The sequence below is a fragment of the Citrobacter freundii complex sp. CFNIH2 genome (assembly GCF_002880615.1).
Classification (GTDB): domain Bacteria; phylum Pseudomonadota; class Gammaproteobacteria; order Enterobacterales; family Enterobacteriaceae; genus Citrobacter_A; species Citrobacter_A amalonaticus_F.
On the sequence record NZ_CP025757.1, the window covers coordinates 2,810,538 to 2,868,208 of the forward strand.

The following is a 57,671-nucleotide window of genomic DNA, read 5'->3' on the forward strand; positions in this document are numbered from 1 at the left end:
TCCAGCGCCCACGGCAGATAGGGACCGAACTGTCTCACGACGTTCTAAACCCAGCTCGCGTACCACTTTAAATGGCGAACAGCCATACCCTTGGGACCTACTTCAGCCCCAGGATGTGATGAGCCGACATCGAGGTGCCAAACACCGCCGTCGATATGAACTCTTGGGCGGTATCAGCCTGTTATCCCCGGAGTACCTTTTATCCGTTGAGCGATGGCCCTTCCATTCAGAACCACCGGATCACTAAGACCTGCTTTCGCACCTGCTCGCGCCGTCACGCTCGCAGTCAAGCTAGCTTATGCCTTTGCACTAACCTCCTGATGTCCGACCAGGATTAGCTAACCTTCGTGCTCCTCCGTTACTCTTTAGGAGGAGACCGCCCCAGTCAAACTACCCACCAGACACTGTCCGCAACCCGGGTAACGGGTCCACGTTAGAACACCAGCCATTAAAGGGTGGTATTTCAAGGTTGGCTCCACACGAACTGGCGTCCGCGCTTCAAAGCCTCCCACCTATCCTACACATCAAGGACCAGTGTTCAGTGTCAAGCTATAGTAAAGGTTCACGGGGTCTTTCCGTCTTGCCGCGGGTACACTGCATCTTCACAGCGAGTTCAATTTCACTGAGTCTCGGGTGGAGACAGCCTGGCCATCATTACGCCATTCGTGCAGGTCGGAACTTACCCGACAAGGAATTTCGCTACCTTAGGACCGTTATAGTTACGGCCGCCGTTTACCGGGGCTTCGATCAAGAGCTTCTCCGCGAGGATAACCCCATCAATTAACCTTCCGGCACCGGGCAGGCGTCACACCGTATACGTCCACTTTCGTGTTTGCACAGTGCTGTGTTTTTAATAAACAGTTGCAGCCAGCTGGTATCTTCGACTGATTTCAGCTCCACGAGTAAATCGCTTCACCTACGTATCAGCGTGCCTTCTCCCGAAGTTACGGCACCATTTTGCCTAGTTCCTTCACCCGAGTTCTCTCAAGCGCCTTGGTATTCTCTACCTGACCACCTGTGTCGGTTTGGGGTACGATCTGATGTTACCTGATGCTTAGAGGCTTTTCCTGGAAGCAGGGCATTTGTTGCTTCAGCACCGTAGTGCCTCGTCATCACGCCTCAGTGTTAAAGTGAACCGGATTTACCTGGAACACACACCTACACGCTTAAACCGGGACAACCGTCGCCCGGCCAACATAGCCTTCTCCGTCCCCCCTTCGCAGTAACACCTGGTACAGGAATATTAACCTGTTTCCCATCGACTACGCCTTTCGGCCTCGCCTTAGGGGTCGACTCACCCTGCCCCGATTAACGTTGGACAGGAACCCTTGGTCTTCCGGCGAGCGGGCTTTTCACCCGCTTTATCGTTACTTATGTCAGCATTCGCACTTCTGATACCTCCAGCATGCCTCACAGCACACCTTCACAGGCTTACAGAACGCTCCCCTACCCAACAACACTTAGTGTCGCTGCCGCAGCTTCGGTGCATGGTTTAGCCCCGTTACATCTTCCGCGCAGGCCGACTCGACCAGTGAGCTATTACGCTTTCTTTAAATGATGGCTGCTTCTAAGCCAACATCCTGGCTGTCTGAGCCTTCCCACATCGTTTCCCACTTAACCATGACTTTGGGACCTTAGCTGGCGGTCTGGGTTGTTTCCCTCTTCACGACGGACGTTAGCACCCGCCGTGTGTCTCCCGTGATAACATTCTCCGGTATTCGCAGTTTGCATCGGGTTGGTAAGTCGGGATGACCCCCTAGCCGAAACAGTGCTCTACCCCCGGAGATGAATTCACGAGGCGCTACCTAAATAGCTTTCGGGGAGAACCAGCTATCTCCCGGTTTGATTGGCCTTTCACCCCCAGCCACAAGTCATCCGCTAATTTTTCAACATTAGTCGGTTCGGTCCTCCAGTTAGTGTTACCCAACCTTCAACCTGCCCATGGCTAGATCACCGGGTTTCGGGTCTATACCCTGCAACTTAACGCCCAGTTAAGACTCGGTTTCCCTTCGGCTCCCCTATTCGGTTAACCTTGCTACAGAATATAAGTCGCTGACCCATTATACAAAAGGTACGCAGTCACCCCATAAAGAGGCTCCCACTGCTTGTACGTACACGGTTTCAGGTTCTTTTTCACTCCCCTCGCCGGGGTTCTTTTCGCCTTTCCCTCACGGTACTGGTTCACTATCGGTCAGTCAGGAGTATTTAGCCTTGGAGGATGGTCCCCCCATATTCAGACAGGATACCACGTGTCCCGCCCTACTCATCGAGCTCACAACACATGCGGTTTTGTGTACGGGGCTGTCACCCTGTATCGCCGGCCTTTCCAGACCGTTCCACTACCACACATGCTGATTCAGGCTCTGGGCTGCTCCCCGTTCGCTCGCCGCTACTGGGGGAATCTCGGTTGATTTCTTTTCCTCGGGGTACTTAGATGTTTCAGTTCCCCCGGTTCGCCTCGTTAACCTATGTATTCAGTTAACGATAGTGCAACGAATTGCACTGGGTTTCCCCATTCGGACATCGCCGGCTATAGCGGTTCATATCACCTCACCGGCGCTTTTCGCAGATTAGCACGTCCTTCATCGCCTCTGACTGCCAGGGCATCCACCGTGTACGCTTAGTCGCTTAACCTCACAACCCGAAGATGTTTCTTCCGATTCATCATCGTGATTGCGAAAATTTGAGAGACTCGAACACACCATTAACGGTGTGTCGTTTCAATTTTCAGCTTGATCCAGATTTTTAAAGAGCAAATATCTCAAACATGACTCTGAAGTCAGTTTTGAGATATTGAGGCAGGTGACTTTCACTCACACAAACCAGCAAGTGGCGTCCCCTAGGGGATTCGAACCCCTGTTACCGCCGTGAAAGGGCGGTGTCCTGGGCCTCTAGACGAAGGGGACACTGAAGTCTCAATCGCAAGACGCCTTGCTATTCACTTTTCATCAGACAATCTGTGTGGGCACTGCAAAGGCAGGTTCTTTAAGGTAAGGAGGTGATCCAACCGCAGGTTCCCCTACGGTTACCTTGTTACGACTTCACCCCAGTCATGAATCACAAAGTGGTAAGCGCCCTCCCGAAGGTTAAGCTACCTACTTCTTTTGCAACCCACTCCCATGGTGTGACGGGCGGTGTGTACAAGGCCCGGGAACGTATTCACCGTGGCATTCTGATCCACGATTACTAGCGATTCCGACTTCATGGAGTCGAGTTGCAGACTCCAATCCGGACTACGACATACTTTATGAGGTCCGCTTACTCTCGCGAGGTCGCTTCTCTTTGTATATGCCATTGTAGCACGTGTGTAGCCCTGGTCGTAAGGGCCATGATGACTTGACGTCATCCCCACCTTCCTCCAGTTTATCACTGGCAGTCTCCTTTGAGTTCCCGGCCGGACCGCTGGCAACAAAGGATAAGGGTTGCGCTCGTTGCGGGACTTAACCCAACATTTCACAACACGAGCTGACGACAGCCATGCAGCACCTGTCTCACAGTTCCCGAAGGCACCAATCCATCTCTGGAAAGTTCTGTGGATGTCAAGACCAGGTAAGGTTCTTCGCGTTGCATCGAATTAAACCACATGCTCCACCGCTTGTGCGGGCCCCCGTCAATTCATTTGAGTTTTAACCTTGCGGCCGTACTCCCCAGGCGGTCTATTTAACGCGTTAGCTCCGGAAGCCACGCCTCAAGGGCACAACCTCCAAATAGACATCGTTTACGGCGTGGACTACCAGGGTATCTAATCCTGTTTGCTCCCCACGCTTTCGCACCTGAGCGTCAGTCTTCGTCCAGGGGGCCGCCTTCGCCACCGGTATTCCTCCAGATCTCTACGCATTTCACCGCTACACCTGGAATTCTACCCCCCTCTACGAGACTCAAGCCTGCCAGTTTCGAATGCAGTTCCCAGGTTGAGCCCGGGGATTTCACATCCGACTTGACAGACCGCCTGCGTGCGCTTTACGCCCAGTAATTCCGATTAACGCTTGCACCCTCCGTATTACCGCGGCTGCTGGCACGGAGTTAGCCGGTGCTTCTTCTGCGGGTAACGTCAATGGCTGCGGTTATTAACCACAACCCCTTCCTCCCCGCTGAAAGTACTTTACAACCCGAAGGCCTTCTTCATACACGCGGCATGGCTGCATCAGGCTTGCGCCCATTGTGCAATATTCCCCACTGCTGCCTCCCGTAGGAGTCTGGACCGTGTCTCAGTTCCAGTGTGGCTGGTCATCCTCTCAGACCAGCTAGGGATCGTCGCCTTGGTGAGCCGTTACCTCACCAACAAGCTAATCCCATCTGGGCACATCCGATGGCAAGAGGCCCGAAGGTCCCCCTCTTTGGTCTTGCGACGTTATGCGGTATTAGCTACCGTTTCCAGTAGTTATCCCCCTCCATCGGGCAGTTTCCCAGACATTACTCACCCGTCCGCCACTCGTCAGCGAAGCAGCAAGCTGCTTCCTGTTACCGTTCGACTTGCATGTGTTAGGCCTGCCGCCAGCGTTCAATCTGAGCCATGATCAAACTCTTCAATTTAAGTTTGATGCTCTTAGAATTAAACGTCGTAATGAATTACGTGTTCACTCTTTGAGACTTGGTATTCATTTTTCGTCTTGCGACGTTAAGAATCCATGTCACTCTGAGTGCCCACACAGATTGTCTGATAAATTGTTAAAGAGCAGTTGCGACGCGCTTTAGCGCTCTGTCGCGAGGTGGCGTATATTACGCTTTCCTCTTTCAGAGTCAACCCTGATTTTCAGGATTTTTCTCTTCAACCGAACCGGCTGTTTGTGTGAAGTGATTCACATCCGCCGTGTCGATGGAGGCGCATTATAGGGGGTCGACTCAGGAAGACAAGCGGAAAAATGCAGATTTATTTCAACCGCTCACCTTTTAACCACAATGCTTATTTTTGCTGCTTTTTTATCGCCGATGGCAGATCAGCAAGGCTATTTAATACCCAATCTGCCGCATTTTCTGCTTCCGCAGTGATGGGCTTACCGGTTCGCACTAACACTTTTGTCCCGACCCCTGCCGCCGCAGCCGCCTGCATATCTTCTAATTTGTCGCCCACCATATAAGACGCGGCCATATCAATGTGCAGGAAATCGCGGGCCGAGATCAGCATACCGGGATGCGGCTTACGGCAATCACAAACCTGGCGGTACTCTTCCACGCTGCCTTGCGGGTGGTGTGGACAATAATAGATACCGTCGAGATCGACATCGCGATCGGCCAATGACCAGTCCATCCACTCTGTTAATGTCTCAAATTGGGCTTCAGTAAATTTACCGCGCGCAATCCCTGACTGGTTGGTGACAACCACCAGCGCATAACCCAGGGTTTTAAGCTCGCGCATAGCATCAATAACGCCGTCGATAAATTCGAACTCGTCGATTTCATGTACGTAGCCGTGATCAACATTAATTGTGCCGTCACGGTCGAGAAAAATTGCGGGTACGGACTTTGCCACCTTTTATAGCTCCTGAATAAGGCATGTAGCGCTAGTATCGCATGTTTCGGCAGGCAAGAAAGTGCTCATCGTAGAAACCCTGATTGATTTAGACGTCTGGATGCCTTAACATCCATTTTGTTGACGGCTTTTGACCGCATCAGACAGACGAAAATGCCACGGTAACTTCATTACGATAAAAATAATCAATGATTAAACTTTCGAATATCACCAAAGTGTTCCATCAGGGGACCCACACCATTCAGGCGTTGAATAACGTTAGCCTGCATGTTCCTGCCGGACAAATTTATGGCGTTATCGGTGCCTCAGGCGCAGGTAAAAGTACGCTGATCCGCTGTGTAAACCTGCTGGAGCGTCCGACTGAGGGGAGTGTTCAGGTCGGTGGACAAGAACTGACGACGCTATCTGAATCTGATCTGACCAAAGCGCGTCGCCAGATCGGCATGATTTTCCAGCACTTTAACCTGCTGGCCTCCCGAACCGTTTTTGGTAACGTCGCGCTGCCACTGGAACTCGACAACACCCCGAAAGAAGAGATTAAGCGTCGCGTGACGGAACTGCTCGATCTCGTCGGCCTGGGGGATAAGCACGACAGCTACCCTGCAAACCTGTCTGGTGGTCAGAAGCAGCGTGTCGCCATCGCCCGTGCGCTGGCAAGCCAGCCGAAAGTACTGTTGTGCGACGAAGCGACCAGCGCGCTGGATCCTGCCACCACGCGATCCATTCTCGAACTGCTGAAAGACATTAACCGTCGCCTTGGTCTGACTATTCTGCTGATCACGCACGAGATGGATGTGGTTAAGCGAATCTGCGACTGCGTGGCGGTGATCAGCAACGGAGAACTGATTGAGCAAGATACCGTCAGCGAAGTGTTTTCCCATCCGAAAACACCCCTGGCGCAGAAATTTATCCAGTCAACGCTGCACCTGGATATTCCGGAAGATTATCTGGCACGCCTCAAAGCGGAGTCGACGGTCGACAGCGTCCCAATGTTGCGCATGGAATTCACCGGTCAGTCGGTGGATGCGCCGCTGCTTTCCGAAACGGCGCGTCGCTTTAACGTGAATAACAACATTATCAGCGCGCAGATGGATTACGCCGGCGGCGTGAAGTTCGGCATCATGCTGACTGAAATGCACGGCACACAAGAAGAAACGCAAGCCGCAATCGCCTGGCTGCAGGAACACCATGTAAAAGTAGAGGTACTGGGTTATGTCTGAGCCGATGATGTGGCTGCTGGTTCGTGGCGTCTGGGAAACGCTGGCGATGACCTTCGTATCGGGTTTCTTTGGTTTTGTGATTGGTCTGCCCGTTGGCGTGCTGCTGTACGTGACGCGTCCCGGACAAATCATTGAAAACGCGAAGCTCTACCGCACGCTGTCTGCGGTCGTGAACATCTTCCGTTCTATTCCGTTCATTATTCTGCTGGTATGGATGATTCCGTTCACTCGCGTGATTGTCGGGACATCAATCGGTTTGCAGGCTGCGATTGTCCCGCTCACCGTCGGTGCAGCGCCGTTTATCGCCCGTATGGTGGAAAACGCCCTGCTGGAAATCCCGACAGGTCTGATTGAGGCCTCTCGCGCAATGGGCGCAACGCCGCTGCAAATTGTACGCAAAGTGCTGTTGCCGGAAGCCCTGCCAGGGCTGGTGAACGCCGCGACGATTACGCTGATTACCCTGGTCGGTTATTCCGCCATGGGCGGTGCCGTGGGTGCCGGCGGTCTTGGACAGATCGGCTATCAGTACGGATATATTGGATACAATGCTACTGTTATGAATACGGTACTGGTATTACTCGTTGTTCTGGTTTATTTAATTCAGTTCGCGGGCGATCGTATCGTCCGGACTGTGACGCACAAGTAACGTTCTACAAAACACAATTATCACATTAAGGAAATAAGCATGGCGTTCAAATTCAAAACCATTGCGGCAGTCGGCGCCCTGATTGGTTCTCTGGCACTCGTGGGTTGCGGTCAGGATGAAAAAGATCCAAACCACATCAAAGTCGGCGTGATTGTCGGTGCGGAACAGCAGGTGGCTGAGGTCGCACAAAAAGTTGCGAAAGAAAAATACGGTCTGGACGTCGAGCTGGTGACCTTCAATGACTACGTTCTGCCGAACGAAGCGCTGAGCAAAGGCGATATCGATGCCAACGCTTTCCAGCACAAACCGTATCTGGATCAGCAGATCAAAGATCGCGGTTACAAACTGGTTGCCGCAGGCAATACCTTCGTTTATCCGATTGCGGGCTACTCCAAAAAAATCAAATCTCTGGATGAGCTTCAGGATGGCGCACAGGTCGCGGTTCCTAACGATCCGACCAACCTGGGTCGTTCCCTGCTGCTGCTTGAGAAAGTGGGCCTGATCAAACTGAAAGATGGCGTGGGCCTACTGCCGACCTCACTGGATATCGTCGGGAACCCGAAAAATCTGAAAATTGTCGAGCTGGAAGCCCCGCAACTGCCGCGTTCTCTTGACGATGCGCAGATTGCTCTGGCAGTGATCAACACCACTTATGCCAGCCAGATCAACCTCACTCCGGCGAAAGACGGTATCTTCGTTGAAGATAAAGATTCCCCGTACGTCAACCTGATCGTGACCCGTGAAGATAACAAAGACGCGGAGAACGTGAAGAAATTCGTTCAGGCCTATCAGTCTGACGAAGTTTACGAAGCCGCCAATAAAGTCTTCAACGGTGGTGCTGTTAAGGGCTGGTAATTTTTAGGCGCTTTTCACAATCTGTAATATCATTCAGGACGGGCGTTTGCCCGTCTTGTCATTTATGCAAGCTCCTGATTCAATATGTGACAGTTAGATCATTCATTGAGGAAATATTATGCGTGCTTTACCGATCTGTTTATTGGCACTCATGCTGAGCGGCTGTTCCATGCTAAGCAGATCCCCTGTTGAACCCGTTCAAAGCACCGCAACCCCGCCTAAAGCGGAGCCGGAAAAACCGAAAGCGCTGCGCGCGGTTCCCGTCAGAATTTATACCAATGCTGAAGATCTGGTCGGCAAGCCGTTCCGCGATCTCGGTGAAGTAACCGGTGAATCCTGTCAGGCCTCTAACCAGGACTCTCCGCCGAACATCCCGACAGCACGTAAACGCATGCAGATTAATGCGTCGAAAATGAAAGCCAATGCCGTGTTACTGCATAGCTGTGAAGTCACCAGCGGAACGCCGGGTTGTTACCGTCAGGCTGTCTGCATTGGTTCTGCGCTCAACATCTCGGCTAAATGAGTCATTTTCAGTTTGAGCAAATCGGTGTCATTCGCTCGCCTTACAAAGAGAAGTTCGCCGTTCCCCGCCAGCCTGGGCTGGTAAAAAGCGTCAACGGCGAACTGCACCTGCTGTCTCCTTACAATCAGGCCGATGCGGTACGCGGTCTTGAAGCATTCAGCCACTTATGGGTGATCTTTGTTTTCCATCAGACGATGGAAGGGGGATGGCGCCCAACCGTGCGCCCGCCTCGTCTTGGCGGCAACGCGCGGATGGGCGTATTTGCCACGCGCTCAACGTTTCGCCCCAATCCCGTCGGCATGTCGCTGGTTGAACTGAAAGGTATTGTCTGTCAGAAAGATCAGGTCATTCTGCAACTGGGCAGTCTGGATCTGGTTGACGGTACGCCGGTCATTGACATCAAACCCTATCTGCCGTTTGCGGAGTCGCTACCGGATGCGACCGCCAGCTACGCGCAACAGGCCCCTCAGGCTGAAATGCGGGTGAGTTTTACCGACGAGATTGAGCAACAGTTTCCCGCGCTGGAAAAACGTTATCCCCTGCTGAAAACGTTTATTCGCGATGTGCTGGCGCAGGATCCGCGTCCTGCCTATCGAAAAGGGGAAGAGACAGGCAAAACTTATGCCGTCTGGCTGCATGATTTCAACGTGCGCTGGCGCGTCACCGAGACGGGTTTTGAAGTCTTTGCGCTTGAACCCCGCTAATTTCACGCCCTTCTCTTTTGACATCCCTTTCTCGCTGGTAAACTGAGTTACTTTTTTTGTGTCAGGCTCACATTGAGCCTGTTCGATCGTTCAACTGGAACCGTAACAACATGCGTACTAGCCAATACCTGCTCTCCACCCTCAAGGAGACACCTGCCGACGCCGAGGTGATCAGCCACCAGCTGATGCTGCGCGCCGGAATGATCCGCAAGCTGGCCTCCGGGTTATACACCTGGCTACCGACCGGCGTGCGCGTCCTGAAAAAAGTCGAGAACATCGTGCGTGAAGAGATGAACAACGCCGGTGCGATCGAGGTGTCTATGCCCGTCGTTCAGCCTGCTGATCTGTGGCAAGAGAGTGGTCGTTGGGAACAGTACGGTCCGGAGCTGCTGCGTTTTGTTGACCGTGGCGAGCGTCCGTTCGTACTCGGCCCAACGCACGAAGAAGTGATCACCGATCTGATTCGTAACGAGCTCAGCTCTTACAAGCAGCTGCCGCTGAACTTCTACCAGATCCAGACGAAATTCCGTGACGAAGTCCGTCCGCGTTTCGGCGTGATGCGCTCCCGTGAATTCCTGATGAAAGATGCTTACTCTTTCCATACCTCTCAGGAATCGCTGCAGGAAACCTACGACGCGATGTACGCGGCGTATAGCAAGATCTTCAGCCGCATGGGGCTGGATTTCCGCGCGGTACAGGCTGACACCGGTTCTATCGGCGGCAGCGCTTCGCACGAATTCCAGGTGCTGGCGCAGAGCGGCGAAGACGATGTGATCTTCTCTGATTCCTCTGACTACGCGGCCAACATTGAATTTGCGGAAGCCGTTGCGCCAAAAGAGCCGCGCGCCGCAGCAACGCAAGAGATGACGCTGGTTGATACGCCGAACGCAAAAACCATCGCCGAGCTGGTTGAACACTTTAATCTGCCAATCGAGAAAACCGTGAAAACCCTGCTGGTGAAAGCCGTGGAAGACAGCAAGTCTCCGCTGGTCGCCCTGCTGGTTCGCGGCGATCACGAGCTGAACGAAGTCAAAGCGGAAAAGCTGCCGCTGGTTGCCAGCCCGCTGACGTTCGCGACCGAAGAAGAGATCCGCGCGCTGGTGAATGCCGGTCCGGGTTCGTTGGGCCCGGTAAACATGCCGGTGCCGGTGATTATTGACCGTACCGTTGCCGCAATGAGTGATTTCGCGGCAGGCGCTAACGTCGATGGTAAGCACTACTTCGGCATTAACTGGGATCGCGATGTCGCCACCCCGGAAGTCGCCGACATCCGTAACGTCGTCGCCGGCGATCCAAGCCCGGATGGTAAAGGCACATTGCTGATCAAACGCGGTATCGAAGTCGGCCATATCTTCCAGTTGGGCACCAAGTACTCGGAAGCAATGAAAGCCGCCGTTCAGGGTGAAGATGGCCGCAACCAGATCCTGACCATGGGTTGTTACGGTATCGGGGTCACGCGTGTGGTGGCGGCTGCCATTGAGCAGAACTACGACGAGCGCGGGATCGTATGGCCTGACGCGATCGCGCCGTTCCAGGTGGCGATTCTGCCGATGAACATGCACAAGTCCTATCGTGTGCAGGAACTGGCGGAAAAACTGTATGCCGAACTGCGCGCGCAAGGCATCGACGTGCTGATGGATGACCGTAAAGAGCGTCCAGGCGTGATGTTCGCGGACATGGAACTGATCGGTATTCCGCACACTATCGTGCTGGGCGACCGTAACCTCGACAACGACGATATTGAATACAAATACCGTCGCAATGGCGAGAAGCAGTTGATAAAAACCGGCGACATCGTCAACTATCTGGTTAAACAGATTAAAGGCTGATGTTATAAGAGGCTCTGATTTTCAGGGCCTCTTTTTTACATGGATTGTATAAAATGGCTAAACCAACGGCGTATTACCGCCTGTTCCTCCCTTGCCTTCTTTTGCTTTCGGCCTGCACAGTTGACGTCAGCCCGCCGAATAAATCCGCCGCCGCCATTGATGCACAATCCAAAAAATGGGCGGTTACATTCCAGCGCCAGAGTTCATTCACGAAGAAAGCACTCGTCGAAATTACCGACACCGACCTTAAGCCAGGCGATCTGTTGTTCTCCTCCAGCCTCGGGGTTACCTCATTAGGCATCCGCGCGTTCAGCAATGCTTCCGTAAGCCACGTAGCCGTCTATCTGGGCGATAATGAAGTCGCAGAAGCCACCGGCGCTGGCGTACAAATCGTGTCACTCAAACAGGCGAAGAAACACAGTGATAAACTTTTTGCCCTGAGAGTCCCGGAACTGACTCCGCAACAGGCCACAGAGATCAAAACCTTCGCCTACAAAATCAAAGACAGCGGCTATAACTATCGCGGTATCGTGGAATTCATTCCGTTTATGGTGACTCGCCAGATGTGTTCGCTGAACCCCTTCTCTGCGGATTTCCGGCAACAGTGCGTCAGCGGACTGGCAAAAGCCCAGTTGAGCGATCCCCGTGAGGGAGAAAAAACGGCGTGGTTTTGCTCCGAATTCGTCACTGATGCGTTTACCAAAGCAGGACATCCGCTAACCCTGGCGCAGTCGGGCTGGATCAGTCCTGCCGACCTGATGCACATGCGGGAAGGCGACGTTGCCGCATTTAAGCCAGAAACACAGCTACGCTATGTCGGTCATTTGAAGTTAGGGATTTATATCAAGACGGGACGTTTTGTAGGACTGACGCGTTAAGCGCGATACACAATAGCAAAACAGCGGGTAAGACGATAACTGTCCGGTCACCCGGACAGCTTTCGTTCAGCCCATCCCTCAGTCGGTGCAGCTCTTACCCGGGATAAATTTAATCTCTTTATCGGCCATCAGCGTTTTCACCGGCTCATGGGTATCCGGATTCGCCTCCAGCGTGAAGTGCCCTTCGACGGACAACAGCACCGGTTTCTCACTGGCGCCACGCGCCGCAAGATAACCGCGTTCCAGCTCTGCGTTACTGGCGACGGAAACCTGCTTTCCGGTCGCGCAGTCGGTGAAGGTCGCGGCGTCCGCCATATAGAAATACATGCCACGCATCGCCATCGGCGTCACCGGCAAGCTCGATTTCACTGGCGCAAGGGTATAGTTGAACTGAGACTCGATCGGATTCCCCTCCCGATCCAGCATCTCCAGTGCATCCCCTTTCGCACGATAGTAGGATTTCTCGCCCTGACTGTCGGTCAGCACCAGTTTATCGGCAGTACGCGCCCAGGTGCCGTAGGAAGCAAAAGAAGACGGCTCTTCACGCACGCCCTGATAGCGTTCGTTCATGACCCATGTGCCATCTTTCTCCAGAAACAGTGAAGTCTCAATTCCCTCGCAGTCGGCACAAGGCAGAATGCCTCGCCAGCTTTGCTGCATCGGTTTTAATTCTGCAACCTGTGTCGGCTGGATAACATCAACCTCTGAACGGTTGTTACAGCCAATCAATGCGAAGAGCGTAAACGCCGCCATCGCTGAAAGTAGTGTTTTTTTCACCCTGACTCCCTATCACATTTTATTCCTGCCCGTCAGTCATCACGACGGACTTTACCGCGAAGGGCTTTTACTGAGGATTTCTGCGCCTTCGAATTTAATCTTCGTTCTTTCGATGCCCGCGTCGGTCGGGTTGCGCGTCGGCTTTTTTGTTCTGCAGTGAGCTCTTTTATAACCGCTACCAGTCTGGCAAGCGCCGCTTCCCGGTTGAGTTCCTGGTTGCGGTACTCCTGCGCCTTAATAATCATCACGCCATCAGCGGTAATCAAATGATGGCTGGCAGCCAGCAGACGTTCCTTATAATACTCTGGCAGGCTGGAGGCCCGAATGTCAAAACGCAAATGTATCGCCGTTGAGGTCTTATTGACGTGCTGTCCCCCTGCGCCCTGGGCGCGAATGGCGGTGATCTCCAGCTCATCGTCGGGGATCGAGACAGTCCGCGAAATGACGATCATACCGGTTGTTGCCACGGAGTCAGATGAATTTCCAGATTATTCTGAGAGTCAGACAGCCAAATCGCCCCGTCCTGAATCGTCGCCTGTAGCGTCATGGTCCGGCTCGCGAAGGCACTGAGCTGGGCCAGTTGTTCATCATCCAGATACCAGACCGTGAGATTCGAAAACTGCGCACATTTGCTTTGATTCTGCTGCCACCAGATCTGCGCCGCCCGGCTATTGTAGGCAAACAGCGCCACGTCAGCAGCCTGCGTGCACACTTTCTTAATACGACGTTCATCCGGTAATCCCAGTTCGACCCACAAGTCGATCCCCAGATGATCGTTACGCAACCACGCTTCCGGTTCATCCTCTGCGCTTAAACCGCGCGTAAACTGGAGACGCTCATCCGCATACTTCATCCACGCCAGCAGACGCAGCATCATTCGTTCCTGGGTTTCTGAGGGGTGACGCGCCAGCGTCAACGCCGCATCAAGAAACTGGTTGCGGTCAAGGTCCGCCACGTTGACGACGGCTTTATAAATTGTCGCTTTAAGCGCCATGGAAAAACTCCTTTCGAATCAGGCAGCCATTGTAGCGAAAAAGGAGCCAAAAGGCTGTCAGAGGATCATCATCAGGCGCTGATATTGCGTGAATGGCTGTGGTATAGTCACCTTGCTAAACAGAGTTTATCTTCGTAGGCTTAGACTTGCATCCACGGTTAAGTCAGAATGCTGACAGGAGGGCATGTGGAAAAATATTGTGAGTTAATACGCAAGCGGTATGCGGAAATCGCCAGCGGAGACTTAGGGTATATCCCGGATGCGCTGGGTTGCGTATTGAAGGTGCTTAATGAAATAGCGGCAGACAGTGCCCTTTCAGAGTCGGTCAGGGAAAAGGCGGCGTATGCTGCGGCGAACTTACTGGTGAGCGATTATGTCAATGAATGATACATACCAACCCATCAACTGTGATGACTACGACAACCTCGAGCTCGCCTGCCAGCATCATTTATTACTGACGCTGGAACTGAAAGATGGTGAAGTTTTGCAGGCGAAAGCCAACGATTTGGTTTCACGGAAAAACGTGGAATATCTGATCACCGAGGTTGCGGGTGAAACGCGCGAGCTTCGTCTCGATAAAATTGTCAGCTTCAGCCATCCGGAAATCGGTACCGTGGTGGTTAGCGAATCCTGACCCCCCTGTTGCCTGGTGGCGCTGCGCCATCAGGCATTTCAACGGAAATGATCCCACACCAGTTTCACCCCCGGTTCCCCCACCGCCGCTCCATCACTCGTTACAAATACCCCTGCGGCCGTAATCAGCGTTTCGCCGTAAAACAGCAACGGCGTGGTGTCACGTCGCCAGGGGGGTACATTCCGCTCCTGCCAGATTTTCTTGAGCTTGCGCCCACCGTTGCGGCCAACAATATGCAGCATCCCCGGCGCCTTAAAACGGATATTGACGCGCTCATCCTCCCGGGGCATACGCAATTCCCCCCCCGCCTGTAGCCGCAGATGGCCCAGCCCGGCAGGCAGCGTGAGCGGTAGCTCCCAGCGAGGCCAGTGCAATATTGTCTCACTTTGTCCGACAACGGATTTAATCCACCACAGCTGTCCCTGATAACGCCGCACTTCATATTCGCCGAAACGCAGGCAGGGCGAAGCATCTTCACGCGCTAGCGCCACCTCCTGCCAGAGACGCTCCAGCCCATCGCGTGAAGGCATCGGCGCATTTTGCGCCGCCAGCCAGCGACGAAGCAGCGCGGCGCGCCGGACACGGCTCATCGCCATGAGTGGCGCCAGCGCCAGCGCACCCTCTGCCGTAGTGCAACCAGACAACTCATCGGCAAGCAGTTCATCCAGCAGATACTCCTGTTCAGCGCACAGCGCGGCGCTGCGTGCCGTAGCGTCGGCGAAATGCGGCCAGCGCTGTTGCAGGAGCGGCAGAACCTGCAAACGCAGGAAGTTGCGATCGTAGGCGTCATCCTGATTGCTTTCATCTTCAATCCAGCGAAGCTGATGTTGCCTCGCCCATTGCTCCAGCGCCATACGGGTTTGCGTCAACAACGGACGGATAAGCCGCGTGCCGGCAAACGCAGAACTCTCCGCCATCGCCGAAAGTCCCGCCGGTCCGCTGCCGCGTTTGAGCGCCAGCAAAAAGGTTTCACACTGATCGTCAAGATGCTGGGCAGTCACCAGTACTTCGCCGGGCAATAACGCGTCGGCAAATGCCTGATATCGCGCCTGCCGGGCCTGCGCTTCGATTCCCAGCCCCTCGTCCGCCAGCGTTACCCGCTCCACCACCAGCGGCACCTGCCATTGTGCGCAGACGGCTTCACAGTGTGCCACCCACTCATCGGCGTAAGCGCTAAGTCCATGATGGATGTGAATGGCGCGAAGAGAGCGTGTCGGCTGCTGCGTCCGCCATTGCACCAGTTGGTGCAGGAGCACGGTAGAGTCCAGACCGCCGCTAAAGGCGACCAGTATCTGTCGGGAGGTGATAAGCGAGGTGTTCAGCGTGAGTGTTGTCATAGCGGTTATTTACAGTGACGTTGCCCGGCACGTTACCGGGCAATCGTCGCAATAACAAGCCTTACTGCTCATACAATTCGAGCGGCAGGCCATCCGGGTCTTTAAAAAAGGTGAAGCGTTTGTTGGTGAAGGGATCAATGCGGATGGCTTCGCAATCAACGTGATTCGCCTCCAGATGCGCCACCGCGTTATCCAGGTCATCCACGCTGAACGCCAGATGGCGCAAACCGCAGGCTTCCGGATGACCAGGACGTGCTGGCGGGAAAGGAAATGAAAAAAGCTCAATCACATATTGTCCGTTCAGCGCCAGATCGCCCTTCCACGAGTCGCGTTCTGCGCGATAGGCTTCGCTCAGCAGCGTAAACCCCAGAATATCGCAATAGAAAGACTTACTCGCGGCATAGTCTGTCGCAATAATCGCAATGTGGTGAACCTGTTTTAATCCCAGCATAATGTCTTCATCTCCTTTATTTATCATCAGCACGTTACCCGCCAGAGTGCGCTGAAGGCAAGTCGTCATGTCGTTTTTAAGACTCGTACGAGGTATACGCCGTCGTCATCCTGTTTTGCGCCGTGAATATCCGTTTCAAAGCCCGGATAGCGCTGACCGACAGAACAGAGCATCAGCAGAAAATCGAGCACTGCGCGACTCTGCTCAGTGAGCATTTCTCCCGGCATCAGCAGCGGAACGCCGGGTGGGTACGGCAGGATCATATTCGCCGACACGCGTCCCACCAGTTGATCGAGGGGGACCGTTTCGACTTCGCCTTTGATCTGTCGCTGCCAGGCCTGATGTGGCGTCATGATCATTTCCGGCAATGTATCAAACGCACGCAACATCAGGCCGGAAAGATCGTGCTGGCGGATGAGCTTATGGATCCCTTGCGCCAGATCCTGGATGCGCATGTTGCGATAAAAATCAGGATCTTCTGCATACAGATCCGGCAGCATATTCTTCACGCGCAAATTGAGATCGTAAGAGCGTTTGAACTCGGTCAGTCCACGCAACAGCCCCATTGCCCGGGTTTTATCAATACCGATGCTGAAGAGAAACAGCAGGTTGTACGGGCCGGTTTTCTCTACCACCACGCCACGCTCATCGAGGAATTTCGCCACCAGCGCGGCCGGGATCCCTTCGTCACTCATCTTCCCTTGCTCATCCATACCAGGCGTCAGAATCGTCACTTTTACCGGATCGAGGAATATATGGTCATCGTCGGCATCGGTAAATCCGTGCCAGTCTTCACCGGGCGCCACCGGCCAGCACGCTGCGTCATCCACCTCTTCCGGCTGCCAGATATCAAAGAACCAGCCGTCAGACTCCTCACGCAGCCTCTGCACCTCTTTACGAAAATGCAGTGCGCGTTCCACCGAACGGTTGATTAAACGCCTGCCGGAATTTCCCCGCAGCATCGCCGCCGCCGTCTCAATGGAGGCAACAATGGGATAGCTCGGTGAGGTAGAGGTGTGCATCATAAAAGCTTCGTTGAAGGTCTCTTCGTCATAGTCCCCTTTAATATGGATCAGAGACGCCTGCGATAGCGCCGCCAGCATTTTGTGGGTGGATTGCGTTTCGAAAATCACCTTGCCAGGCACCCGTTCGCCGCTCATCCCGCTTTTCCCCTGATAAATGGGATGAAAGTGGGTATAGGGCACCCAGGCGGAATCGAAATGGATAGAGGGGACATCCAGCGTCTGCTTGATCCAGTTGGTGTTATACAGCAGACCGTCATAGGTTGAGTTGGTAATCACAGCATGAACCGGCCACTGCGCCTGCGCCGTGGCGGCAACCTTGCTCGCAATGCTCTCGCGCGTGAACTCGCGCTTAGGAATACCGCCCAGAATGCCGAGCGCATTACGCGTCGGTTTCAGCCAGATCGGGACAACATCGCTCATCATCAACAAGTGCGCCAGTGACTTATGGCAGTTACGGTCAATCAACAGCGTACTGCCGGTCGGTGCGGCATACATCCCCACAATTTTGTTTGAGGTGGAGGTGCCGTTAGTCACCATATAACTCTGCTCTGCACCGAAGGTTCGGGCGATATACTCTTCGGCTTCCAGATGTGGCCCGGTGTGATCGAGTAACGACCCCAGTTCAGTGACCGATATCGACACATCCGCTTTCAGGGTATTGCCACCGAAAAAGTCATAGAACAGGCAGCCAACCGGGCTTTTTTGATAGGCCGTTCCGGCCATGTGCCCCGGCGTGCAGAAGGTGTATTTCCCCTCTTTCACATAGGTGAACAACGCTCTGGTAAAAGGCGGCGTGATATTGTCGAGATACTCATTGGTGTACTGCCGAATGCGCGTCGCGATATCTTCCGCCTGCCCCAGCGCATATTCAAAAAACCATAACGCCATGCGCATGTCGTGAACGCTGACATCCATCGTCGAATGCGTGTTGATAAACGCATACAGCGGTAAATACTCATTGAGCTGGTTAATCTCACTGCACAGATCGAGACTGTACTCATCCCAGTCAAAAATCACCCCGCAAATGCGTGGGTTGTGTTCGATAAATTTCAGCAGGTCGACGCTGTTCTGTGGCCAGATTATCTGAAATCCCTGTGATTGCAGCGCACGCTCAAGCTCTTTGATGGGCTCGTCTTTATAAAAAACTCCGTGCGGCCCCATGATGGCGATGATATTCATGCGTTCCTCCTGGAAAAACCTACGCTAATCATAGCGTGTTCAAACCGCAGGTAAAAAAAAAGGGCCACAATTTGTGGCCCTTTTCGGAATGGTCAACGCTTAGGCGTAGCCATAGCTCATCAGACGCTGATAGCGACGATTCTTCAAATCTTCGGTGCTCAGCACATCGAGATCGGCAAGATCGGCCACCAGTTGTGCTTTCAGCGAAGCCGCCATCACTTCCGGGTTACGATGCGCGCCACCCAGCGGTTCCGGGATAATGGAATCAATCAGCTTCAGCTCTTTCAGACGCGGAGCAACGATGCCCATCGCTTCTGCGGCCAGCGGCGCTTTGTCCGCGCTCTTCCAGAGAATAGACGCACAACCTTCCGGAGAGATCACGGAATAGGTGCTGTATTGCAGCATATTCACTTTATCACCCACACCAATCGCCAGTGCGCCGCCGGAGCCACCCTCACCGATCACGGTGCAGATAACCGGTACGCTCAGACGTGACATTTCACGCAGGTTACGGGCGATAGCTTCGGACTGACCGCGCTCTTCGGCACCCACGCCTGGGTAAGCACCCGGGGTGTCGATAAAGGTAATGATCGGCATGTTGAAACGCTCGGCCATTTCCATCAGACGCAGCGCTTTACGATAGCCTTCCGGCGCCGGCATCCCGAAGTTACGACGGATTTTCTCTTTGGTCTCGCGGCCTTTCTGATGACCAATAATCATCACCGGACGACCGTCCAGACGCGCGATGCCGCCGACGATAGCTTTATCGTCCGCATAGGCGCGATCGCCCGCCAGTTCGTCAAATTCATCAAACGCCAGGCGAACATAATCCAGGGTGTAAGGACGCTGCGGATGGCGTGCCAGTTGGGCAACCTGCCATGCGCCAAGATCGGCGAAGATTTTGCGCGTTAGCTCTACGCTTTTTTCACGCAGACGATGCACTTCTTCATCGATGTTAATATCCAGTTTCTCGTCCTGACGGCTCACCGCAGTCAGAGAATCGATTTTTGCTTCCAGCTCTGCAATCGGCTGTTCAAAATCAAGGAAATTCAGACTCATAGTATTCCTGTATTAGTCAAACTCCAGTTCCACCTGCTCCGAACCAATGAGGCCACGGAGATCGTTTAGCAAACGATCGCTCGGAGAGACACGCCACGTCGCGCCAAAACGCAACCGCGCACGTGCATCCGCCCTCTGATAGTAGAGATGTACTGGAATTGTCCCCGAGCGGTGGGGTTCCAGAGACTGACGGAGTCGGTTTAAAAGCTGGTCATCAATTTGCCTGTCCGTCAGCGAGATAGCAAGCCCGCGAGCATATTTTTCCCGGGCTTCGTCAATATCCATCACTTCGCGGGCGGTCATTTTAAGCCCCCCGCTGAAGTCATCAAAGCTGACCTGTCCGCTGACGATAAGTATGCGGTCTTTTTCCAGCAATTGCTGGTATTTATCCAGGGCGTCGGTAAATAACATCACCTCCAGACGTCCGGAACGGTCATCCAGCGTACAGATGCCGATACGATTGCCGCGCTTGGTGACCATAACCCTTGCGGCAATGACGAGCCCCGCAGCCGTGGTCACTTTACCACGTTCTGTCGGATGCATGTCTTTCAGCCGGTAGCCTCCGACATAGCGCTCAATTTCTTTCAAATACTGATTGATCGGGTGACCCGTCAGGTACAACCCCAACGTTTCGCGTTCCCCATCTAACACCACCTGCTCTGGCCACGGCTGGCAACTGGCGTAGGACTGTTCAATTTGTTCCGGCTCTTCCGCCAGCACGCCGAACATATCCGCCTGACCAATCGCTTCTGCTTTCGCATGCTGATCGGCGGCTTTCAGCGCATCGCCCAGCGAGTTCATCAGCGCAGCGCGATGCGGCCCCAGCCTGTCGAACGCCCCGGACATGATCAATTTTTCCAGCACCCGGCGGTTGAGCTTTTTGGTATCGGTACGCGCGCAAAGATCGAACAACTCGCGGAAATAGCCGCCGTTATTACGCGCTTCAATGATCGCCTCAATCGGGCCTTCGCCCACGCCTTTGATCGCGCCGATACCGTAGACAATCTCGCCATCGTCGTTGACGTGGAAGTGGTACAGCCCGGAGTTGATATCCGGCGGCAGGATTTTCAGCCCCATGCGCCAGCATTCATCCACCAGCCCCACCACTTTCTCAGTGTTGTCCATATCGGCAGTCATGACCGCCGCCATAAACTCAGCAGGATAGTGCGCTTTCAACCACAGCGTCTGGTAAGAGACCAGCGCGTAGGCAGCAGAGTGCGATTTGTTAAATCCGTAACCCGCGAATTTCTCCACCAGGTCGAAGATTTTCATCGCCAGTTCGCCGTCAACGCCGTTCTTTTTCGCCCCTTCTTCGAAGGTACCGCGCTGTTTAGCCATCTCTTCCGGCTTTTTCTTACCCATCGCACGACGCAGCATGTCCGCGCCGCCGAGGGTATAGCCAGAGAGCACCTGGGCAATCTGCATGACCTGTTCCTGATACAGGATGATGCCGTAGGTCGGCTCCAGTACCGGTTTCAGGCTTTCGTGCTGCCACTGCACATCCGGATAGGAAATCTCTTCGCGTCCGTGCTTACGGTCGATGAAGTTATCTACCATCCCGGACTGCAACGGCCCCGGACGGAACAGGGCCACCAGAGCGATCATATCTTCGAAGCAGTCAGGCTGCAGACGCTTAATCAGGTCTTTCATGCCGCGGGATTCAAGCTGGAAGACCGCCGTGGTTTCCGAACGTTGCAGCATATCGAAGCTTTTCTTATCGTTCAGCGGGATAGCGGCAATATCCAGCGGCGGCTCGCCGTTCTTCTCGCGGCGGGCGTTAATCATCTCCAGCGCCCAGTTGATGATAGTGAGCGTACGCAAGCCGAGGAAGTCGAACTTCACGAGGCCGGCATATTCCACATCGTTTTTATCAAACTGGGTAACCGGGTGCAGCCCCTGTTCATCACAGTACAGCGGTGCGAAATCGGTGATTTTCGTCGGGGCGATAACCACCCCTCCGGCGTGTTTACCGGCGTTACGCGTGACCCCTTCGAGCTTACGCGCCATGTCGATCAGCGCTTTAACTTCTTCATCTGCCTCGTAAATCTCAGGCAGTTGCGGTTCGGCTTCAAAGGCTTTCGCCAGCGTCATTCCCGGATCGGGCGGGACCAGTTTCGAAATCCTGTCGACAAAACCGTACGGGTGGCCCAGCACGCGGCCCACGTCGCGGATAACCGCTTTCGCCGCCATCGTACCGAAGGTAATGATCTGCGACACCGCATCACGGCCGTACATGTCGGCCACGTGCTCAATGACCTGGTCGCGTTTCTCCATACAGAAGTCAACGTCGAAGTCGGGCATGGAAACACGTTCCGGGTTAAGGAAACGTTCGAACAGCAGGTCAAATTCCAGCGGATCGAGATCGGTAATTTTCAGCGCGTAAGCCACCAGCGAGCCCGCACCAGAACCACGGCCCGGACCTACCGGCACGCCGTTGTCTTTCGACCACTGGATAAATTCCATAACGATGAGGAAGTAGCCCGGGAACCCCATCTGGTTGATTACCTGTAGCTCGATATCCAGACGTTCATCGTATGGCGGACGTTTCTCTTTCCGCTCGGCTTCATCCGGGAACAGGAAGGCCAGGCGCTCTTCCAGCCCCTCTTTCGATTTCTGGACCAGGAAATCTTCCGTGGTCATATCGCCGGTCGGGAACTGCGGCAGGAAGTACTCGCCCAGACGCACCGTGACATTGCAGCGTTTTGCTATTTCGACGGTGTTTTCCAGCGCTTCCGGAATATCGGAGAAAAGTTCGCACATCTCCTCTTCCGAACGCATATATTGCTGCGGCGAGTAGTTACGCGGACGTTTGGGATCGTCGAGGGTGAAGCCATCGTGAATAGCAACGCGAATTTCATGCGCATCAAAATCTTCACTATTGATGAAACGCACGTCGTTGGTGGCGACCACCGGCAAACCGCGTGCTTCCGCCAGCGCAACGGCAGCATGCAGATAATTCTCTTCATCAGGTCTGCCGGTTCGGATCAGCTCAAGGAAATAACGATCCGGAAAGTGTTCTTCGTAGAAAGCGACACACTCTTCGACCAGCACGCTGTTGCCGCGCAGCAGACTGCGCCCGACGTCACCCATGCGCCCGCCAGACAGCAGGATCAACCCTTCTTTCAGTTCGATCAGCCAGTCACGGTCAATGATCGGCCCCGCCGCACCATAGCCACGCTGATAGGCTTTGGAGATCAGCAGGGTGAGATTTTGATAACCGGTGTTATTCGCGGCGAGCACCGTCAGATGCGTGAGTTCATCCCCCATCAGCTCGCTCTGAACATGGAAATCAGCGCCAACAATGGGTTTAATCCCTGCGCCATGACCCGCTCCGTAGAACTTCACCAGACCACAGAGGTTAGTAAAATCGGTGATCGCCAGCGCAGGCATGCCCAACGCGGCCGCCTTTTTCACCAGCGGCCCGGTTTTCGCCAGCCCATCGATCATGGAGTAGTCGCTGTGCACCCGCAGGTGGACGAAACGAGGTTCAGACATCTTCAGATTCCTTCGACACAAGAATCAGGACGCGAGTCCCAGTGCGCGTTTAACGGGAGCAAAACTACGTCGGTGATGCTCCGTTGCGCCATGTTCAGCCAGTTTTTCCAGATGGAAAGCGGTTGGATACCCTTTGTGCTGGGCAAAACCATATTGCGGGAAAACGCTATCCAACGCGGCCATTTCGGCGTCACGCGTAACTTTTGCAAGAATAGACGCAGCGCTGATCTCTGCCACCCGGCTGTCGCCCTTCACCACCGCCAGAGACGGCACAGGCAATGCCGGGCAGCGATTACCGTCGATCAGCACATATTCCGGCGCAATAGATAACCCCGCCACCGCTCGCTGCATGGCCAGCATTGTGGCGTGGAGAATATTCAGCTCATCGATCTCGTGCGGTTCCGCACGACCGAGGCTCCAGCTCAACGCTTTTTCTTTGATTTCGTCATACAGCGCCAGACGGCGCTTTTCAGATAATTTTTTGGAATCATTAAGACCCACAATCGGGCGAGCCGGGTCGAGGATCACGGCAGCGGTGACGACCGCGCCGACCAACGGACCGCGTCCGACTTCATCCACACCCGCCACTAAATGCGTGTGCGGATAAACAAATTCGATCATCGTGCTAACTCCAGGACCGCATCCGCCGCCTGCTCATCAGCATTACAGCGGATCTGCTGATGCAGTTCGCGGAAAGTATCGTGCATCGCATGACTGGTTTTACCGTTCGCCAGCAAGGGGAGAAGCGCCTCAGCCAGCTTTTGCGGCTCGCACTCTTCCTGCAACAGCTCTTTCACCAGTTCCCTTCCCGCCAGCAGGTTCGGCAGTGAGACATAATCTGTCTTCACCAGTCGCTTTGCCAGCCAGAACGTAAAGGGCTTCATGCGATATCCCACCACCATCGGGCATTTCGCCAGCATACACTCGAGCGCAGCGGTACCGGATGCCAGCAGCGCGGCATCGCTGGCGATCATCGCTTCTCGCGCCATCCCATCCAACAGATGGACGGAAAGCGTCGGGGCGACTTCCGCTTTGATCTGCTCAAACTGCTCGCGCCGTTTGGCGTTCACCAATGGCACCACCACCTCAAGGTCGGGATAGCTCTGGCGCAACAGTTGAGCCGTTTTCAGGAAGTCGGCGCTGAGCATTTCTACTTCCGCACCGCGACTGCCGGGTAATAACGCCAGACAGTGCGCGTCGTGGGGGATCCCCAGCACATCTCGCGCCGCGTTTTTATCCGGGTCCAGCGGCATTGCATCCGCCATGGTGTGACCGATAAAACGGCACGGCACGTTGTACTTGTCGTAAAACGCTTTTTCGAAAGGCAGAAAAGCCAGAACCATGTTGGTGGATCTGCCTATTTTGAAAACGCGTTTCTGTCGCCACGCCCAGACGGACGGACTGACGTAATGAATCGTTTTGATGCCCTGTTTTTTCAGATTCCCTTCGAGGGTGATATTGAAATCGGGTGCATCAATACCAACGAAGACATCGGGCTGTAGCTCGGTGAATCGACGGGTCAGATCGGCGCGGATATGCAGCAGACGACGCAGGCGTCCAAGCACTTCCACAATGCCCATCACCGCCAGTTCTTCCATTTCATACCAGGCTTCACAGCCTTCGGCCTGCATGCGCGGGCCCGCGACGCCGACAAAACGCGCGTCAGGTACGCGCGCTTTCAGCGCCCGGATTAAGCCAGCACCAAGAATATCGCCGGAGGTTTCTCCGGCGACCAGGGCAATCGTTAAGGGGCGCTGTTGAGCCATTAACGAATCAGACCGCGCGTTGAGCGGGCAAAGAAATCGCTGAACGCCTGTACTTCCGGATACTGCTTCGCCAGTTCGGCGATTTCCGGTTTTACGTCTTCCAGCGTTTTGCCGCTACGGTACAACGCTTTGTAAGCATTGCGGATGGCGGTGATCGCTTCGCGAGTAAATCCGCGACGCTTCAGGCCTTCGATGTTGACGCCAAACGGCGTCGCGTGGTTGCCCTGTGCAATAACGTACGGCGGAACGTCCTGAGCAACGCCAGAACAGCCGCCGACCATCACGTGTGCGCCAATAATGCAGAACTGGTGCACGGCGGTCATGCCACCGATGATGACGTAATCATCCAGCGAGACGTGACCGGCAAGCGTGGCGTTATTCGCCAGAATACAGCGATCTCCTATTGTGCAATCGTGTGCCACATGGGCATTGATCATCAGTAAGTTATCGCTGCCCACCTTCGTCAATCCACCGCCCTGCACTGTGCCACGATGAATGGTAACGCTTTCGCGAATGCGGTTACGATCGCCAATTTCCACACGGGTCGGTTCACCAGCATATTTCAGATCCTGGTTCACTTCACCGATGGAGGCGAACTGATATATCTCGTTATCGCGGCCAATTTTGGTATGACCATTCACGACAACGTGAGACTTCAGTACGGTACCCTCACCAATTTCAACATGGGGTCCAACAAGGCAAAAAGGACCAATGTGAACGTTAGCGCCGAGTGAGGCGCCCTCTTCCACAATGGCGGTTGGATGAATAAAGGCGGATTTATCAATCACGTATCAGGCCTCCCGGCTACGAGCGCACATCATCGTTGCTTCGCAAACTACTTTACCGTCAACCAGCGCAACCCCTTTAAAGCGGGTCAGGCCACGGCGCGTTTTCTCGAAAGTGACTTCCATGATCATCTGATCGCCTGGCACGACGGGACGCTTAAAGCGTGCTTCATCAATACCGGCGAAATAGTAGAGTTCTCCTGGTTCCAGTTTCCCAACGCTTTTAAACGCAAGAATACCGGTAGCCTGTGCCATGGCTTCCAGAATCAGCACGCCAGGGAAAATCGGTTTACCCGGGAAATGCCCCTGGAAAAACGGCTCGTTAACGGAGACATTTTTCACTGCACGCAAAAAACGACCTTCTTCAAAGTCCAGCACGCGGTCAACCAGTAAAAACGGAAAACGGTGCGGCAGAAGTTCTAAAATCTTTTCAATATGCAGAGTATGAGTGTTAGTAGTCAAAATACTCTTCCTGTCCAAATATGCTAAAAGCCAATAATAACACGGCCTGCCGCAATCGTATGAATGCCGACAGGCCGTAAAGTATGTGTGACCGGGTGAGAGTTTAGTCTTGTTGATTAACCTTGCGCTCAATGGCTTTGAGGCGCTTGCTCATATCATCAATGTTCATCACCAGTGCGGCTGTCTTACGCCATACTTTGTTAGGTTGCAGCGGAATGCCTGAGGAATAGACGCCAGGTTCAGTGATGGGACGCATCACCATACCCATGCCCGTCACGGTAACCTTGTCGCATATTTCCATATGCCCGTTGATTACGCTGGCACCGCCGATCATGCAATAACGGCCAATCTTCAGGCTGCCCGCCATGATGACGCCCCCGGCAACCGCCGTATTGTCGCCAATCACAACGTTATGTGCAATCTGACACTGGTTATCAATGATAACCCCATTGCCGATCACGGTATCATCCAGCGCACCACGGTCGATGGTGGTACAGGCGCCGATCTCCACGCGATCGCCAATAATGACGCGACCTAACTGTGGGATCTTCACCCAGTTGCCGCGATCGTTGGCATAGCCAAAACCGTCAGCACCAATGACCGTACTGGACTGGATCAGGCAATTCTCACCGATCTGAATGTCGTGGTAAACCGATACATTCGCCCACAGACGCGAACCGGCCCCAATTTTCGTATTTTTCCCGACGAAACAGCCCGGGCCGATAACCACGTTATCGCCCAGCGCCACGCCAGACTCAATCACCGCATTTGCGCCAATTGAAACATTGCTACCCAGCGTTGCCGTCGCATCAACCACTGCACTCGATGCAATGTTCTGTGCCGGCTGCGGCGTGGTATCTAAAATTTGCGCCATTCGCGCGTACGTCAGGTAGGGATTCTTCACTACCAACGCAGCACTCTTAGCAAAAGGAAGATCGTCCTGCGTCATGACAACGGCAGACGCCTGGCATAAGGCCAGGTGCTCACGGTATTTCGGATTCACCATGAACGTAATGTGACCTGTTTGCGCAGATTGCATGGACGCAACGCCGGTGATGACGAGATCGCCATCACCGTGTAATTCTGCATCCAACTGCTCTGCTAAATCAGCCAGTCGAATTGAAGGCATTACTTATTTAACCTGTTTCAGTACGTCAGCGGTGATGTCTTTTACATCGCTGCTGTTGTAAGCAACGGTGTTCGCGTCAACGACCAGATCGATGCTCTGGCTGCTGGCAACAGATTTCACAGCAGTCTGGATACGAGTAACCAGTTTGCCACGTTCTTCGTTGGAACGACGTGCACGATCCTGCTCAAAAGCCTGCGCTTTCTGAGAGAAGGTCTGGCGCTGAGCCATTACGTCTTTTTCCAGCTTAGTACGATCGCTACCTGCTTTCATGGACTGCAGACGCTGCATTTTAGATTGCAGATCGGATTCCATACGCTGCAGTTCGCTCGCGCGGCCTTTAAACTCATTTTCCAACGTGTTGGAAACACCGGTCTTCTGTGCAACCTGCTGGAACAGGCTACCCATGTTGACGATAGCAATTTTGTCAGCAGCCTGTGCAGACGTAACCATTGCTAAACCGAGACCTGCCGCTAATAACCACTTTTTCACAATAAACTCCTTACCATCCCATTTGCACCCGAAGGTGCAGTTCTTTGCGTGGCCAGGCGATACCATGCAAGATCGCCTAAAGTCATCGCTACACTACCATTACATTCCTTTGCGAAGAACAATTACCAGGTTTTACCAATGTTAAACTGGAACTGCTCTTTTTTGTCTCCATCGTAGTCCTTAAACGGCTGGGCGTAGGAGAAGACCAACGGCCCCAATGGGGACATCCATTGTAATGCGATACCAGCAGACATACGGATATTGCTCGGATCACTGTAGTCTGGATAACCGGAATATGCACTTGAATCCCAGTTAGTATCCCAGACGGTACCCATATCCCAGAAGAATGAGGTACGGACCGAGTTCGCATACTTATCGCTGATGAACGGCGTTGGAGTAATGAATTCCAGGCTGGCGACAGCCATCGCGTTACCGCCCACTGCGTCATCCGATTTACACGGTGCTGACTGAGTGCTCTCACATTCGTTATCGTAGTCGTTATCACCATCATGACGACTGCTGGACGGGAAATAGACCGCTTTCGGACCAATGGTGTTGGACTGGAAGCCACGCACGGTACTGGAGCCACCGGCATAGAAGTTCTCATAGAACGGCATCTCTTTGCCGCCGAATCCATCACCGTAACCCCAACGGGTACGACCAAGAACCACCCACTTGTGATCGTCATCGATCGGCACGTAGGTCGCGGTATCCAGCGTCGCTTTGTAGAACTCGTTATCAGAGCCCGGGATCGTCACCTTACCGTTCAGGTTGACGCGCGTCCCTTCCGTCGGGAAGAAGCCACGGTCAAGCTTGTTATAGGTCCAACCATAGTTGAAGGTGAAGTCATTGGCGCTGTAGGAGTTGCGGTCATTCGAGTTATCCGGGTATTCACCTACGGAGTTCAAATAACGCCACATCGCGACCTGCGGTTGCATGTTGGACAGGGAGTTATGCACATACCCTAAACCCGCACGCAAGGTGTTGTATTCGTTGATCGGGAAGCCCAGCGTAACGTCTGTACCGTAACTTTTGTTGGTATAGTCAGACAGATCCGCATCATTCGCATCGAAGTCGTTATAGAAGATACGACCACCCAGACTCACGCCATCAACGGTGAAGTATGGGTTGGTGACGGACAGTTCGCTGTAGGTCTGGTAATCGTTCTTGGTACCGTTAATCCCTACCGCGTAACCCGTACCCAGCCAGTTATCCTGCTGAACACCCGCCTGGAAGCTTACGCCGCTTTCCGTACCGTAACCGACACCGAAGTTGAAGCTACCGGTATTACGCTCTTTCACCTTATAGACCACATCAACCTGGTCCGGGCTGCCCGGAACACGCTGCGTGTCGGTGTCGACCGTTTCAAAGTAACCCAGACGGTTCAGACGCTCTTTACCCTGATCAACCATATCACTGCCCAGCCATGCCCCTTCCATCTGGCGCATTTCGCGACGCAGGACGGCATCTTTGGACGTGTCGTTACCTTCAAAACGGATCTTACGCACGTAGAAACGGTTACCCGCATCAACGTTTACGCGCAGCATAACGGTTTTGTCAGTATCGTTGATTTCCGGCTGTGACTGAACACGCGGATAGGCGTAACCATAGCGACCCAGAAGCTTCTTAATATCATCTTCCATTTTGGTCACTTTGGTGCCGTTGTAGAGCTCGCCCGGCTCAATTTTGGTCAGGCTTTCGATCTCCGCAGAGTGCCCCGCCAGGTTCCCCGTTACCTGAACGCCAGAAAGCTTATACTGCTCGCCTTCCGTGATGTTCACGGTAATGTAGATCCCTTTCTTATCCGGGGTCAGGCTGACCTGCGTTGAGTCGATGTTGAAACGCGCGTAACCGCGATCCAGATAGTAACTGCGCAGGGTTTCAAGGTCACCCGCCAGTTTCTGCTTCTGGTATTTGCGATCGCCAACGACGTTCCACCACGGAACTTCATCACGCAACTGGAAGTGAGAGATCAGTTCATCCGTGCTGAAGGCATGATTACCGACGATATTGATCTGCTGGATCTTCGCCGATACCCCTTCCTGGAACACCAGTTTAAGGTCAACACGGTTGCGCGGCAGTGGCGTGACAACGGCTTTCACGCTGGCACTGTATTTACCGACACTGTAGTAGAAGTCTTCCAGACCTTTCTCGATATCGGCAATGGTGGTGCGATCCAAAGATTCGCCAACACGCACGCCAGAAGCCTCGAGGTTTTGCTTCAGCATGTCATCTTTCACCGATTTGTTACCGGAGAAGGTGATGCTGGCAATAGTCGGACGTTCTTTTACCTGAACCAGAAGCGTATCGCCATCGCGAAGGACACGAACATCCTCAAAGTTGCCAGTGGCAAACAGTGCGCGAATGGTATTACTGATATCTTCATCATTAACCGTGTCGCCTGTGCGCACCGGCATACTGAGGAGGGCCGCACCAACGGCGACACGCTGCAGGCCTTCGAAATGAATGTCCTTCACTACGAACCCTTCAGCACCGTATACGGTCGCGCTGCTAAACAGCAGCGACGCTATGAGCAACTTTTTCATCGCCATCGTTATTATGCGTTCTTCCTAACTAACTCTCTTACAACCGAGAGAAATCATTGAAAAGTGCAAGCCCCATTAACAGCACCAGCAATATCGAGCCAATGCGATAACTAAAGTCTTGAACCCGCTCGGATACCGGCCCGCCCTTAAGCTTTTCAATCGCCAGGAACAGCAGATGCCCCCCGTCAAGAACGGGCAGCGGAAACAGGTTGATTATCCCTAAGTTCACGCTAATCAGCGCAAGGAACATCAGATAATAAATCACCCCGAACTCCGCTGACATCCCAGCCCCCTGAGCGATAGAAATCGGCCCACTGAGGTTGTTCAGTTTCACATCACCGGTTATCAATTTTCCCAGCATACTGACCGTCAGCTTCATCAACTGCCACGTTTTATCCGTGGCCTGTGCAATGGCGCTGAACGGCCCATACTGGCGTACTGTCTTGTACTCATCCGGCAGAGGAATGATTTTCGGCACAACACCGGCAAACCCTTCTGCCTTCCCATTACCCGTTTTCGAATCCGGAATTAATGTTAAAGACAAGGCACTGCCCTGCCTTTCAATTTCCAGCGCTAACGGCTGACCCGGATTATCGCGCACCAGGTTCACGAACGTCATCCACTGCGTTAGCGGTTGACCATCGACTTTAACGATCCTGTCGCCAGCTTGCAAACCCGCCTTACTTGCGGCGGACTGTGCCTGGACTTCTGACAGCACCGGTTCAATCTGTGGTCCACGCGGTCGAATCCCTAAAGAAGATACAGGATCTTCCTTATCAGGCTCAAATGCCCACTGCCGCAAATCCAGCGTTTTTTCCTGTCTCTGGTTGCTGCCGAAAGGCGCCACGCTGATTGTCGTCTGTTCGTCGCCAATTTTTGCGACCAGCTGTAAACGCACTGCGTCCCAATCAGGGGTTTCGATACCATCAACGGCTTTAAGTTCCGTGCCTGGAATAATTTGCGCCTGGGCGGCAATCGAGTTGGGCGTTATTTCACCAACAACCGGACGAACACCAGGGACGCCGATGATAAACACCAGCCAGTAAGCGAAGATGGCAAAGAGGAAATTGGCAACCGGACCGGCGGCAATGATCGCTGCGCGCTGGCCGACGGTTTTATTGTTGAAAGCGTGGTGACGCAGCTCCGGGATCACCGGTTCCGCGCGCTCATCCAGCATTTTGACATAACCGCCCAGCGGGATCAGGGCGATGACATATTCGGTCCCGTACCGATCGGTACGGCGCCAGAGCGCTTTACCAAATCCAATGGAAAAGCGCTCGACACGGACACCGCAGCGCCGGGCAACCCAGAAATGACCAAATTCATGCACGGTGATCAGCACACCCAGTGCGACAATGAATGCAGCCAGATTCCAGAGAATACTCAGCATAAAACCTTCCGTTAAAGCGTCTTGAATACCAGTAACAACAGGCAAGCAAAGACCGGTACTGCCGCCGTCAGGCTGTCAATACGGTCCAGAATACCACCGTGTCCTGGAATCAAATGACCGCTGTCTTTAATTCCTGCTTCACGCTTAAACATGCTCTCGGTCAGGTCGCCCAGCACGGAGGCCAGCGCAGCGACAATAGAACAGATTAATAAGGTGACAGGCGCAACATCCAGATTCGCCCACATGCCGTAACCCCAGGAGATCACAGCCGCTGTGGCAAGGCCACCAAAAAAGCCCTGCCAGGTTTTCCCCGGCGACACTTTCGGCGCCAGTTTATGTTTGCCAAACAATTTGCCAAACATATACGCCCCGGAGTCTGCACCCCAGACCAGGATCATGACATAGAGCAGCCATATTGCGCCACTGTAATGATTCTCGTCATAGTGCCAGGCACGCAGCGCCAGCATTCCCCAGAAGAAGGGAACGATCGTGAGCACGCCAAAAATAATGCGTAATGTCTTCGAATTACGCCAGATCGTCGCCGAGTCGGGGTAAAAAAACACCAGCACTAACGCAACGACCCACCAGCCCAACGATGCCCACAACGAGACTTCGACCAACGGCTGGTGAATATTATGATGGTATTCCGGCAACAGAAACAGCATCAGTGCGAGCAATAACCCACACAGCACCGCCAGCCAGACGCGCTGCGTGCGCGTGGCAAAACCGCTAAATTGTCCCCATTCCCACGCGGCCAGCATACAAACAACCAGCGTCACAATGGCAAACCCCACCGGCGGCAGCAGAAACAGCGCCGCGATGACCACGGGTATTAAAACGAAAGCAGAAATCAGGCGATACTTCAGCAAAAGCGACCCCCATCAGGCTTTGTCATCACCGGGCTCGGTGCCGCCGAAACGACGCTCTCGATTAGCAAAGGCATGCAGTGCACCTTCAAAGTCTTGTTCATCGAAATCGGGCCAGAGAACATCTGTAAAGTAAAGTTCGGCATAGGCAATTTGCCAAAGCAAAAAGTTACTTATTCGATGCTCTCCCCCAGTCCTAATTACTAAATCCACCGGAGCCAGCTCATGCATACAGATTTGTTGGTTGAGCATGTCTTCATCAATCTGATCAGGACGCAGTAAACCTTCCTGCACCTGTTCTGCCAGTTGTCTGACTCCCTGGACAATGTCCCAACGTCCGCCGTAATTCGCCGCAATATTCAGCGTCAACCCGGTATTCTGGGCGGTAAGCGCTTCAGACTTACGAATACGTTCTTGCAAACGCGAGTTAAATCGACTGGTGTCGCCAATAATGCGCAGGCGGACGTTATGGCGATGCAGGCTTTTAACTTCACTATCAAGCGCCCACACAAATAGCTCCATTAACGCACTCACTTCCTGCGCCGGTCGGTTCCAGTTTTCACTACTAAAGGCATACAGCGTTAACGCATCAATACCATTGTTGGCAGCAAAAGAGACGGCACGGCGGACGGATTTCGCTCCGGCCTTATGCCCAAATGCGCGAATCTTCCCTTGCTTTTTCGCCCAGCGACCATTGCCATCCATAATGATCGCAACATGACGACAGCCATGCGCAGGCAAATTTTCGCTTACTGGTTGAGTTGCAGACAACATAACGCGTTTATAGTCCCTGAAAGGATTTAGCGGTACTCAGGAATACTGAAGCCTTTACACAAAAAAGCCGTGTCAAACCACGGCTTACCTGACCGAAAAAAGCCAAATACCTGCGATCAGGTGGCGCAGACTATATCACTGAAGCACAACGCTAACAAATAGCACGATCTTCTCCAGGAGGATAATCCTCAGCTTGCGAGTCGCATCACTTGTTTTCTGGCGACTTCTCGCGCAATCGCATCGACCCTCAGTACGTCATCAACGCTCTGCGGTTCCTGTAGATCCATCTGCTCCAGCACGGCTAAGTTGAGATCGGCAATATCGGTAAAGCGTATTTCTTCAGCAAGAAATGCAGCAACGATAATTTCATTCGCTGCATTCAGCGCGGTTGTGGCGGCCTGCCCCTGCTCAAACGCCTCCATTGCCAGTTTCAGGCACGGGTAGCGTTGGTAATCCGGCGCGCCAAACGTCAACGCACTGAGTTTGCAGAAATCGAGCGGCGCAACGCCAGAGGTTACGCGATTCGGCCAAGCCATCGTATGTGCGATAGGCGTGCGCATGTCTGGCTCACCCAGTTGCGCCAGAACGCTTCCGTCCTGATAACGCACCATCGAGTGAATCACCGACTGCGGGTGAATCAGCACTTCCATCTGACGGGCACTGGCGTTAAACAACCAACGCGCTTCAATGTATTCCAGACCTTTATTCATCATAGTGGCTGAGTCGACGGAGATCTTACGTCCCATCGACCAGTTCGGATGACGGCATGCCTGATCGGGCGTCATTGACACCAGTTCATGCAGCGGCGTTTCCCGGAACGGGCCACCAGACCCGGTAAGCAAAACGGACATCACGCCATTCTGCTCCAGGTCAGCGTATCCCAGATTGTGTTGAATGGGTTGGGGCATACTCTGAAAAATAGCGTTATGTTCGCTGTCTACCGGTAAAAGTCGGGCTTTACTGTGCTTCACGGCGTCCATGAACAGGCGTCCACAGGTCACCAGAGATTCTTTGTTTGCCAGCAGAATGGTTTTTCCCGCGCGAATCGCGGCAAGCGTTGGCAGCAGGCCCGCCGCGCCAACGATGGCCGCCATAACCTGATCGACCTCATCAAGCGCCGCCATATCACAAGCCGCCTGTTGCCCGCTAAGAACGTCCGTCTGGCTACCATGCTGCTTCAGCGCGTCATTGAGAAGGCGCGCGCTGGCGTCATCGTCCATCACGGCATAACGCGGAGAGAATTCCAGGCACTGCTCCACCATACGGCTGACATTTTTACCTGCCACCAGCGCGATAACGCGAAAGTGCTCAGGGTTTTGGCGCACCACGTCCAGCGTGCTGCAACCGATAGAGCCGGTCGAACCCAGAATGGTTAATTGCTTCATCAAACATCCGAAAAAAGAGACAGGATAAAAAGCAAAACGCCGCCAGCCGATCCTAAACGATCTTCTGAGCGGCGTTTTGAGCGTACAGCGGAATCAGAACTGCATCAGTTCTGCTTCTTTATCTGCCAGCGCCGCATCCACTTTCTTGATGGCGGCATCCGTCATTTTCTGTACGTCGTCCTGAGAACGGCGATCGTCATCTTCGCTGATCTCTTTGTCTTTCAGCAGTGCTTTCACTTTGTCGTTCGCGTCACGGCGGACGTTACGTACAGCAACACGCGCCTGTTCAGCTTCGCCACGAACGATTTTCGTCAGATCTTTACGACGCTCTTCCGTCAGCGGAGGCAGAGGAACGCGAATATCGCTGCCTGCGGAGCTCGGGTTCAGACCGAGATCCGAAGCCATAATCGCTTTCTCAACGGCCGGGCTCATGGAGCGGTCAAACACGTTGATTTTCAGGGTACGGGAATCTTCTACCGTTACGCTTGCCAGCTGACGCAGCGGCGTTGGCGTGCCGTAATATTCCACGACAATGCCATCCAGCAGGCTGGGAGAAGCACGACCCGTGCGTATTTTGCTGATTTGGTTTTTGAACGCTTCTACGCATTTTTCCATGCGTACTTCAGCATCTTTTCTGATATCGCTAATCACGTTACGAATCCTTGAAAACTTGTCTCAGTCAGACCAGACAGTACACCTGTAGAGGTGTGCTTAGTATAGCCCTGATTAAAATATTACGGGTAAGCCCGCGATATTAACGCGGAATCTTACCCCGATTTCTACATTACGGGAATTATTCCGTAATTAACGTGCCTTCTTTTTCACCCATGACCACGCGACGCAGCGCGCCTGGCTTGTTCATGTTGAAGACACGAATCGGCAACTTATGGTCACGCGCCAGCGTAAACGCGGCCAGATCCATCACTTTCAGCTCTTTATCCAGCACTTCGTTGTATGTCAGTTGCTCATACATGGTGGCCGAAGGATCTTTCGCCGGATCGGCGGTAAAGACGCCATCGACTTTCGTCGCTTTCAGCACCACGTCGGCTTCGATTTCAATGCCGCGCAGGCACGCCGCAGAGTCAGTGGTGAAGAAAGGATTACCGGTACCCGCAGAGAGGATAACCACGCGGTTATTACGCAGCAGGCTGATAGCCTCTGCCCAACTGTAGTTGTCGCATACGCCATTCAGTGGAATGGCGGACATCAGGCGGGCGTTCACATAGGCGCGGTGAAGCGCATCGCGCATTGCCAGGCCGTTCATCACGGTGGCCAGCATGCCCATGTGGTCGCCCACAACGCGGTTCATACCCGCTTTCGCCAGACCAGCACCACGGAACAAGTTACCGCCACCAATCACCACACCAACCTGAATACCCAGTTCAACCAGTTCTTTGATTTCCTGAGCCATACGATCCAGTATGCTTGCGTCAATACCGAAGCCTTCCGAACCCTGCAGAGCTTCGCCACTTAACTTAAGCAGAATGCGTTTATAGACGGGTTTTGCATTGGTAGCCATGTTTCTTTCCTGAGACTGTCAACGATTAAAAATGGGGGTAAATTCTGGCGACAATGATATGTCGCTACTCAGTACAACGAAATAAGAGCCATACTGATTTTTGCGTGACGGGTGACAAAAAGAAGCCGCCCTCAGGCGGCTCCTTTTCGACAATTAAGACTGCTTGGACATCGCAGCAACTTCTGCTGCAAAGTCAGTCTCAACTTTCTCGATGCCTTCGCCCACTTCGAAGCGGATGAAGCCAGTCACGTCAGCGTTGTGCTCTTTCAGCAGCTGACCAACAGACTTGCTCGGCTCCATAACGAAAGGCTGACCCGTCAGAGAAACTTCGCCGGTGAATTTCTTCATGCGGCCTTCAACCATTTTCTCTGCGATTTCTTTCGGCTTACCAGACTGCATCGCGATGTCCAACTGAACCTGGTATTCTTTTTCTACCACTTCAGCAGACACGTCTTCCGGCTTAACGAATTCAGGCTTGCTTGCAGCAACGTGCATTGCCAGCTGCTTAACCAGCTCTTCGTCAGCGCCTTTAGCGGCAACCAGAACACCGATGCGCGCACCGTGCTGGTAGCTACCCAGAACGTCGCCTTCCAGGGAAGCGATACGGCGGATGTTGATGTTCTCACCAATTTTCGCTACCAGCGCAACGCGCTCTTCTTCGAACTGCGCTTTCAGCACTTCAACGTCAGTGATTTTGCCGGCAACAGCAGCGTCCAGCACTTTGTCAGCAAATGCCTGGAAACCACCATCTTTAGCAACGAAGTCAGTCTGACAGTTAACTTCCAGAATGAAAGCAATGTTGCCGTCGATTTTGGTTTTGATTACGCCGTCAGCAGCAACGTTGCCTGCTTTTTTCGCCGCTTTGATAGCGCCAGATTTACGCATGTTTTCGATTGCCAGCTCGATGTCGCCATTAGCTTCAGTCAGTGCTTTTTTGCAATCCATCATGCCTGCGCCAGTACGCTCACGCAGCTCTTTTACCAGGGATGCGGTAATTTCAGCCATTCTAAAATCCTCGGAAGATTTGATCTGCCCGGCGTTAAACCACACAGATTTAAAAGTGAAAAAGGGGGCCATATACAGGCCCCCTAACCAAACATGATACTACCTGGTTTATAAGGGCTCTTCCCCTTCATATTCCGAGCCGCAGGTGCGTTGTCTTCGCTCGCTCATCCCAGTCACTTACTTATGTAAGCTCCCGGGAATTCTCGAGCTTGCCGCCTTCCTGCAACTCGAACTATCTCAGGGAAGTTATCAAGCCTTATTATTCAGCTTCTACGAAGCTTTCTTCCGCCTGGGAAGCCAGATCCTGAGAACGGCCTTCACGAACGGTTGCAGCGACAGCGCCCAGGTACAGGCTAACAGCACGGATTGCGTCGTCGTTACCCGGGATAACGAAGTCAACACCGTCCGGATCAGAGTTGGTATCAACGATAGCAAATACCGGAATACCCAGGTTGTTTGCTTCTTTGATAGCAATGTGCTCGTGGTCAGCATCGATGACGAACAGAGCGTCCGGCAGACCGCCCATGTCTTTGATACCGCCCAGGCTGTTTTCCAGTTTCTCAAGCTCACGAGTACGCATCAGCGCTTCTTTCTTGGTCAGCTTTTCGAAAGTACCGTCCTGAGACTGAGTTTCCAGGTCTTTCAGACGTTTGATGGACTGACGAACGGTTTTCCAGTTAGTCAGCATACCGCCCAGCCAGCGATGGTTCACAAAGAACTGGTCGCAGCTGTTAGCAGCGTCTTTCACCGCTTCGCTTGCAGCGCGTTTAGTACCAACGAAAAGGATTTTACCTTTACGAGAAGCAATCTTGTTCAGTTCAGCCAGAGCGTCGTTGAACATCGGTACCGTTTTCTCAAGGTTGATGATGTGAACTTTGTTACGCGCACCGAAGATGAACGGCTTCATTTTCGGGTTCCAGTAACGGGTCTGGTGACCGAAGTGAACACCAGCCTTGAGCATGTCGCGCATGGAAACAGTTGCCATGATTAAAACCTCTATAGATTTAAGTTGGGGTTATGCCTCCACGTATCCCATATTACCGACCCCAAAGGGCACCCCGGAATATGTGCCGATACGTGTGTGTTGTTACACAAAGTGAGATTTGTCGCTTCCGTCCATTCTGTGTATACGAAATGAGATCGGAAGTCCGGCGCGCTTTATACCACAAATACGCCGTGGACACCAATAATTGTTGGCGGTCTGTGCTGAATTGAACGATGAATTTCGTGTTACAAGAAAGCGGCAAATTTTAGCCTCTCCAGGCGCTTACCCCTTGTCAGTGACTGGGGTGAAAAAATGCAGTCAACGCGCTTGTGGCACGAAAGGCGAAGTTCAGAATGATTCTCAATTTGGCAGGGTATACCCCAGGCTGATACCATTGACAGTACTTACACAATTATTGTCGAAATAACCGACACTGATGGACAGAATTCATGGCTATCTCAATCAAGACCCCTGAAGAAATCGAAAAAATGCGCGTCGCGGGCCGTCTGGCCGCGGAAGTGCTGGAGATGATCGAACCGTATATCAAACCGGGTGTCAGCACGGGTGAACTGGATCGTATCTGTAACGACTACATCGTTAACGAGCAGCATGCGATCTCTGCTTGCCTCGGCTATCACGGTTATCCGAAATCCGTCTGCATCTCTATTAATGAAGTGGTGTGTCACGGTATCCCGGATGATGCCAAACATCTGAAAGATGGCGATATCGTCAACATCGACGTGACCGTCATTAAAGACGAGTACCACGGCGATACCTCCAAAATGTTTATCGTCGGCAAACCGACCATTCTGGGCGAGCGTCTGTGCCGCGTCACCCAGGAAAGCCTGTATCTGGCGCTGCGAATGGTGAAACCTGGCATCCGTCTGCGGACTCTCGGCGCGGCGATCCAGAAATATGCGGAAGGCGAAGGTTTCTCCGTGGTACGTGAATACTGCGGACACGGTATTGGCCGCGGCTTCCATGAAGAGCCGCAGGTGCTGCACTATGATGCGGACGACGGCGGCGTTGTGCTGCAGCCGGGCATGACCTTTACCATCGAACCGATGCTCAACGCCGGTGATTACCGCATCCGTACGATGAAAGACGGCTGGACGGTAAAAACCAAAGACCGGAGCTTGTCTGCACAATACGAGCATACTATTGTGGTGACCGAAAACGGCTGTGAAATTCTGACGTTACGCAAGGATGACACTATTCCGGCGGTCTTCACGCACGACGCATAACTTTTTTGCCTGATGGCGCACTCGCTTATCAGGCCTACAAATGGCACTATTCCGTAGGCCGGATAAGGCACTTTCGCCGTATCCGGCTTTTTTAATGGGTGGCGCATAATGAATACACTTCCTGAACAGCACGCGAATACCGCACTCCCCACCCTCCCCGGTCAGCCGCAGAACCCGGGGGCCTGGTCTCGCGACGAACTCACCGTCTCCGGAATCAAAACGCATATCGACGCTTTCCAGCAATGGCTAGGCGATGCCTTCGACAGCGGGATTTCCGCCGAACAGCTGATTGAAGCCCGGACCGAATTTATCGACCAGTTGCTGCAACGTCTGTGGATCGACGCCGGTTTTGGGCAGATTGCCGATCTGGCGCTGGTCGCCGTTGGCGGATACGGGCGCGGTGAACTGCACCCGCTTTCCGATATCGACCTGCTCATCCTGAGTCGTAAAAAATTACCGGACGATCAGGCGCAAAAGGTCGGCGAGCTGCTGACATTGCTGTGGGACGTCAAACTGGAGGTCGGGCACAGCGTGCGTACGCTGGAAGAGTGCCTGCTGGAAGGGTTGTCAGATCTGACCGTCGCCACCAACCTGATTGAGACCCGTCTGTTGATTGGCGACGTCGCCCTTTTTCTGGAGCTGCAAAAACATATCTTCAGCGAAGGTTTCTGGCCCTCCGACAAATTCTACGCCGCCAAAGTAGAAGAACAGCATCAGCGCCACCAGCGCTATCACGGCACCAGCTATAACCTTGAGCCGGATATCAAAAGTAGCCCCGGCGGTCTGCGCGATATCCACACGCTGCAGTGGGTCGCCCGTCGCCATTTTGGCGCTACCTCGCTCGACGAAATGGTCGGCTTCGGCTTTTTGACTCAGGCAGAGCGCGCTGAGCTCAACGAGTGCCTACACATTTTGTGGCGCATTCGTTTTGCCCTGCATTTAGTGGTCAGTCGTTACGATAACCGCCTGCTGTTCGATCGCCAGTTGAGCGTCGCTCAGCGCCTGAACTACAGCGGCGAAGGCAACGAACCGGTTGAGCAGATGATGAAGGATTATTTCCGTGTCACCCGCCGCGTCACTGAACTCAACCAGATGCTGCTACAGCTGTTTGACGAAGCGATCCTCGCGCTGTCTGCCGACGAAAAGCCGCGTCCTATTGATGACGATTTTCAACTGCGCGGCACGCTGATCGATCTGCGTCAGGACGATCTGTTCATCCGCGAACCGGAAGCGATCCTGCGGATGTTCTACACCATGGTCCGCAACAGTGCGATCACCGGGATCTACTCCACCACCCTTCGCCATCTGCGTCATGCACGTCGCCACCTGAACCAGCCGCTGTGCTATATCCCGGAGGCGCGCTCGTTGTTTCTCAGTATGCTGCGTCACCCAGGCGCAGTCAGCCGCGGCCTGCTGCCGATGCACCGCCATAGCGTGCTGTGGGCCTACATGCCGCAGTGGTCACGTATTGTCGGGCAGATGCAGTTTGACCTGTTCCATGCTTACACGGTAGACGAGCACACGATTCGCGTGATGCTGAAGCTGGAAAGTTTTGCCAAAGAAGAGACCCGCCAGCGCCACCCGCTGTGCGTGGATCTCTGGCCGCGTCTGCGGCAGCCCGAGCTGATTTTCATCGCCGCGCTATTCCATGACATCGCCAAAGGACGCGGCGGCGACCACTCGGTGCTGGGCGCGCAGGACGTGCTCAAGTTTGCGGAACTGCACGGCCTGAACTCGCGCGAAACCCAGTTGATTGCCTGGCTGGTTCGCCAGCACCTGCTGATGTCGGTGACCGCCCAGCGCCGGGATATTCAGGATCCTGAAGTGATTAAGCAGTTCGCCGAAGAGGTGCAGACGGAACATCGCCTGCGCTTCCTGGTTTGCCTGACGGTGGCGGATATATGCGCCACCAACGAAACGCTATGGAACAGCTGGAAGCAAAGTCTGTTGCGTGAACTGTACTTCGCCACGGAAAAACAGCTGCGTCGGGGAATGCAAAACACGCCGGATATGCGCGAACGCGTGCGCCATCACCAGTTGCAGGCGCTGGCGCTGCTGCGGATGGATAACATTGATGAAGAAGCGTTGCACCATATCTGGTCGCGCTGTCGCGCCAACTACTTCGTGCGCCACAGCCCGAACCAGCTGGCCTGGCATGCGCGTCATCTGTTGCAGCACGATCTCAGCGAGCCGCTAATTCTGCTCAGCCCGCAGGCAACGCGCGGCGGGACGGAAATCTTCATCTGGAGTCCGGATCGCCCGTATCTGTTTGCCGCCGTCTGCGCCGAGCTGGACCGACGTAACCTCAGCGTCCACGATGCGCAGATTTTCACAACCCGCGATGGCATGGCGATGGACACCTTTATCGTCCTGGAACCGGACGGCAGCCCGCTGTCGTCAGACAGACATGAAGCCATCCGCTTTGGGCTGGAACAGGCGATCACCCAGCGCAGTTGGCAGCCGCCGCAGCCGCGTCGACAGCCGGCAAAATTGCGCCACTTTACCGTCGATACCGAGGTCACGTTCCTGCCCACGCACACTGACCGCAAATCGTTCCTCGAGCTTATCGCGCTCGATCAGCCAGGGCTGCTGGCGCGGGTCGGGCAAATTTTTGCCGATCTGGGAATTTCGCTTCATGGCGCCCGAATTACAACCATTGGCGAGCGAGTAGAAGATTTATTCATAATCGCTACAGCGGACCGGCGTGCGCTTAATAATGCGCTGCAGCAGGAAGTGCATCAACGGTTGACAGAGGCCCTCAATCCAAACGATAAAGGGTAGTGTGTTTATTTATAGGGAAAGAGTTTAACAATGCAGCAGTTACAGAACGTTATTGAGACCGCTTTTGAGCGCCGTGCCGACATTACTCCGGCCAATGTGGATACCGTGACCCGTGAAGCGGTGAATCAGGTGATTTCCCTGCTGGATTCCGGCGCGCTGCGCGTGGCAGAAAAGGTAGACGGTCAGTGGGTGACTCACCAGTGGTTGAAGAAAGCGGTTCTGCTCTCTTTCCGTATCAACGATAACCAGGTGATCGATGGCGCGGAAAGCCGCTACTTCGATAAAGTGCCGATGAAATTCGCCGACTACGACGACGCACGCTTCCAGAAAGAAGGCTTCCGTGTGGTTCCGCCCGCGGCGGTACGTCAGGGTGCATTTATCGCCCGTAACACCGTGCTGATGCCGTCCTATGTCAACATCGGCGCTTACGTTGATGAAGGCACGATGGTCGACACCTGGGCGACCGTCGGTTCCTGTGCGCAGATCGGTAAGAACGTTCACCTGTCCGGCGGCGTTGGCATCGGTGGTGTACTGGAGCCGCTGCAGGCGAACCCGACTATCATCGAAGACAACTGCTTTATCGGCGCGCGTTCTGAAGTCGTAGAAGGCGTGATTGTCGAAGAAGGCTCGGTGATTTCGATGGGCGTTTATATTGGTCAGAGCACCCGTATTTACGACCGTGAAACCGGTGAAGTCCATTATGGCCGCGTTCCGGCAGGCTCCGTTGTCGTTTCCGGCAACCTGCCATCGAAAGATGGCAAGTACAGCCTGTACTGTGCGGTGATTGTGAAAAAAGTCGACGCCAAAACCCGCGGCAAGGTCGGCATCAACGAGTTGTTGCGTACCATCGACTAACGGCGATTTGAAAAAGCGGGCTTAGCCCGCTTTTTTTACATCTGCGAGTGGCAGAAACAGGGCTTTTCGTTAATTATTCAATAGTTATAGTGAGCTTAAGGGTACCGCTATGTATGACAATCTGAAAAGTCTGGGCATTACTAATCCTGAAGAAATCGATCGTTACAGCCTGCGGCAAGAAGCCAACAACGATATCCTGAAAATCTATTTCCAGAAGGATAAAGGTGAGTTCTTTGCCAAAAGCGTGAAGTTTAAATACCCCCGCCAGCGCAAAACCGTGGTCGCCGATGGGGTGGGTCAGGGATACAAAGAGGTGCAGGAGATCAGTCCAAACCTGCGCTATGTGATCGACGAACTTGATCAGATCTGCCAGCGCGATCGCACTGAAGTCGATCTGAAACGTAAGATCCTTGATGACTTACGCCATCTGGAAAGCGTGGTGGCGAATAAGATCACCGAAATCGAAGCCGATCTGGAAAAACTGACGCGTAAATAAGCCGTTTGTTGCCGGATGGCGGCGTCATACGCCTTATCCGGCCTACAGCTACATCCTCATACGCCTTGTCCGGCCTACAGGTACATCCTCGTAGGCCTGATAAGCGTAGCGCCATCAGGCAATGAATCAACGCTGCTCATCGAGCTGTAACGCCACATACAGCAGCAGCCGATCGTCGAAATTCCCCAAATCCAGCCCGGTCAATTCCGAGATACGATTCAGTCGATACTCCAGCGTATTCCGGTGAATAAACAGCGCCTTAGAGGTCGCCAGCGGCTGCACGTTGTGGCGAAACCATGCCGCCAGAGTGCGGCGCAACAGGCCGTTATTGTCCATCGCCTTCAGCCGCACCAGCGGGCGTGCCAGCTCATTGGCCTGCCAGCCGCCGCGCAGACTGTCGAGCAGAACCGGCAGCATCAAATCCTGATAAAAGTAGCTGCGGCTTTCCGGCATTCGTTGTTTGCCGACCATCATCGTCGTGCGCGCAGTGCGGTACGAACGCGCAATACTGCCAGGCCCGGTAAAATAGTTGCCCAGAGAAACGCGAAAGCGCAACTGCCCGTTCTCTTTCATGCGCGCAATCAGTTGCTCAACGCGCTTGCGGTGATCTTCGGCATCCCAACGGCCAAACGAATTCAGCGCCGGTTTTAACACCACCATCTCGGTCAGCGAAACAATCGCAATCAGGTTATTACGCTCCGGGGTAGTCAGGGCGTTCTGTAACTGCTGCAACTCCGCCATCGCGCTGTCCACGCCGAGTTGTCCGCTGTCGACTTCCACCACCGCCACCACGCGCGGCTGATTGAGGTCGATACCTAAACGTTGCGCCCACTCGGTCAACGCAGGCGTGTTCTCTTCCGCCTGAATCAGGTTCATCACCAGCTCTTCACGCAGGCGACTGTCCTGCGCCAGCAGGTGCATCAGGCGCGACTGCTCCAGCATCATCTCCGCTGTCATGCACACCAGTTCGCCATATTTGCGCAGATGTTCAGGTTCGCCGGTCAGGCCAATCACGCCGACGATCTCGCCTTCCAGACGCAGTGGCAGGTTGATCCCCTGACGAACGCCGTGCAGATGACGCGCAACGGCATCATCGATATCCACCACGCGGCCCTGAGAGAGGACTAACAACGCGCCTTCGTGCAATTCCCCAATACGCTCGCGATCTCCGCTGCCGATGATCCGTCCACGGGCATCCATCACGTTGATATTGGTATCAATAATGCGCATCGTGCGTGCCACGATATCCTGCGCCATTTTGGTATCAAGATGCCAGCCAGCCATAAAGCCCTCCTGTGAGCAGAGCTCCAGCATAAAGAAGATAATAAACGCTGACATTGTGCGGATGCACAAAGCAAAGGGAAGAAGTATGGAGTTGTGGGAAATATCACAAAAAGAAACCCCCTCCTGTGACAGGAAGGGGTTTTGGGGAGATTACTGCATCAACAGGTAGATATTGCTGTCGCCACGCTGAATGTTCAGCGCCAGGACAGACGGTTTGCTGTCGAGGATTTTACGCAGTTCGGCGATGTTTTTCACCGGCTGCTGGTTAGCGCCGACAATCACATCCCCTTTCTTCAGGCCAATCTGCGCCGCCGGGGTGTTCGCTTTCACGTTGTTCACCACGACGCCTTTATCCTGACCTTTGTTACTCATTTCAGCCCCTTCAATACCGCTGAAGATGGAGCTGGAATCAACCTGAGTCTGGCTGCTCTGCTGCAGTTCCAGATTCACGGTAACCGGCTTACCGTCGCGCAGCAGGCCGAGGGTAATTTTGCTGCCCACCGGCATGGTGCCAACCTGCGCACGCAGTGCGGCGAAGCTGCTGATCGGCTTACCGTTCAGGGAGGTGATCACATCCCCGGCTTTAATTCCGGCCTTCGAAGCAGACGAGTTCGGCATGACCTGGCTGACAAACGCGCCGCGCTGCGCATCGACTTTCATCGCTTTCGCCAGTTCGGAGCTCAGTTCGGTCCCCATAATCCCCAGCTCACCGCGTTTCACCTGGCCGAATTCCACCATCTGGGAGGTCAGGTTTTTCACCATATTGCTCGGGATCGCAAAACCGATACCGATGTTGCCGCCGTCCGGCGCGAGGATTGCCGTGTTAATACCGATCAGCTCGCCGTTCAGGTTAACCAACGCACCGCCGGAGTTACCGCGGTTGATCGCCGCATCGGTCTGGATGAAGTTTTCATAGTTCTGCGCATTCAGGCCGCTACGTCCCAGCGCAGAGACGATACCGGAAGTGACCGTCTCACCCAGGCCAAACGGGTTACCGATGGCGACAGTGTAATCCCCCACGCGCAGCGTGTCGGAGTCAGCCAGCTTAATCGCCGTCAGGTTTTTCGGATCCTGAATCTGGATCAGCGCAATATCAGAACGCGGGTCTTTGCCGACGATCTTAGCGTCGAATTTACGGCCATCGCTCAGTTGAACCTTAATCACCGTGGCGTTATCCACCACGTGGTTGTTGGTGACGACATAGCCTTTCGCGGCATCAATGATGACACCGGAACCCAGCGCCATGAACTTCTGCTGCTGGCCGCCGCCGTTACCGCCCTGCGCGCCGCCCTGGCAGAATGGCGAGCTCTGGAACGGTGAACCTTCCTGGCAGAACGGGGAATCATCACCAAAGAACTGCTGGAAATTACGCGGCATCCGCGGCGTATTGACGGTTGTGCTACCTTCCACGTTAATGCTGACCACCGATGGCATCACTTTTTCGAGCATCGGTGCCAGACTTGGCATCTGCTGTGCGGTTGTCGCTGATGCAGTTTCAGCCGCTGTTGCAGAAAGCGGGGATAACGCCAAACCTAAACTCAGAGCCAGTGCACTCATTGCTAATGTGGTTTTTTTCATGTGTCTCAATCTCAATTAACAGATAACGCAAAATTGCTGTGTACGTCAGATTCATTTTATAGCGCTAAGTTCCGGGCAGAAGTTTATGGAAAAGGTAAAAATTTATTGTCCGTCTTTACAAAACTCTGCTTATTGTTCGACCGCCATCAGACGACGATATTCATCCCAGGCGTAGAGGTCGGTCATGCCGCTGATATAATCCTGGATCAGTCGACAACGGTAATAATATTCCAGCACGGGATACTCAGGTGAATCTGACGTTAATTTCCCCACGGCCTCCACATAGGCCAGTCGGTGACGCGTTGACAGTTTCTGAAATAAGCGCGATTCGATAGGAAAGCGCGGCAAGCGCTCTTTTTCCACCAGCTCGCTGAAATCCGCAAGCGGCAGGCTTAATAAAGGACGGTAGATATCGAGTAAGCCGCTGATCACCCGATAGCCCTGTAATTCGAGCTGCTCTACATCAGGATGGCTAAACACATGTTTCATCGCGACATTTTTATAGATCTTCAGCAGACGGCTAAAGCTGCTGCCATCTTCCAGTAACGCCTGATTAAACCGCCCATCAAAGATTTGCTCCAGGTTATCAATAAAACGCTGCGCCGCGTAGGGCACCAGTTTATTCAGCGTATTCACTCGCAAATACATGAAAAATTGATCTTCAGTACTGCGACTCAGATAATTCGCACGTGATTTGTCCCAGGCATTTTCGACAACCTGCGCAAACAGCGAACCTTTCTCATGCTCCCCCCATGCCTCATGTAAATGATGATAGAGTTGCTCAACGCTGAAGATTCTTTTCTCTACCGCATCTTCCAGATCGGCGACGCAATAAGAGATATCGTCGGCGGCTTCCATTATCCACGTTAACGGAAAGCGACTGTAAACCGCGAGATCGAGTTCTTTACGTAACCTCGCAATATACGGTTCTTCAGAAAGATAATAGCCCGGTTTTTTCATTAAATAGTTGTGCGTCGCGGGCGTGTCTCCCCGCCACCACGCCGGACGGGTATATTTTAAGATCCCGCCGACCTGGGCCCATGTCAGGTTCATTCGCATCAAGGTATGGACCAGCCGAATCCCCTGGGCATTCCCTTCGAAATGACACAGATCCTGGCGCACTTTACGGCGGATATCGTTCAGCGACTCCTCGCCTTCGCGCAAGCGCAACGTCGCCACAATGCAACGATCTTCGGTTAAGGGTTGGCTTTCCGCATCCGCCGGATGTAAGCGCTGGCGAAACCAGTCATTGATCGCCGCCTCGCCAAAGTGCCCAAACGGCGGGTTGCCAATGTCATGCATCAGGCAGGACATTTCGACGATGCTCTCAAACGGTCCCGTTAACTCATCCAGGCCGTATTGTTCCAGCAGTTTCTGTTCTTTGAGGCGGCTTAAAATCTCTTTGGCGATATAGCGTCCCACCTGCTGAACTTCCATCGAATGGGTAAGACGCGTACGCACGGCGGCATTACGCTCAAGGGGAAACACCTGGGTTTTTTGCTGCAGGCGCCGGATCGCCGGAGAGTTAATAATGCGTCCACGGTCGCTTTCAAAAATGCGCAGGATCTCATGCTCGGTTTTTACCCCTTGCGGAGAACGAAAACGACGGTGCCAGTTTATTTTTTTCCGGAAATCAATCTGTGACATGTCCTCTCCCGCGTGAGAATGCACTTCGCCTTAAGCGCATGATAGACTATGCCTTTAAATCTCACCTGGCGCGAGTAAATCTATGAAAATCGGCATCATTGGTGCAATGGAAGAAGAGGTTACGCTGCTGCGTGACAAAATCGAAAACCGTCAAACTCTCACCCTGGGCGGTTGTGAAATTTACACCGGTCAGCTTAACGGAACCGACGTTGCGCTGCTGAAATCCGGTATTGGTAAAGTGGCGGCGGCGCTGGGCGCTACGCTGCTGCTCGAACGCTGCAAGCCGGACGTCATTATTAACACCGGCTCAGCGGGCGGTCTCGCACCAACCCTGAAAGTGGGTGACATTGTGGTTTCTGATGAAGCGCGCTATCACGACGCTGACGTCACCGCATTTGGTTATGAGTTCGGCCAACTGCCGGGCTGTCCGGCCGGTTTTAAAGCCGATGAAAAACTGATTGCCGCAGCAGAATCCTGCATTGCGAAGCTGAACCTGAATGCCGTTCGCGGTCTGATCGTCAGCGGCGATGCGTTTATCAACGGTTCCGTGGGACTGGCAAAAATCCAGCATAACTTCCCGCAGGCGATTGCCGTTGAAATGGAAGCCACCGCGATTGCTCATGTTTGCCATAACTTTAAGGTGCCGTTTGTGGTGGTCCGCGCGATCTCTGATGTCGCCGATCAGCAGTCTCATCTCAGCTTTGATGAGTTCCTGGCCGTTGCCGCGAAGCAATCCACGCTGATGGTCGAATCGCTGGTACAGAAACTGGCGCATGGTTAAATCCCTCTCCAGGGCGCTTGTCGCCCTGCTGTTAGCCCTTCCGGTGTGGCTGCATGCCGCACCGCGCGTGATTTCACTCTCTCCTGCCAACACTGAACTCGCCTTTGCCGCCGGAATCACGCCCGTTGGCGTCAGCAGCTATTCAGACTATCCGCCACAGGCGCAAGGCATTGAACAGGTCTCGACCTGGCAAGGCATGAACCTGGAACGGATTGTGGCGCTGAAGCCGGATCTGGTCCTCGCCTGGCGCGGTGGTAATGCAGAACGGCAGGTGAATCAACTCACTTCGCTGGGTATCAAGGTCATGTGGATCGATGCCGTCACCATCGAACAGATTGCCGACACGTTGCAGAAGCTGGCCGCCTTTAGCCCACATCCCGAAATGGCAACGCACGCCGCGCAAACCTTGCTGGACGACTATTCGCAGCTAAAATCTCAGTATGCAGGCAAAGCGAAAAAACGCGTGTTTTTGCAGTTTGGCACCAATCCGCCCTTTACCAGCGGAAAAGGGTCGATTCAAAACGAGGTTATTGAGATCTGCGGTGGAGAAAACATCTTTGCCGGCAGTCGGGTTCCCTGGCCGCAGGTTAGTCGCGAACAGGTGCTGGCGCGCGCACCACAAGCGATCGTTGTCGCCGGAGATGCGGGTGAAATTCTCAAAATTAAGCAATACTGGGGTGATCAGCTACAAATTCCGGTAATTCCCCTCACCAGTGACTGGTTTGAACGCGCAAGCCCGCGTATTATCCTCGCCGCAAAACAACTCTGTAATGCGCTTTCCCAGGTGAATTAGCGCCTGCCCCAACAGGTGTGTTGTGAGGATTTGAATCATGCTCGTCTATTGGCTGGATATTGTAGGCACAGCGGTATTTGCTATCTCTGGCGTGTTACTGGCCGGAAAACTGCGTATGGACCCGTTTGGCGTGCTGGTATTGGGCGTTGTTACCGCCGTGGGCGGCGGGACGATCCGTGATATGGCACTAGATAACGGTCCCGTTTTCTGGGTTAAAGATCCTACCGATCTGGTGGTGGCGATGGTCACCAGCATGTTGACGATCCTGCTGGTGCGTCAGCCCAGACGCTTACCCAAATGGATGCTGCCGGTGTTGGATGCTGTCGGCCTGGCGGTGTTTGTGGGTATCGGCGTCAACAAAGCGTTTATTGCAGGAACGGGGCCGCTGGTAGCGATCTGTATGGGCGTCATCACCGGCGTGGGCGGCGGTATTATTCGCGATGTGCTGGCACGAGAAATCCCGATGATCCTGCGTACGGAAATCTACGCAACGGCCTGTATTATCGGCGGGATTGTCCACGCAACCGCGTATTACACCTTCGCGATGCCGCTGGAAGCCGCCAGTATGATGGGGATGGTTGTGACGCTGGTAATTCGCCTCGCGGCGATCCGCTGGCATCTGAAGCTGCCGACATTTGCGTTAGATGAGAATAGCCGTTGACTTGATTTTGCCCGATGGCGCTGCGCTTATCGGGCCTACAACAGAACAACACCGTAGGCCGGATAAGGCATTTATGCCGTCATCCGGCATGACAGACAGCAATCAGATGCTGAAGGAAGAGCCACACCCGCAGGTGCTTTTCGCATTCGGGTTGGTGACTACAAAGCGAGAACCTTCCAGACCCTCGGTGTAGTCAACAGAACCGCCGACCAGATACTGCAGGCTCATAGGGTCAACCACCAGGCCAACGCCCTGTTTCTCGATGGTCATATCGCCTTCGTTGACCTGGTCATCAAAGGTAAAACCATACTGGAAACCGCTGCATCCCCCCCGGTGATATACACACGCAGTTTCAGGTTCGGGTTTTCTTCGTCAGCGATCAGGCTTTTTACTTTATTGGCTGCTGCTTCAGTAAATTGCAGTGGCAGCGCTACGTCATCACTCATATTTTTGCTCCAAACGACATCGGCAATTGGGCAAATTCTGACCCAATATTAACGCCATTATCTAATACCCTGGTATTTCATTCAAGTATTCTCGCCAGCGGTGGTCGTCTGACTTTTTGCCGCCTGCTCCGCTTCCTGCTTCGCCAGCGTGCGGGCAAGGATAGTGGAGTATAGCGGTTTTCCGCCCAGGAATTGTGCCAATAGTGTTGCGCCAAGACAGGTAATAATCATTGGCAAAATGAGCTGATAGTTATCGGTCATCTCCAGCACCAGCACAATCCCGGTCAACGGCGCGCGCACTGAGGCCGCCAGCAGCGCGCCCATTCCGGCGATGGCAAACGTTCCGGCCTCAAGCTGGTAATGCGGAAAGCCTGCTGCTGCTGCCATGCCGAATGCGGTACCCAACAGCGTACCCAGCGCCAGCATCGGAGCAAAGATCCCGCCGGGCGCACCGGAAGAGAAACAAAGCAACGTGGTGATCACTCGTGCGATAAAGATAAACAGCAACAGTCCGACGCTAAAATTGCCCGCCGCCGCAATAGGGATAAGGTTAAAACCGCCGCCTGCCGCCGCCGGTTCAATCAGCCCCAGAATGCCGCACAGACCGCCAATCGCCCCGCCCATCAGCACCCATTTGGTGATGTTTCCATGGTGAAAGCGCTGGAACATATCCTGGGTACGCAGTACCAGCTTATTAAAAACCGGCCCCACACAGCCAAAAACCATCCCGAGGATCAGATACAGCCACAGCGTATTGACCGGCGCGTTGGACAGTTTCCCTACTTCGATGATCGGCGATTCACCGTTGAAAATGCGGAAAACAATGCTCGACATGATTACGCCGGTAAAGACGGCTTTGATCGAGATAAGGTTATAGCGAAACTGCGGACGCATCTCCTCGATGATAAACAGAATGCCCGCCAGCGGTGCGTTGAAGGCGGCTGAAAGCCCTGCCGCTGCCCCGGTTGCCAACAGCGTATGGCGCGCCTCGGCGCTGCGCATGCGGAAGATATCCAGCACCATGCGGCCAATATTACCGCCGATTTGTACCGTCGGCCCTTCGCGTCCCAGCACCATCCCTGCGCCCAGCGTGCCCATCCCGCCGAAAAACTTGACCGGCAACACGCGCCACCAGCGTACGGGGCGAAGTTCTTCCAGCGCCCCTTCGATCTCCGGGATCCCCGACCCGCCAGCTTCCGGCGCAAATTTACGCACCAGAAAATAGCCGACCATCGCCAGTAATGCAGAGAGGATAAACGCCAGCGGCCAGAGCAGAACCGGATGGTCAGCCACATTCACTAGCGCACCGATACGCAGGTTTTGCACCCAGCTCACCGCTTTTTCGAACGCCACGCCCGCCAGACCGGTGAGCGTCCCCACCACTGCCGCCATCATTAAGATCGCCAGCGGCGTTTTATCCCGCTCCAGCAGTCGACGAATTTGGTCTCTGCGCCGTAAGCGCACAATTTGCTGTGCTTCAAAAGAGGGAGTTTCTGTCTTCATCAGATGATCATTAATTGGTAATACAAATGCAGAGGCGGCATTGTACTCGCCTCTTACCCGAAAATCCCCTGTAAATCGTAATGTTTCAAATGCGCAAAACTTTCATAACCTTCTCTGAATAACTAGAATAGCGGGCATTCACTTTTTCTACGAACCAGGAACCCATCCATGAGTAAGTCTGAAAACCTCTACAGCGCAGCACGCGAGCTAATCCCCGGCGGCGTTAACTCCCCTGTTCGCGCCTTTACTGGCGTGGGTGGTACTCCGCTGTTTATCGAAAAAGCGGACGGCGCGTATCTGTACGATGTCGATGGTAAAGCCTACATCGATTACGTCGGCTCCTGGGGACCGATGGTACTGGGACACAATCATCCGGCGATCCGCAACGCGGTGATCGACGCGGCTGAGCGTGGCCTGAGCTTCGGCGCGCCGACCGAGATGGAAGTCAAAATGGCGGAGCTTGTGACCGAACTGGTACCGACGATGGACATGGTGCGAATGGTCAACTCCGGTACCGAAGCGACCATGAGCGCCATTCGTCTGGCGCGTGGCTTCACCGGCCGCGATAAGATCATCAAATTTGAAGGCTGCTACCACGGCCACGCGGACTGTTTGCTGGTAAAAGCCGGTTCCGGCGCGCTGACCCTGGGCCAGCCGAACTCTCCGGGCGTGCCGGCTGATTTCGCAAAACACACCCTGACCTGTACCTATAACGATCTCAACTCTGTGCGTGCCGCGTTCGAGCAGTTCCCGCAGGAGATCGCCTGCATCATCGTTGAACCAGTCGCGGGCAACATGAACTGCATCCCGCCGCTGCCGGAATTCCTGCCGGGTCTGCGCGCACTGTGCGATGAGTTCGGCGCGTTACTGATTATCGACGAAGTGATGACCGGCTTCCGCGTAGCGCTGGCTGGCGCACAGGATTACTACAACGTGGTACCGGATCTGACCTGTCTGGGCAAAATCATCGGCGGCGGTATGCCTGTGGGCGCGTTCGGTGGTCGTCGCGACGTGATGGACGCGCTGGCTCCTACGGGTCCGGTCTATCAGGCGGGCACCCTCTCCGGCAACCCGATTGCGATGGCGGCCGGTTTTGCCTGTCTGACCGAAGTGGCGCAGCTGGGCATTCACGAAACGCTGGATGAACTGACGACGCGCCTGGCGGAAGGTCTGCTGGAAGCGGCAGAGGAAACCGCGATCCCGCTGGTCGTTAACCACGTTGGCGGCATGTTCGGGATTTTCTTCACCGACGCGAAAACCGTCACCTGCTATCAGGACGTGATGGCCTGTGACGTGGAACGCTTCAAGCGCTTCTTCCACATGATGCTGGACGAGGGGATTTACCTTGCGCCTTCCGCGTTTGAAGCGGGCTTTATGTCCGTGGCGCACAGCATGGAAGACATCAATAACACTATCGACGCCGCACGTCGGGTGTTTGCTAAGCTGTAACAGAGTACGTTTTAAACCGTAGGCCGGGTAAGGCGAAGCCGCCACCCGGCTTTTTTATTGCCGGATGGCGACGCGAAGCGTCTTATCCGGCCTACACGAAAAACAACCGAATCAACGACTCTGCTTACGTAACAGATAAATAAAGTACGGCGCACCGATAAACGTTGAGAGTATCCCCGCCGGGATCTGATACGGAAACAGCACCATCCGCCCGCACCAGTCGGCAAAGATGAGTAATAATCCTCCCGCCAGCGCCGACATCACAATATGCGGCATCGTTCGACGAAAACCTAACATCCGCGCGATATGCGGTGCCATCAGCCCGACAAAACTCAGCGGACCGATTGTCATTGTGGCGGCAGCCGTCAGACTGGCTGCCAGCAGCAGCAGGCCAACCCGCGATGGTGTCAGCGCGATACCGACTGCGCGGGCGGTATCACCGCCCAGCGGCAAAATCGTCAACCAGCGACGGCACAGTGGCGTGATCGCCAGCAGGATCGCCATCACCACCCCGGTATGCAGCACCTGCTGGCCCGTCGCGTTATAGGTCGAACCGGAGATCCAGGTCAGTACCCCGGCCATACGCGGATCGCCGCTTGCCTGTAGCATCATCAACAGCATGGTGAAAGCCGTGCTGAGCGCCATCCCGGCCAGCAGCATACGGTGGGGGGAGAATCCTCCCCGCCCGGCGGCAATCATAATGATCAACAGCGTGGCGGCAGCACCGAGACTCCCGGCGGGCAACAGCCAGCCAAACGCATTGCCCGGCACCAGAAACAGCATCAGCACAACGCCGAACGCCGCGCCGGAGCTGATCCCCAGCACCTCAGGACTCGCCATCGGGTTCCCGGTCAGCCGCTGGATAATACACCCCGCCACCGCCAGCATCACCCCGGCGATCATCGCCGCCAGAATGCGCGGCCAGCGCCAGGGCATCAGTTCTTCCAGTTGCACGCCGCTGGCCCAGCTCCAGCCCTGCGCGTCACGCCCCAACGACAGCGCGACATATGCCCCGATCAACAACAGCACGCCGCCGATCAGCGCATAACCCAGCACATGCTGACGTTCCGTCGCCACCCGATCGCTGACGTTCATATCCGGCGCGCTCTGACTTCGCAGACGCGGTAGCAGCCACAGCAGCAGCGGTGCGCCGATCAGCGCCGTCACAGAACCGGTGGACACTTCCATCCATACACGGGTCAGCCAGAGAATGACCTGATCGGACAGCCACAGAATCAGCGCCCCGATCAGCGGAGCCAGCATCAGGCGCGCCAGCAGACGACGCGCGCCCAGCATTTTCGCCAGCAGCGGCGCGAACAGACCGATAAAACCGATAATCCCCACCGCATTGACCAGCAGCGCGCTAAGCACAATCGCCAGCGTCAGCGCCGCCAGACGTGCCAGCGACAGCGCCAGCCCTAGATTTCGCGCAACGCCATCATCCAGCCCCATGAGGGTTAGCGGGCGCAGCAGCAACAGGGTGAGCATCACACCGCCCAGCAGTTGCGGCCACAGACGCTGCACGCCGCCCCAGTCAGTTTGCGTCAACGTTCCGGTGCTCCACAGGAACATGCTTTGCAACTGATCGTGGTGAAAGATGACTAACAGCTGGTTGATAGCCCCGCAGTACAGACTGACCACCAGACCGGCGAGGATCAGCGTGACGGGAGAAAGTCGTTTCCCCCAGGCGACGCCAAACACCAGCGCGCCGACAATACAGGCGCCCGCCAGCGCGGCAAACTGCGCGGCCATCACGCCCGGGATCGCCCACAATGTCGTGACCGTCATCCCCAACTGCGCGCCAGTCGCCACGCCCAGCGTGGTCGGTTCCGCCAGCGGGTTACGCAGCACCTGTTGAAAGAGCACGCCAACCAGACCCAACCCGGCCCCAACCAGTAAGGAGATCACCAGACGAGGGAGAAGGCTGTAATGGAAAATCATCTGCTCGATGACGTCAATATCGGGTGACCACAGCGCCTGCTGCCACTGGGCCCGCGGCAGCGCAACGGAGAAATTCGTCCAGGTTAACCCTACGGCGACGATAAACAACAGCGCCAGCAACAGCGCCGGGAAGCGTGCAATACGTTTGCTCACGCTTTGCCCCCCAGCGCATTATCCAGAATGCGTACAAAATTCATGGTCGACAGTGTGGCGCCATAGAACCACACGGGCGGTACGCGCTGGAAACGCCCTTCACGCACGAACGGCATCGCCTGCCAGAGTGGCGTTGCCATCAGCGTGGCCATCTCTTTGTTATTACCATGGTCAAAGCAAAGCACATCGGCATCTTTGTAGGCTGCAAGGCGATCGATCCCCACCACCGTGCTGCCCCAGAAATTGGTTTCTCCCTGCCAGGCGTTTCGAATACCGTATTCATCCAGCACGTCCTGGAACAGGCAGTTCGGGCCGAAGACCAGCATATGGCGAGGATCGAGGAGAGTGATCAGCAGGAGCGGGCGTTCGCCACGTTGCACAAAGCGCGGTTTCCGGCTGGCGATAAACTGGTCGTATTCCGCCAGATGTCGCTCAGCCGCAGATTCCAGATTCAGCATCTGCGCCATATCGATCAGCGATCGGCGCGCCACGGCTAAGGGCTGTTTGCCATCGCTGAAGTTGAAGCCGCGTCCGGGCGAAATTCGCGCCAGCGTTTCGGGAGAAGGACCGTACCCTGTCGACCAGAACATATAGGAGGGCTTCATTTCGGTCAGCAGTTCAAGATTCGGCTCGGTGCGTAATCCGACATCAATCACCGACGCAGGCAGCGGTGGCTCATTCACCCACAGGCGGTAGTTAGGAATGTCTGCCACGCCATAGGGCGTTACGCCAAGCGCCAGCAACAGCTCGACCGGCAGCCACTCCAGCGCCACGATGCGATGCGGATCGACAGAGGCCGCGCGCGCCGGCTTCATCTGCCAGAGCAGCGGGGAAAGTGCCATCGCCGTTAATAAACGACGACGTGTTATATGGTGTAAGCCGCTCATCAATACACAAAACTCACAGGTGCAGCGCCTGCCGGATGCGGCAGGATCCCCATCGGGATGCCATAAATACGTTCCAGGGTTTCGCTACGCATCAGATCGGCGGGCGTTCCCTGGGCAATCATTTCGCCACCGCGCAAGGCGACTAAGTAGTCACAGTAGCGGGCAGCCATGTTGATATCATGCAGCACGGCGATCACCGTCAGGCCACGCTCCTGACTAAGGCGATGAACCAGCGCCAGCACATCAACCTGGTGGGCAATATCCAGCGCCGAGGTGGGTTCATCCAGCAGCAAACAGCGACTGTCCTGCGCCACCAGCATTGCTATCCACGCGCGCTGACGTTCACCGCCGGAAAGACTGTCGACCAGACGATGCGCCAGGGGTTTTAACCCTACCAGCGCGATCGCCTCTTCTACTTTTTCTCTGTCCGCGACGCCAAAACGGCCCAGCGCCCCGTGCCACGGATAGCGACCAATCGCCACCAGTTCACGTACGGTCATCCCTTCCGCCTGCGGCAACTGCTGCGGTAAATACGCCACCTTACGGGCAAACGCTTTGCTGTTCCAACTGTTCAGCGGTTGCGCATCGAGCAGGATATCCCCTTCTGACGGCGGCTGATGGCGACCCAACATTTTTAACAACGTGGATTTACCTGAACCGTTGTGACCAATCAGGCCAGTCACTTTACCGACGGGAAAAGTTAACGACAGAGGGTGCAGAAGCGTGCGACCGGGCACGCGAAAGGAGACATCACGCAGTGCAAACGTGGTATCGGGATGATGGGTCTGTTCCTGCATAGCGGCCAACTTGTAAAGCGGGCACGCAATGCGTGCCCAAAGAAAAATTAGAAACGGAAGGTTGCGGTAGCAACCACCTGACGTTCCGCGCCCCAGAAGCAGCCATAGGTGTTAAAGCAGCTGGCGACGTATTCGCGGTCGAACAGGTTGTTGACATGCAGCGCGACGTTGGAACCCGCCATGCCCAAGCGTGCCAGG

Annotated in this window: 49 protein-coding genes, 1 tRNA gene, 2 rRNA genes and 2 pseudogenes (2 of these 54 cut by a window edge); 17 read left to right on the plus strand and 37 right to left on the minus strand. The window is 54.4% G+C overall.

Features of this window, described 5'->3' with window-relative positions:
- The 4 genes from WM46_RS13800 to gmhB form a co-directional block, all read right to left on the minus strand.
- Positions 1 to 2,634, minus strand: a 23S ribosomal RNA gene (locus tag WM46_RS13800); it reaches 272 nt to the left of the window's first position.
- A 196-nt stretch (positions 2,635 to 2,830) separates the two neighbouring features.
- Positions 2,831 to 2,906, minus strand: a tRNA-Glu gene (locus WM46_RS13805).
- Positions 2,907 to 2,991: 85 nt separating this feature from the next.
- Positions 2,992 to 4,533: ribosomal RNA gene (locus tag WM46_RS13810) — 16S ribosomal RNA — on the minus strand.
- Together the 16S and 23S rRNA genes with 1 tRNA gene alongside form the textbook arrangement of a ribosomal RNA operon.
- A 370-nt stretch (positions 4,534 to 4,903) precedes the next feature.
- Positions 4,904 to 5,470, minus strand: coding sequence for a D-glycero-beta-D-manno-heptose 1,7-bisphosphate 7-phosphatase (gmhB, locus tag WM46_RS13815; protein ID WP_042997843.1), 567 nt, complete (start codon positions 5,468 to 5,470; stop codon positions 4,904 to 4,906).
- A gap of 188 nt (positions 5,471 to 5,658) precedes the next feature.
- On the opposite strand from gmhB, the gene metN reads away from it, so the two are divergent.
- The 7 genes from metN to WM46_RS13850 all read left to right on the plus strand — a co-directional run bounded on the left by metN (position 5,659) and on the right by WM46_RS13850 (position 12,125).
- The gene (gene metN / locus WM46_RS13820) at positions 5,659 to 6,690 is read left to right on the plus strand and encodes a methionine ABC transporter ATP-binding protein MetN (RefSeq protein ID WP_061076500.1); all 1,032 of its coding nucleotides are present in this window, start codon (positions 5,659 to 5,661) and stop codon (positions 6,688 to 6,690) included.
- Entirely contained in the window at positions 6,683 to 7,336 is a 654-nt protein-coding gene (locus WM46_RS13825) for a methionine ABC transporter permease MetI (protein WP_042323638.1), read from the plus strand. Before metN ends, WM46_RS13825 begins: the two co-directional genes overlap by 8 nt.
- Positions 7,337 to 7,375: 39 nt before the next feature.
- On the plus strand, positions 7,376 to 8,191 hold the full coding sequence (gene metQ, locus WM46_RS13830) for a methionine ABC transporter substrate-binding lipoprotein MetQ (protein WP_061076499.1): 816 nt from the start codon (positions 7,376 to 7,378) through the stop codon (positions 8,189 to 8,191).
- Positions 8,192 to 8,309: 118 nt separating this feature from the next.
- A complete protein-coding gene (gene rcsF, locus WM46_RS13835; RefSeq protein ID WP_102602568.1) occupies positions 8,310 to 8,714 on the plus strand; it encodes an Rcs stress response system protein RcsF in 405 nt (134 codons plus the stop codon).
- Positions 8,711 to 9,418: a tRNA (N6-threonylcarbamoyladenosine(37)-N6)-methyltransferase TrmO gene (tsaA, locus tag WM46_RS13840; protein ID WP_102602569.1), complete on the plus strand. Its 708-nt coding sequence runs from the start codon at positions 8,711 to 8,713 to the stop codon at positions 9,416 to 9,418. The genes rcsF and tsaA overlap by 4 nt, the downstream gene beginning before the upstream one ends.
- 110 nt (positions 9,419 to 9,528) lie before the next feature.
- Positions 9,529 to 11,247 (plus strand): proline--tRNA ligase, encoded by a 1,719-nt coding sequence (gene proS, locus WM46_RS13845; RefSeq protein ID WP_102602570.1) that lies wholly within the window; start codon positions 9,529 to 9,531, stop codon positions 11,245 to 11,247.
- Positions 11,248 to 11,300: 53 nt separating this feature from the next.
- Entirely contained in the window at positions 11,301 to 12,125 is an 825-nt protein-coding gene (locus WM46_RS13850; protein WP_061076496.1) for a YaeF family permuted papain-like enzyme, read from the plus strand.
- 78 nt (positions 12,126 to 12,203) lie between these two features.
- Here WM46_RS13850 and nlpE read toward each other — a convergent pair whose 3' ends face one another.
- The 3 genes from nlpE to WM46_RS13865 are packed head-to-tail and all read right to left on the minus strand — an operon-like array spanning position 12,204 to position 13,896.
- Positions 12,204 to 12,902, minus strand: coding sequence for an envelope stress response activation lipoprotein NlpE (gene nlpE, locus WM46_RS13855; RefSeq protein WP_102602571.1), 699 nt, complete (start codon positions 12,900 to 12,902; stop codon positions 12,204 to 12,206).
- Between the two features lie 32 nt (positions 12,903 to 12,934).
- The gene (gene arfB / locus WM46_RS13860; RefSeq protein ID WP_042323653.1) at positions 12,935 to 13,354 is read right to left on the minus strand and encodes an alternative ribosome rescue aminoacyl-tRNA hydrolase ArfB; all 420 of its coding nucleotides are present in this window, start codon (positions 13,352 to 13,354) and stop codon (positions 12,935 to 12,937) included.
- Entirely contained in the window at positions 13,351 to 13,896 is a 546-nt protein-coding gene (locus WM46_RS13865) for a YaeQ family protein (RefSeq protein WP_102602572.1), read from the minus strand. Before WM46_RS13865 ends, arfB begins: the two co-directional genes overlap by 4 nt.
- A gap of 186 nt (positions 13,897 to 14,082) precedes the next feature.
- Here WM46_RS13865 and WM46_RS13870 point away from each other — a divergent pair, with 186 nt between their 5' ends.
- Together WM46_RS13870 and rof are read left to right on the plus strand one after the other, a co-directional pair.
- The gene (locus WM46_RS13870; protein WP_042323658.1) at positions 14,083 to 14,283 is read left to right on the plus strand and encodes a YaeP family protein; all 201 of its coding nucleotides are present in this window, start codon (positions 14,083 to 14,085) and stop codon (positions 14,281 to 14,283) included.
- The gene (gene rof, locus WM46_RS13875; protein WP_042323659.1) at positions 14,270 to 14,530 is read left to right on the plus strand and encodes a Rho-binding antiterminator; all 261 of its coding nucleotides are present in this window, start codon (positions 14,270 to 14,272) and stop codon (positions 14,528 to 14,530) included. The genes WM46_RS13870 and rof overlap by 14 nt, the downstream gene beginning before the upstream one ends.
- Positions 14,531 to 14,568: 38 nt before the next feature.
- Here the strand turns inward: rof and tilS are convergent, their stop codons facing one another.
- The 20 genes from tilS to rpsB all read right to left on the minus strand — a co-directional run bounded on the left by tilS (position 14,569) and on the right by rpsB (position 38,177).
- Positions 14,569 to 15,867: a tRNA lysidine(34) synthetase TilS gene (gene tilS, locus WM46_RS13880; protein WP_102602573.1), complete on the minus strand. Its 1,299-nt coding sequence runs from the start codon at positions 15,865 to 15,867 to the stop codon at positions 14,569 to 14,571.
- 61 nt (positions 15,868 to 15,928) lie between these two features.
- Positions 15,929 to 16,318, minus strand: coding sequence for a VOC family protein (locus WM46_RS13885; RefSeq protein ID WP_061076491.1), 390 nt, complete (start codon positions 16,316 to 16,318; stop codon positions 15,929 to 15,931).
- 65 nt (positions 16,319 to 16,383) lie between these two features.
- Positions 16,384 to 18,522, minus strand: coding sequence for a lysine decarboxylase LdcC (gene ldcC / locus WM46_RS13890; protein ID WP_102602574.1), 2,139 nt, complete (start codon positions 18,520 to 18,522; stop codon positions 16,384 to 16,386).
- A 99-nt stretch (positions 18,523 to 18,621) separates the two neighbouring features.
- Positions 18,622 to 19,581, minus strand: a complete 960-nt coding sequence (gene accA, locus WM46_RS13895) for an acetyl-CoA carboxylase carboxyl transferase subunit alpha (protein ID WP_061076489.1) — start codon at positions 19,579 to 19,581, stop codon at positions 18,622 to 18,624.
- A 12-nt stretch (positions 19,582 to 19,593) separates the two neighbouring features.
- Entirely contained in the window at positions 19,594 to 23,076 is a 3,483-nt protein-coding gene (gene dnaE / locus WM46_RS13900; protein ID WP_061076488.1) for a DNA polymerase III subunit alpha, read from the minus strand.
- Between the two features lie 24 nt (positions 23,077 to 23,100).
- Positions 23,101 to 23,697 (minus strand): ribonuclease HII, encoded by a 597-nt coding sequence (rnhB, locus tag WM46_RS13905; protein WP_061076487.1) that lies wholly within the window; start codon positions 23,695 to 23,697, stop codon positions 23,101 to 23,103.
- A complete protein-coding gene (gene lpxB, locus WM46_RS13910) occupies positions 23,694 to 24,842 on the minus strand; it encodes a lipid-A-disaccharide synthase (RefSeq protein ID WP_061076486.1) in 1,149 nt (382 codons plus the stop codon). Before lpxB ends, rnhB begins: the two co-directional genes overlap by 4 nt.
- Positions 24,842 to 25,630 (minus strand): acyl-ACP--UDP-N-acetylglucosamine O-acyltransferase, encoded by a 789-nt coding sequence (lpxA, locus tag WM46_RS13915; RefSeq protein ID WP_061076485.1) that lies wholly within the window; start codon positions 25,628 to 25,630, stop codon positions 24,842 to 24,844. The genes lpxB and lpxA overlap by 1 nt, the downstream gene beginning before the upstream one ends.
- 3 nt (positions 25,631 to 25,633) lie before the next feature.
- Positions 25,634 to 26,089 carry a 3-hydroxyacyl-ACP dehydratase FabZ gene (gene fabZ / locus WM46_RS13920; protein ID WP_102602575.1) on the minus strand — a complete coding sequence of 152 codons (456 nt, stop codon included), beginning with the start codon at positions 26,087 to 26,089 and terminating at the stop codon, positions 25,634 to 25,636.
- Between the two features lie 103 nt (positions 26,090 to 26,192).
- Positions 26,193 to 27,218: a UDP-3-O-(3-hydroxymyristoyl)glucosamine N-acyltransferase gene (lpxD, locus tag WM46_RS13925; RefSeq protein ID WP_102602576.1), complete on the minus strand. Its 1,026-nt coding sequence runs from the start codon at positions 27,216 to 27,218 to the stop codon at positions 26,193 to 26,195.
- Positions 27,219 to 27,221: 3 nt separating this feature from the next.
- On the minus strand, positions 27,222 to 27,707 hold the full coding sequence (gene skp / locus WM46_RS13930) for a molecular chaperone Skp (RefSeq protein ID WP_042323679.1): 486 nt from the start codon (positions 27,705 to 27,707) through the stop codon (positions 27,222 to 27,224).
- 122 nt (positions 27,708 to 27,829) lie between these two features.
- Positions 27,830 to 30,259 (minus strand): outer membrane protein assembly factor BamA, encoded by a 2,430-nt coding sequence (gene bamA / locus WM46_RS13935; protein ID WP_061076483.1) that lies wholly within the window; start codon positions 30,257 to 30,259, stop codon positions 27,830 to 27,832.
- A gap of 31 nt (positions 30,260 to 30,290) precedes the next feature.
- Positions 30,291 to 31,643 carry a sigma E protease regulator RseP gene (gene rseP / locus WM46_RS13940; protein ID WP_102602577.1) on the minus strand — a complete coding sequence of 451 codons (1,353 nt, stop codon included), beginning with the start codon at positions 31,641 to 31,643 and terminating at the stop codon, positions 30,291 to 30,293.
- 11 nt (positions 31,644 to 31,654) lie between these two features.
- Positions 31,655 to 32,512, minus strand: a complete 858-nt coding sequence (gene cdsA, locus WM46_RS13945; RefSeq protein WP_102602578.1) for a phosphatidate cytidylyltransferase — start codon at positions 32,510 to 32,512, stop codon at positions 31,655 to 31,657.
- A 12-nt stretch (positions 32,513 to 32,524) separates the two neighbouring features.
- Positions 32,525 to 33,283: a (2E,6E)-farnesyl-diphosphate-specific ditrans,polycis-undecaprenyl-diphosphate synthase gene (gene ispU / locus WM46_RS13950; RefSeq protein ID WP_042997864.1), complete on the minus strand. Its 759-nt coding sequence runs from the start codon at positions 33,281 to 33,283 to the stop codon at positions 32,525 to 32,527.
- Positions 33,284 to 33,471: 188 nt separating this feature from the next.
- Positions 33,472 to 34,668 (minus strand): 1-deoxy-D-xylulose-5-phosphate reductoisomerase, encoded by a 1,197-nt coding sequence (gene ispC, locus WM46_RS13955; RefSeq protein WP_102602579.1) that lies wholly within the window; start codon positions 34,666 to 34,668, stop codon positions 33,472 to 33,474.
- Between the two features lie 93 nt (positions 34,669 to 34,761).
- Positions 34,762 to 35,319: a ribosome recycling factor gene (gene frr / locus WM46_RS13960; RefSeq protein WP_042323692.1), complete on the minus strand. Its 558-nt coding sequence runs from the start codon at positions 35,317 to 35,319 to the stop codon at positions 34,762 to 34,764.
- Between the two features lie 142 nt (positions 35,320 to 35,461).
- Positions 35,462 to 36,187, minus strand: a complete 726-nt coding sequence (pyrH, locus tag WM46_RS13965) for a UMP kinase (RefSeq protein ID WP_042323694.1) — start codon at positions 36,185 to 36,187, stop codon at positions 35,462 to 35,464.
- Between the two features lie 153 nt (positions 36,188 to 36,340).
- Entirely contained in the window at positions 36,341 to 37,192 is an 852-nt protein-coding gene (gene tsf, locus WM46_RS13970) for a translation elongation factor Ts (RefSeq protein ID WP_042323696.1), read from the minus strand.
- Between the two features lie 259 nt (positions 37,193 to 37,451).
- Complete coding sequence (rpsB, locus tag WM46_RS13980; protein WP_042323700.1) at positions 37,452 to 38,177, minus strand: 30S ribosomal protein S2; 726 nt, start codon at positions 38,175 to 38,177, stop codon at positions 37,452 to 37,454.
- Positions 38,178 to 38,626: 449 nt separating this feature from the next.
- Between rpsB and map the strand changes: the two genes are divergently transcribed.
- The 4 genes from map (at position 38,627) to WM46_RS14000 (ending at position 43,553) form a co-directional block, all read left to right on the plus strand.
- Complete coding sequence (gene map / locus WM46_RS13985) at positions 38,627 to 39,421, plus strand: type I methionyl aminopeptidase (RefSeq protein ID WP_061076479.1); 795 nt, start codon at positions 38,627 to 38,629, stop codon at positions 39,419 to 39,421.
- A gap of 108 nt (positions 39,422 to 39,529) precedes the next feature.
- Positions 39,530 to 42,202 carry a bifunctional uridylyltransferase/uridylyl-removing protein GlnD gene (gene glnD, locus WM46_RS13990; RefSeq protein WP_061076478.1) on the plus strand — a complete coding sequence of 891 codons (2,673 nt, stop codon included), beginning with the start codon at positions 39,530 to 39,532 and terminating at the stop codon, positions 42,200 to 42,202.
- Between the two features lie 30 nt (positions 42,203 to 42,232).
- Positions 42,233 to 43,057 carry a 2,3,4,5-tetrahydropyridine-2,6-dicarboxylate N-succinyltransferase gene (gene dapD, locus WM46_RS13995; protein ID WP_061076477.1) on the plus strand — a complete coding sequence of 275 codons (825 nt, stop codon included), beginning with the start codon at positions 42,233 to 42,235 and terminating at the stop codon, positions 43,055 to 43,057.
- Positions 43,058 to 43,166: 109 nt separating this feature from the next.
- A complete protein-coding gene (locus WM46_RS14000; RefSeq protein ID WP_042997870.1) occupies positions 43,167 to 43,553 on the plus strand; it encodes a DUF3461 family protein in 387 nt (128 codons plus the stop codon).
- A gap of 126 nt (positions 43,554 to 43,679) precedes the next feature.
- Here WM46_RS14000 and cdaR read toward each other — a convergent pair whose 3' ends face one another.
- From cdaR to dgt, 3 genes are all read right to left on the minus strand, one after another.
- Positions 43,680 to 44,837, minus strand: a complete 1,158-nt coding sequence (cdaR, locus tag WM46_RS14005; protein WP_042323710.1) for a DNA-binding transcriptional regulator CdaR — start codon at positions 44,835 to 44,837, stop codon at positions 43,680 to 43,682.
- Positions 44,838 to 44,987: 150 nt separating this feature from the next.
- Entirely contained in the window at positions 44,988 to 46,415 is a 1,428-nt protein-coding gene (degP, locus tag WM46_RS14010; protein WP_061076476.1) for a serine endoprotease DegP, read from the minus strand.
- A 129-nt stretch (positions 46,416 to 46,544) separates the two neighbouring features.
- The gene (dgt, locus tag WM46_RS14015; RefSeq protein ID WP_061076475.1) at positions 46,545 to 48,062 is read right to left on the minus strand and encodes a dGTPase; all 1,518 of its coding nucleotides are present in this window, start codon (positions 48,060 to 48,062) and stop codon (positions 46,545 to 46,547) included.
- Positions 48,063 to 48,144: 82 nt separating this feature from the next.
- Between dgt and mtnN the strand changes: the two genes are divergently transcribed.
- From mtnN to WM46_RS14030, 3 genes are read left to right on the plus strand one after another with little or no spacing between them, the layout of a single operon-like run.
- A complete protein-coding gene (gene mtnN / locus WM46_RS14020) occupies positions 48,145 to 48,843 on the plus strand; it encodes a 5'-methylthioadenosine/S-adenosylhomocysteine nucleosidase (RefSeq protein ID WP_046475774.1) in 699 nt (232 codons plus the stop codon).
- Positions 48,836 to 49,636: a vitamin B12 ABC transporter substrate-binding protein BtuF gene (gene btuF, locus WM46_RS14025; protein ID WP_102602580.1), complete on the plus strand. Its 801-nt coding sequence runs from the start codon at positions 48,836 to 48,838 to the stop codon at positions 49,634 to 49,636. The genes mtnN and btuF overlap by 8 nt, the downstream gene beginning before the upstream one ends.
- A gap of 37 nt (positions 49,637 to 49,673) precedes the next feature.
- Positions 49,674 to 50,297: a TRIC cation channel family protein gene (locus WM46_RS14030; RefSeq protein WP_042997876.1), complete on the plus strand. Its 624-nt coding sequence runs from the start codon at positions 49,674 to 49,676 to the stop codon at positions 50,295 to 50,297.
- A gap of 102 nt (positions 50,298 to 50,399) precedes the next feature.
- On the opposite strand, the pseudogene erpA reads toward WM46_RS14030, so the two are convergent.
- From erpA to clcA, 3 genes and pseudogenes are all read right to left on the minus strand, one after another.
- A pseudogene (gene erpA, locus WM46_RS14035) lies at positions 50,400 to 50,743 on the minus strand (iron-sulfur cluster insertion protein ErpA).
- Positions 50,740 to 50,793: pseudogene (gene yadW / locus WM46_RS26855) on the minus strand (small protein YadW); the annotation flags it as partial. The pseudogenes yadW and erpA, both read right to left, overlap by 4 nt.
- A gap of 31 nt (positions 50,794 to 50,824) precedes the next feature.
- Positions 50,825 to 52,246: a H(+)/Cl(-) exchange transporter ClcA gene (gene clcA, locus WM46_RS14040; protein WP_102602581.1), complete on the minus strand. Its 1,422-nt coding sequence runs from the start codon at positions 52,244 to 52,246 to the stop codon at positions 50,825 to 50,827.
- A gap of 168 nt (positions 52,247 to 52,414) precedes the next feature.
- Here clcA and hemL point away from each other — a divergent pair, with 168 nt between their 5' ends.
- Positions 52,415 to 53,695 (plus strand): glutamate-1-semialdehyde 2,1-aminomutase, encoded by a 1,281-nt coding sequence (hemL, locus tag WM46_RS14045; protein WP_102602582.1) that lies wholly within the window; start codon positions 52,415 to 52,417, stop codon positions 53,693 to 53,695.
- Positions 53,696 to 53,806: 111 nt separating this feature from the next.
- Here hemL and fhuB read toward each other — a convergent pair whose 3' ends face one another.
- The 4 genes in view from fhuB to fhuA are tightly spaced (at most 47 nt apart) and all read right to left on the minus strand, a layout consistent with a single transcriptional unit that may run on beyond the window.
- The gene (gene fhuB, locus WM46_RS14050) at positions 53,807 to 55,789 is read right to left on the minus strand and encodes a Fe(3+)-hydroxamate ABC transporter permease FhuB (protein WP_102602583.1); all 1,983 of its coding nucleotides are present in this window, start codon (positions 55,787 to 55,789) and stop codon (positions 53,807 to 53,809) included.
- The gene (fhuD, locus tag WM46_RS14055) at positions 55,786 to 56,676 is read right to left on the minus strand and encodes a Fe(3+)-hydroxamate ABC transporter substrate-binding protein FhuD (RefSeq protein ID WP_102602584.1); all 891 of its coding nucleotides are present in this window, start codon (positions 56,674 to 56,676) and stop codon (positions 55,786 to 55,788) included. Before fhuD ends, fhuB begins: the two co-directional genes overlap by 4 nt.
- Positions 56,676 to 57,473, minus strand: coding sequence for a Fe3+-hydroxamate ABC transporter ATP-binding protein FhuC (fhuC, locus tag WM46_RS14060; RefSeq protein ID WP_044255394.1), 798 nt, complete (start codon positions 57,471 to 57,473; stop codon positions 56,676 to 56,678). Before fhuC ends, fhuD begins: the two co-directional genes overlap by 1 nt.
- A gap of 47 nt (positions 57,474 to 57,520) precedes the next feature.
- Positions 57,521 to 57,671, minus strand: the end of a protein-coding gene (gene fhuA / locus WM46_RS14065; RefSeq protein ID WP_102602585.1) for a ferrichrome porin FhuA. 2,102 nt of this gene lie beyond the right edge of the window; 151 of the gene's 2,253 nt are visible here — the last part of the coding sequence; its start codon lies beyond the right edge, outside the window — the gene reads right to left on this strand; its stop codon occupies positions 57,521 to 57,523.

Coding starts and splice junctions, on each gene's coding strand:
- metN (WP_061076500.1), top strand. CDS start 5,659: ATGATTAAACTTTCGAATATCACCAAAGTGTTCCATCAGGGGACCCAC.
- WM46_RS13825 (WP_042323638.1), top strand. CDS start 6,683: ATGTCTGAGCCGATGATGTGGCTGCTGGTTCGTGGCGTCTGGGAAACG.
- metQ (WP_061076499.1), top strand. CDS start 7,376: ATGGCGTTCAAATTCAAAACCATTGCGGCAGTCGGCGCCCTGATTGGT.
- rcsF (WP_102602568.1), top strand. CDS start 8,310: ATGCGTGCTTTACCGATCTGTTTATTGGCACTCATGCTGAGCGGCTGT.
- tsaA (WP_102602569.1), top strand. CDS start 8,711: ATGAGTCATTTTCAGTTTGAGCAAATCGGTGTCATTCGCTCGCCTTAC.
- proS (WP_102602570.1), top strand. CDS start 9,529: ATGCGTACTAGCCAATACCTGCTCTCCACCCTCAAGGAGACACCTGCC.
- WM46_RS13850 (WP_061076496.1), top strand. CDS start 11,301: ATGGCTAAACCAACGGCGTATTACCGCCTGTTCCTCCCTTGCCTTCTT.
- arfB (WP_042323653.1), bottom strand. CDS start 13,354: ATGATCGTCATTTCGCGGACTGTCTCGATCCCCGACGATGAGCTGGAG.
- WM46_RS13865 (WP_102602572.1), bottom strand. CDS start 13,896: ATGGCGCTTAAAGCGACAATTTATAAAGCCGTCGTCAACGTGGCGGAC.
- rof (WP_042323659.1), top strand. CDS start 14,270: ATGTCAATGAATGATACATACCAACCCATCAACTGTGATGACTACGAC.
- tilS (WP_102602573.1), bottom strand. CDS start 15,867: ATGACAACACTCACGCTGAACACCTCGCTTATCACCTCCCGACAGATA.
- WM46_RS13885 (WP_061076491.1), bottom strand. CDS start 16,318: ATGCTGGGATTAAAACAGGTTCACCACATTGCGATTATTGCGACAGAC.
- ldcC (WP_102602574.1), bottom strand. CDS start 18,522: ATGAATATCATCGCCATCATGGGGCCGCACGGAGTTTTTTATAAAGAC.
- accA (WP_061076489.1), bottom strand. CDS start 19,581: ATGAGTCTGAATTTCCTTGATTTTGAACAGCCGATTGCAGAGCTGGAA.
- dnaE (WP_061076488.1), bottom strand. CDS start 23,076: ATGTCTGAACCTCGTTTCGTCCACCTGCGGGTGCACAGCGACTACTCC.
- rnhB (WP_061076487.1), bottom strand. CDS start 23,697: ATGATCGAATTTGTTTATCCGCACACGCATTTAGTGGCGGGTGTGGAT.
- lpxB (WP_061076486.1), bottom strand. CDS start 24,842: ATGGCTCAACAGCGCCCCTTAACGATTGCCCTGGTCGCCGGAGAAACC.
- lpxD (WP_102602576.1), bottom strand. CDS start 27,218: ATGCCTTCAATTCGACTGGCTGATTTAGCAGAGCAGTTGGATGCAGAA.
- bamA (WP_061076483.1), bottom strand. CDS start 30,259: ATGGCGATGAAAAAGTTGCTCATAGCGTCGCTGCTGTTTAGCAGCGCG.
- rseP (WP_102602577.1), bottom strand. CDS start 31,643: ATGCTGAGTATTCTCTGGAATCTGGCTGCATTCATTGTCGCACTGGGT.
- ispU (WP_042997864.1), bottom strand. CDS start 33,283: ATGTTGTCTGCAACTCAACCAGTAAGCGAAAATTTGCCTGCGCATGGC.
- ispC (WP_102602579.1), bottom strand. CDS start 34,668: ATGAAGCAATTAACCATTCTGGGTTCGACCGGCTCTATCGGTTGCAGC.
- pyrH (WP_042323694.1), bottom strand. CDS start 36,187: ATGGCTACCAATGCAAAACCCGTCTATAAACGCATTCTGCTTAAGTTA.
- tsf (WP_042323696.1), bottom strand. CDS start 37,192: ATGGCTGAAATTACCGCATCCCTGGTAAAAGAGCTGCGTGAGCGTACT.
- rpsB (WP_042323700.1), bottom strand. CDS start 38,177: ATGGCAACTGTTTCCATGCGCGACATGCTCAAGGCTGGTGTTCACTTC.
- map (WP_061076479.1), top strand. CDS start 38,627: ATGGCTATCTCAATCAAGACCCCTGAAGAAATCGAAAAAATGCGCGTC.
- glnD (WP_061076478.1), top strand. CDS start 39,530: ATGAATACACTTCCTGAACAGCACGCGAATACCGCACTCCCCACCCTC.
- dapD (WP_061076477.1), top strand. CDS start 42,233: ATGCAGCAGTTACAGAACGTTATTGAGACCGCTTTTGAGCGCCGTGCC.
- WM46_RS14000 (WP_042997870.1), top strand. CDS start 43,167: ATGTATGACAATCTGAAAAGTCTGGGCATTACTAATCCTGAAGAAATC.
- cdaR (WP_042323710.1), bottom strand. CDS start 44,837: ATGGCTGGCTGGCATCTTGATACCAAAATGGCGCAGGATATCGTGGCA.
- degP (WP_061076476.1), bottom strand. CDS start 46,415: ATGAAAAAAACCACATTAGCAATGAGTGCACTGGCTCTGAGTTTAGGT.
- dgt (WP_061076475.1), bottom strand. CDS start 48,062: ATGTCACAGATTGATTTCCGGAAAAAAATAAACTGGCACCGTCGTTTT.
- mtnN (WP_046475774.1), top strand. CDS start 48,145: ATGAAAATCGGCATCATTGGTGCAATGGAAGAAGAGGTTACGCTGCTG.
- btuF (WP_102602580.1), top strand. CDS start 48,836: ATGGTTAAATCCCTCTCCAGGGCGCTTGTCGCCCTGCTGTTAGCCCTT.
- WM46_RS14030 (WP_042997876.1), top strand. CDS start 49,674: ATGCTCGTCTATTGGCTGGATATTGTAGGCACAGCGGTATTTGCTATC.
- clcA (WP_102602581.1), bottom strand. CDS start 52,246: ATGAAGACAGAAACTCCCTCTTTTGAAGCACAGCAAATTGTGCGCTTA.
- hemL (WP_102602582.1), top strand. CDS start 52,415: ATGAGTAAGTCTGAAAACCTCTACAGCGCAGCACGCGAGCTAATCCCC.
- fhuD (WP_102602584.1), bottom strand. CDS start 56,676: ATGAGCGGCTTACACCATATAACACGTCGTCGTTTATTAACGGCGATG.
- fhuC (WP_044255394.1), bottom strand. CDS start 57,473: ATGCAGGAACAGACCCATCATCCCGATACCACGTTTGCACTGCGTGAT.